The organism is Thermococcus sp. (assembly GCF_027011145.1).
Classification (GTDB): domain Archaea; phylum Methanobacteriota_B; class Thermococci; order Thermococcales; family Thermococcaceae; genus Thermococcus.
Genome location: NZ_JALVAO010000060.1, coordinates 1 through 53,087 on the forward strand (window position 1 = coordinate 1; position 53,087 = coordinate 53,087).

Annotated in this window: 66 protein-coding genes and 1 tRNA gene (1 of these 67 running past the window's edge); 28 read left to right on the top strand and 39 right to left on the bottom strand. The window is 51.5% G+C overall.

The features are described 5' to 3' along the window. Positions 1-116: 116 nt before the first annotated feature. Positions 117-611, bottom strand: coding sequence for a GNAT family N-acetyltransferase (locus MVG27_RS07700; RefSeq protein ID WP_297550449.1), 495 nt, complete (start codon positions 609-611; stop codon positions 117-119). A 68-nt stretch (positions 612-679) separates the two neighbouring features. Here MVG27_RS07700 and MVG27_RS07705 point away from each other — a divergent pair, with 68 nt between their 5' ends. Continuing rightward, positions 680-1,213: a multiprotein bridging factor aMBF1 gene (locus MVG27_RS07705; RefSeq protein WP_297467662.1), complete on the top strand. Its 534-nt coding sequence runs from the start codon at positions 680-682 to the stop codon at positions 1,211-1,213. A gap of 1 nt (position 1,214) precedes the next feature. Here MVG27_RS07705 and MVG27_RS07710 read toward each other — a convergent pair whose 3' ends face one another. Further along, a complete protein-coding gene (locus MVG27_RS07710) occupies positions 1,215-1,640 on the bottom strand; it encodes a DUF356 domain-containing protein (RefSeq protein WP_297550447.1) in 426 nt (141 codons plus the stop codon). A 139-nt stretch (positions 1,641-1,779) separates the two neighbouring features. On the opposite strand from MVG27_RS07710, the gene MVG27_RS07715 reads away from it, so the two are divergent. From MVG27_RS07715 to MVG27_RS07725, 3 genes are all read left to right on the top strand, one after another. Then, positions 1,780-3,483: a DUF505 family protein gene (locus MVG27_RS07715; protein WP_297550445.1), complete on the top strand. Its 1,704-nt coding sequence runs from the start codon at positions 1,780-1,782 to the stop codon at positions 3,481-3,483. Positions 3,484-3,584: 101 nt separating this feature from the next. Then, positions 3,585-4,157 carry a TATA-box-binding protein gene (locus tag MVG27_RS07720; protein ID WP_042691874.1) on the top strand — a complete coding sequence of 191 codons (573 nt, stop codon included), beginning with the start codon at positions 3,585-3,587 and terminating at the stop codon, positions 4,155-4,157. A 6-nt stretch (positions 4,158-4,163) separates the two neighbouring features. Next, on the top strand, positions 4,164-5,165 hold the full coding sequence (locus MVG27_RS07725; protein WP_297550443.1) for a histone deacetylase family protein: 1,002 nt from the start codon (positions 4,164-4,166) through the stop codon (positions 5,163-5,165). Between the two features lie 33 nt (positions 5,166-5,198). Here MVG27_RS07725 and MVG27_RS07730 read toward each other — a convergent pair whose 3' ends face one another. Genes MVG27_RS07730 through MVG27_RS07740 form a run of 3 tightly spaced genes read right to left on the bottom strand, consistent with a single transcriptional unit; the run spans position 5,199 to position 9,168 of the window. Continuing rightward, positions 5,199-5,807 (bottom strand): indolepyruvate oxidoreductase subunit beta, encoded by a 609-nt coding sequence (locus tag MVG27_RS07730; protein ID WP_297550477.1) that lies wholly within the window; start codon positions 5,805-5,807, stop codon positions 5,199-5,201. Between the two features lie 2 nt (positions 5,808-5,809). Then, entirely contained in the window at positions 5,810-7,753 is a 1,944-nt protein-coding gene (iorA, locus tag MVG27_RS07735) for an indolepyruvate ferredoxin oxidoreductase subunit alpha (protein ID WP_297550441.1), read from the bottom strand. A 38-nt stretch (positions 7,754-7,791) separates the two neighbouring features. Further along, positions 7,792-9,168: a CoA-binding protein gene (locus MVG27_RS07740; RefSeq protein ID WP_297550475.1), complete on the bottom strand. Its 1,377-nt coding sequence runs from the start codon at positions 9,166-9,168 to the stop codon at positions 7,792-7,794. Between the two features lie 165 nt (positions 9,169-9,333). Here MVG27_RS07740 and MVG27_RS07745 point away from each other — a divergent pair, with 165 nt between their 5' ends. Both MVG27_RS07745 and MVG27_RS07750 read left to right on the top strand, forming a co-directional pair. Further along, complete coding sequence (locus tag MVG27_RS07745; RefSeq protein ID WP_297550473.1) at positions 9,334-10,011, top strand: metal-dependent hydrolase; 678 nt, start codon at positions 9,334-9,336, stop codon at positions 10,009-10,011. An 83-nt stretch (positions 10,012-10,094) separates the two neighbouring features. Continuing rightward, entirely contained in the window at positions 10,095-11,066 is a 972-nt protein-coding gene (locus tag MVG27_RS07750) for a cell wall-binding repeat-containing protein (RefSeq protein WP_297550471.1), read from the top strand. Positions 11,067-11,140: 74 nt separating this feature from the next. On the opposite strand, the gene MVG27_RS07755 is transcribed toward MVG27_RS07750, so the two are convergent. From MVG27_RS07755 to speE, 5 genes are read right to left on the bottom strand one after another with little or no spacing between them, the layout of a single operon-like run. Further along, entirely contained in the window at positions 11,141-11,284 is a 144-nt protein-coding gene (locus MVG27_RS07755; protein ID WP_042691851.1) for a C2H2-type zinc finger protein, read from the bottom strand. 46 nt (positions 11,285-11,330) lie between these two features. Further along, positions 11,331-12,143 carry a hypothetical protein gene (locus MVG27_RS07760; protein WP_297550439.1) on the bottom strand — a complete coding sequence of 271 codons (813 nt, stop codon included), beginning with the start codon at positions 12,141-12,143 and terminating at the stop codon, positions 11,331-11,333. Then, positions 12,121-12,816, bottom strand: a complete 696-nt coding sequence (locus MVG27_RS07765) for a hypothetical protein (RefSeq protein WP_297550438.1) — start codon at positions 12,814-12,816, stop codon at positions 12,121-12,123. The genes MVG27_RS07760 and MVG27_RS07765 overlap by 23 nt, the downstream gene beginning before the upstream one ends. 46 nt (positions 12,817-12,862) lie before the next feature. Next, positions 12,863-13,738 carry a lysylphosphatidylglycerol synthase domain-containing protein gene (locus tag MVG27_RS07770; protein ID WP_366078970.1) on the bottom strand — a complete coding sequence of 292 codons (876 nt, stop codon included), beginning with the start codon at positions 13,736-13,738 and terminating at the stop codon, positions 12,863-12,865. Further along, the gene (speE, locus tag MVG27_RS07775) at positions 13,735-14,577 is read right to left on the bottom strand and encodes a polyamine aminopropyltransferase (RefSeq protein WP_297550467.1); all 843 of its coding nucleotides are present in this window, start codon (positions 14,575-14,577) and stop codon (positions 13,735-13,737) included. Before speE ends, MVG27_RS07770 begins: the two co-directional genes overlap by 4 nt. Before the next feature lie 93 nt (positions 14,578-14,670). Between speE and MVG27_RS07780 the strand changes: the two genes are divergently transcribed. Continuing rightward, complete coding sequence (locus MVG27_RS07780) at positions 14,671-15,144, top strand: hypothetical protein (protein ID WP_297550435.1); 474 nt, start codon at positions 14,671-14,673, stop codon at positions 15,142-15,144. On the opposite strand, the gene MVG27_RS07785 is transcribed toward MVG27_RS07780, so the two are convergent. Continuing rightward, positions 15,138-15,611: an arginine decarboxylase, pyruvoyl-dependent gene (locus tag MVG27_RS07785; RefSeq protein WP_297470389.1), complete on the bottom strand. Its 474-nt coding sequence runs from the start codon at positions 15,609-15,611 to the stop codon at positions 15,138-15,140. The two genes, MVG27_RS07780 and MVG27_RS07785, sit on opposite strands and share 7 nt — an antisense overlap. 68 nt (positions 15,612-15,679) lie before the next feature. After that, positions 15,680-16,807 (bottom strand): cation:proton antiporter, encoded by a 1,128-nt coding sequence (locus MVG27_RS07790; RefSeq protein WP_297550433.1) that lies wholly within the window; start codon positions 16,805-16,807, stop codon positions 15,680-15,682. Positions 16,808-16,918: 111 nt separating this feature from the next. On the opposite strand from MVG27_RS07790, the gene gcvH reads away from it, so the two are divergent. Further along, entirely contained in the window at positions 16,919-17,323 is a 405-nt protein-coding gene (gene gcvH / locus MVG27_RS07795; protein WP_297467038.1) for a glycine cleavage system protein GcvH, read from the top strand. 46 nt (positions 17,324-17,369) lie between these two features. Then, positions 17,370-17,708: a hypothetical protein gene (locus MVG27_RS07800; RefSeq protein WP_297072837.1), complete on the top strand. Its 339-nt coding sequence runs from the start codon at positions 17,370-17,372 to the stop codon at positions 17,706-17,708. Positions 17,709-17,911: 203 nt separating this feature from the next. Here MVG27_RS07800 and gltA read toward each other — a convergent pair whose 3' ends face one another. Beyond that, on the bottom strand, positions 17,912-19,360 hold the full coding sequence (gltA, locus tag MVG27_RS07805; protein ID WP_297550432.1) for an NADPH-dependent glutamate synthase: 1,449 nt from the start codon (positions 19,358-19,360) through the stop codon (positions 17,912-17,914). Between the two features lies 1 nt (position 19,361). Continuing rightward, on the bottom strand, positions 19,362-20,222 hold the full coding sequence (locus MVG27_RS07810) for a sulfide/dihydroorotate dehydrogenase-like FAD/NAD-binding protein (RefSeq protein WP_297556465.1): 861 nt from the start codon (positions 20,220-20,222) through the stop codon (positions 19,362-19,364). A 167-nt stretch (positions 20,223-20,389) separates the two neighbouring features. On the opposite strand from MVG27_RS07810, the gene MVG27_RS07815 reads away from it, so the two are divergent. Further along, positions 20,390-20,617: a hypothetical protein gene (locus MVG27_RS07815; RefSeq protein ID WP_297550427.1), complete on the top strand. Its 228-nt coding sequence runs from the start codon at positions 20,390-20,392 to the stop codon at positions 20,615-20,617. On the opposite strand, the gene MVG27_RS07820 is transcribed toward MVG27_RS07815, so the two are convergent. Both MVG27_RS07820 and MVG27_RS07825 read right to left on the bottom strand, forming a co-directional pair. Continuing rightward, the gene (locus MVG27_RS07820; protein WP_297550425.1) at positions 20,604-21,365 is read right to left on the bottom strand and encodes a tRNA (adenine-N1)-methyltransferase; all 762 of its coding nucleotides are present in this window, start codon (positions 21,363-21,365) and stop codon (positions 20,604-20,606) included. The genes MVG27_RS07815 and MVG27_RS07820 overlap by 14 nt on opposite strands. Then, positions 21,358-21,978, bottom strand: a complete 621-nt coding sequence (locus tag MVG27_RS07825) for a DUF257 family protein (protein WP_297550465.1) — start codon at positions 21,976-21,978, stop codon at positions 21,358-21,360. The genes MVG27_RS07820 and MVG27_RS07825 overlap by 8 nt, the downstream gene beginning before the upstream one ends. A 57-nt stretch (positions 21,979-22,035) precedes the next feature. On the opposite strand from MVG27_RS07825, the gene MVG27_RS07830 reads away from it, so the two are divergent. Then, entirely contained in the window at positions 22,036-22,362 is a 327-nt protein-coding gene (locus MVG27_RS07830; protein WP_297556466.1) for a signal recognition particle protein Srp19, read from the top strand. On the opposite strand, the gene MVG27_RS07835 is transcribed toward MVG27_RS07830, so the two are convergent. Beyond that, complete coding sequence (locus MVG27_RS07835; RefSeq protein ID WP_297550195.1) at positions 22,363-22,605, bottom strand: Lrp/AsnC ligand binding domain-containing protein; 243 nt, start codon at positions 22,603-22,605, stop codon at positions 22,363-22,365. 194 nt (positions 22,606-22,799) lie between these two features. Here MVG27_RS07835 and MVG27_RS07840 point away from each other — a divergent pair, with 194 nt between their 5' ends. Genes MVG27_RS07840 through MVG27_RS07860 form a run of 5 tightly spaced genes read left to right on the top strand, consistent with a single transcriptional unit; the run spans position 22,800 to position 29,228 of the window. Next, on the top strand, positions 22,800-25,004 hold the full coding sequence (locus MVG27_RS07840; RefSeq protein ID WP_297550192.1) for an ABC transporter substrate-binding protein: 2,205 nt from the start codon (positions 22,800-22,802) through the stop codon (positions 25,002-25,004). Between the two features lie 56 nt (positions 25,005-25,060). Beyond that, entirely contained in the window at positions 25,061-26,062 is a 1,002-nt protein-coding gene (locus MVG27_RS07845; protein WP_297550191.1) for an ABC transporter permease, read from the top strand. Between the two features lie 11 nt (positions 26,063-26,073). After that, positions 26,074-27,273 (top strand): ABC transporter permease, encoded by a 1,200-nt coding sequence (locus tag MVG27_RS07850; protein ID WP_297550193.1) that lies wholly within the window; start codon positions 26,074-26,076, stop codon positions 27,271-27,273. After that, complete coding sequence (locus MVG27_RS07855) at positions 27,266-28,246, top strand: ABC transporter ATP-binding protein (RefSeq protein WP_297550190.1); 981 nt, start codon at positions 27,266-27,268, stop codon at positions 28,244-28,246. The genes MVG27_RS07850 and MVG27_RS07855 overlap by 8 nt, the downstream gene beginning before the upstream one ends. 4 nt (positions 28,247-28,250) lie before the next feature. Further along, a complete protein-coding gene (locus MVG27_RS07860) occupies positions 28,251-29,228 on the top strand; it encodes an ABC transporter ATP-binding protein (protein ID WP_297466980.1) in 978 nt (325 codons plus the stop codon). Here the strand turns inward: MVG27_RS07860 and MVG27_RS07865 are convergent. Continuing rightward, positions 29,213-29,848 (bottom strand): hypothetical protein, encoded by a 636-nt coding sequence (locus MVG27_RS07865; RefSeq protein ID WP_297550189.1) that lies wholly within the window; start codon positions 29,846-29,848, stop codon positions 29,213-29,215. The genes MVG27_RS07860 and MVG27_RS07865 overlap by 16 nt on opposite strands. 44 nt (positions 29,849-29,892) lie before the next feature. On the opposite strand from MVG27_RS07865, the gene MVG27_RS07870 reads away from it, so the two are divergent. Next, positions 29,893-32,052 (top strand): ATP-dependent DNA helicase, encoded by a 2,160-nt coding sequence (locus MVG27_RS07870; protein WP_297556469.1) that lies wholly within the window; start codon positions 29,893-29,895, stop codon positions 32,050-32,052. Here MVG27_RS07870 and MVG27_RS07875 read toward each other — a convergent pair. Beyond that, on the bottom strand, positions 32,045-32,377 hold the full coding sequence (locus MVG27_RS07875; protein WP_297550697.1) for a hypothetical protein: 333 nt from the start codon (positions 32,375-32,377) through the stop codon (positions 32,045-32,047). The two genes, MVG27_RS07870 and MVG27_RS07875, sit on opposite strands and share 8 nt — an antisense overlap. Before the next feature lie 103 nt (positions 32,378-32,480). Here MVG27_RS07875 and MVG27_RS07880 point away from each other — a divergent pair, with 103 nt between their 5' ends. Further along, positions 32,481-33,050 carry a dephospho-CoA kinase gene (locus MVG27_RS07880; protein WP_297550654.1) on the top strand — a complete coding sequence of 190 codons (570 nt, stop codon included), beginning with the start codon at positions 32,481-32,483 and terminating at the stop codon, positions 33,048-33,050. On the opposite strand, the gene MVG27_RS07885 is transcribed toward MVG27_RS07880, so the two are convergent. Next, positions 33,019-33,828 carry a ZIP family metal transporter gene (locus tag MVG27_RS07885; protein ID WP_297550699.1) on the bottom strand — a complete coding sequence of 270 codons (810 nt, stop codon included), beginning with the start codon at positions 33,826-33,828 and terminating at the stop codon, positions 33,019-33,021. The genes MVG27_RS07880 and MVG27_RS07885 overlap by 32 nt on opposite strands. 71 nt (positions 33,829-33,899) lie before the next feature. Here MVG27_RS07885 and MVG27_RS07890 point away from each other — a divergent pair, with 71 nt between their 5' ends. Continuing rightward, a complete protein-coding gene (locus MVG27_RS07890; protein ID WP_297467019.1) occupies positions 33,900-34,316 on the top strand; it encodes an RNA-binding domain-containing protein in 417 nt (138 codons plus the stop codon). Positions 34,317-34,328: 12 nt separating this feature from the next. Here MVG27_RS07890 and MVG27_RS07895 read toward each other — a convergent pair whose 3' ends face one another. Genes MVG27_RS07895 through MVG27_RS07915 form a run of 5 tightly spaced genes read right to left on the bottom strand, consistent with a single transcriptional unit; the run spans position 34,329 to position 37,311 of the window. Then, positions 34,329-35,606: an ABC transporter permease gene (locus MVG27_RS07895; RefSeq protein ID WP_297550656.1), complete on the bottom strand. Its 1,278-nt coding sequence runs from the start codon at positions 35,604-35,606 to the stop codon at positions 34,329-34,331. Continuing rightward, the gene (locus MVG27_RS07900; protein ID WP_297550658.1) at positions 35,603-36,361 is read right to left on the bottom strand and encodes an ABC transporter ATP-binding protein; all 759 of its coding nucleotides are present in this window, start codon (positions 36,359-36,361) and stop codon (positions 35,603-35,605) included. The genes MVG27_RS07895 and MVG27_RS07900 overlap by 4 nt, the downstream gene beginning before the upstream one ends. Then, entirely contained in the window at positions 36,343-36,717 is a 375-nt protein-coding gene (locus MVG27_RS07905; protein ID WP_297550659.1) for a hypothetical protein, read from the bottom strand. The genes MVG27_RS07900 and MVG27_RS07905 overlap by 19 nt, the downstream gene beginning before the upstream one ends. Before the next feature lies 1 nt (position 36,718). Continuing rightward, a complete protein-coding gene (locus MVG27_RS07910; RefSeq protein WP_297550661.1) occupies positions 36,719-36,916 on the bottom strand; it encodes a helix-turn-helix transcriptional regulator in 198 nt (65 codons plus the stop codon). 14 nt (positions 36,917-36,930) lie between these two features. Further along, positions 36,931-37,311, bottom strand: a complete 381-nt coding sequence (locus tag MVG27_RS07915; RefSeq protein ID WP_297550663.1) for a DUF2178 domain-containing protein — start codon at positions 37,309-37,311, stop codon at positions 36,931-36,933. Positions 37,312-37,412: 101 nt separating this feature from the next. On the opposite strand from MVG27_RS07915, the gene MVG27_RS07920 reads away from it, so the two are divergent. Next, positions 37,413-37,500 (top strand) — tRNA-Leu (locus MVG27_RS07920). Positions 37,501-37,775: 275 nt separating this feature from the next. Here MVG27_RS07920 and MVG27_RS07925 read toward each other — a convergent pair. Next, positions 37,776-38,207: a CoA-binding protein gene (locus MVG27_RS07925; RefSeq protein ID WP_297550665.1), complete on the bottom strand. Its 432-nt coding sequence runs from the start codon at positions 38,205-38,207 to the stop codon at positions 37,776-37,778. Between the two features lie 64 nt (positions 38,208-38,271). Between MVG27_RS07925 and MVG27_RS07930 the strand changes: the two genes are divergently transcribed. Beyond that, the gene (locus tag MVG27_RS07930; RefSeq protein ID WP_297550667.1) at positions 38,272-38,706 is read left to right on the top strand and encodes a hypothetical protein; all 435 of its coding nucleotides are present in this window, start codon (positions 38,272-38,274) and stop codon (positions 38,704-38,706) included. Here the strand turns inward: MVG27_RS07930 and MVG27_RS07935 are convergent. From MVG27_RS07935 to MVG27_RS07945, 3 genes are read right to left on the bottom strand one after another with little or no spacing between them, the layout of a single operon-like run. Then, positions 38,639-39,079, bottom strand: a complete 441-nt coding sequence (locus tag MVG27_RS07935) for an NfeD family protein (RefSeq protein WP_297550669.1) — start codon at positions 39,077-39,079, stop codon at positions 38,639-38,641. The genes MVG27_RS07930 and MVG27_RS07935 overlap by 68 nt on opposite strands. Next, positions 39,058-39,705, bottom strand: coding sequence for a SprT family zinc-dependent metalloprotease (locus MVG27_RS07940; protein WP_297556470.1), 648 nt, complete (start codon positions 39,703-39,705; stop codon positions 39,058-39,060). The genes MVG27_RS07935 and MVG27_RS07940 overlap by 22 nt, the downstream gene beginning before the upstream one ends. Positions 39,706-39,716: 11 nt before the next feature. Continuing rightward, complete coding sequence (locus MVG27_RS07945; RefSeq protein WP_297550672.1) at positions 39,717-40,349, bottom strand: phosphatidate cytidylyltransferase; 633 nt, start codon at positions 40,347-40,349, stop codon at positions 39,717-39,719. A gap of 89 nt (positions 40,350-40,438) precedes the next feature. On the opposite strand from MVG27_RS07945, the gene MVG27_RS07950 reads away from it, so the two are divergent. Beyond that, positions 40,439-41,143 (top strand): hypothetical protein, encoded by a 705-nt coding sequence (locus tag MVG27_RS07950; protein ID WP_297550674.1) that lies wholly within the window; start codon positions 40,439-40,441, stop codon positions 41,141-41,143. Here the strand turns inward: MVG27_RS07950 and MVG27_RS07955 are convergent. From MVG27_RS07955 to MVG27_RS07965, 3 genes are read right to left on the bottom strand one after another with little or no spacing between them, the layout of a single operon-like run. After that, on the bottom strand, positions 41,079-42,434 hold the full coding sequence (locus MVG27_RS07955; RefSeq protein ID WP_297550676.1) for a glycerate kinase: 1,356 nt from the start codon (positions 42,432-42,434) through the stop codon (positions 41,079-41,081). The genes MVG27_RS07950 and MVG27_RS07955 overlap by 65 nt on opposite strands. Positions 42,435-42,464: 30 nt before the next feature. After that, a complete protein-coding gene (locus MVG27_RS07960) occupies positions 42,465-43,133 on the bottom strand; it encodes a TIGR00703 family protein (protein WP_297550701.1) in 669 nt (222 codons plus the stop codon). Between the two features lie 36 nt (positions 43,134-43,169). Further along, a complete protein-coding gene (locus MVG27_RS07965) occupies positions 43,170-43,598 on the bottom strand; it encodes a DUF371 domain-containing protein (RefSeq protein WP_297550678.1) in 429 nt (142 codons plus the stop codon). Between the two features lie 126 nt (positions 43,599-43,724). Here MVG27_RS07965 and MVG27_RS07970 point away from each other — a divergent pair, with 126 nt between their 5' ends. Then, a complete protein-coding gene (locus MVG27_RS07970; protein WP_297550703.1) occupies positions 43,725-43,928 on the top strand; it encodes a 30S ribosomal protein S17e in 204 nt (67 codons plus the stop codon). Positions 43,929-43,955: 27 nt separating this feature from the next. Here the strand turns inward: MVG27_RS07970 and MVG27_RS07975 are convergent, their stop codons facing one another. Continuing rightward, a complete protein-coding gene (locus MVG27_RS07975; RefSeq protein ID WP_297550680.1) occupies positions 43,956-44,549 on the bottom strand; it encodes an ArsR family transcriptional regulator in 594 nt (197 codons plus the stop codon). 110 nt (positions 44,550-44,659) lie between these two features. On the opposite strand from MVG27_RS07975, the gene thrC reads away from it, so the two are divergent. Beyond that, complete coding sequence (gene thrC / locus MVG27_RS07980; protein ID WP_297550705.1) at positions 44,660-45,841, top strand: threonine synthase; 1,182 nt, start codon at positions 44,660-44,662, stop codon at positions 45,839-45,841. Here the strand turns inward: thrC and MVG27_RS07985 are convergent. Together MVG27_RS07985 and rbcL are read right to left on the bottom strand one after the other, a co-directional pair. Continuing rightward, the gene (locus MVG27_RS07985; RefSeq protein WP_297550682.1) at positions 45,821-46,399 is read right to left on the bottom strand and encodes a thymidine kinase; all 579 of its coding nucleotides are present in this window, start codon (positions 46,397-46,399) and stop codon (positions 45,821-45,823) included. The genes thrC and MVG27_RS07985 overlap by 21 nt on opposite strands. A 95-nt stretch (positions 46,400-46,494) precedes the next feature. Continuing rightward, positions 46,495-47,829, bottom strand: coding sequence for a type III ribulose-bisphosphate carboxylase (gene rbcL / locus MVG27_RS07990; protein WP_297550707.1), 1,335 nt, complete (start codon positions 47,827-47,829; stop codon positions 46,495-46,497). Between the two features lie 351 nt (positions 47,830-48,180). Between rbcL and hpkB the strand changes: the two genes are divergently transcribed. Continuing rightward, positions 48,181-48,384 (top strand): archaeal histone HpkB, encoded by a 204-nt coding sequence (gene hpkB, locus MVG27_RS07995; protein ID WP_011251239.1) that lies wholly within the window; start codon positions 48,181-48,183, stop codon positions 48,382-48,384. A 15-nt stretch (positions 48,385-48,399) separates the two neighbouring features. Here the strand turns inward: hpkB and MVG27_RS08000 are convergent, their stop codons facing one another. Genes MVG27_RS08000 through MVG27_RS08010 form a run of 3 tightly spaced genes read right to left on the bottom strand, consistent with a single transcriptional unit; the run spans position 48,400 to position 50,131 of the window. Further along, on the bottom strand, positions 48,400-48,888 hold the full coding sequence (locus MVG27_RS08000) for a metallophosphoesterase (protein ID WP_297550683.1): 489 nt from the start codon (positions 48,886-48,888) through the stop codon (positions 48,400-48,402). 2 nt (positions 48,889-48,890) lie between these two features. Continuing rightward, on the bottom strand, positions 48,891-49,802 hold the full coding sequence (locus tag MVG27_RS08005; RefSeq protein WP_297062681.1) for a transcription initiation factor IIB: 912 nt from the start codon (positions 49,800-49,802) through the stop codon (positions 48,891-48,893). A gap of 5 nt (positions 49,803-49,807) precedes the next feature. Further along, positions 49,808-50,131, bottom strand: coding sequence for a Gar1/Naf1 family protein (locus MVG27_RS08010; RefSeq protein WP_297550685.1), 324 nt, complete (start codon positions 50,129-50,131; stop codon positions 49,808-49,810). 108 nt (positions 50,132-50,239) lie between these two features. Here MVG27_RS08010 and MVG27_RS08015 point away from each other — a divergent pair, with 108 nt between their 5' ends. From MVG27_RS08015 to MVG27_RS08025, 3 genes are all read left to right on the top strand, one after another. Then, positions 50,240-51,079, top strand: coding sequence for a carbohydrate kinase (locus MVG27_RS08015; protein ID WP_366078983.1), 840 nt, complete (start codon positions 50,240-50,242; stop codon positions 51,077-51,079). Positions 51,080-51,157: 78 nt separating this feature from the next. After that, a complete protein-coding gene (locus MVG27_RS08020) occupies positions 51,158-51,670 on the top strand; it encodes an NUDIX hydrolase (protein ID WP_297550686.1) in 513 nt (170 codons plus the stop codon). Between the two features lie 5 nt (positions 51,671-51,675). Continuing rightward, positions 51,676-52,032 (top strand): Mth938-like domain-containing protein, encoded by a 357-nt coding sequence (locus MVG27_RS08025; RefSeq protein ID WP_297550688.1) that lies wholly within the window; start codon positions 51,676-51,678, stop codon positions 52,030-52,032. On the opposite strand, the gene MVG27_RS08030 is transcribed toward MVG27_RS08025, so the two are convergent. Continuing rightward, positions 52,022-53,087, bottom strand: partial view of a hypothetical protein gene (locus MVG27_RS08030; protein WP_297550691.1) — the 3' portion only. The gene runs 389 nt beyond the window's last position; 1,066 of the gene's 1,455 nt are visible here — the last part of the coding sequence; its start codon lies off the right edge, out of view; the stop codon is at positions 52,022-52,024. The two genes, MVG27_RS08025 and MVG27_RS08030, sit on opposite strands and share 11 nt — an antisense overlap.

Consider the following 53,087-nt stretch of genomic DNA (forward strand, 5'->3'; position numbering starts at 1 on the left):
TCAATCGTGACCCTGAGCTTTCCCTTCCCTTCCTTGATGAAGCTCTCCTCTTTCATTTCCCTCACCCTGTCTGGATTGGCCGGCTGAATGCACGGCATGGTAACCACCAATAAAGGTTACTTCTCCTTGGACTTTATCTGGCTTTCGGTTCGCCTAACCATCCTCACCCATATACCGTGCTTTCCGACTTCCCGGAATCCGTACTCCTCGTAAAATCTCTTGGCCCTCTCGTTTTTTTCGCCGACCCAGAGCTCGACGTCCTTGCCCTTTAGATACTCCAGGCACTTCTCCATGAGTTTCCTCCCTATCCCATGTCCCTGATACTCTCTATCCACCGCGAACTCGTGGATTGCGCCCACAGTTTTACCCTCGTACTTGCTGTACCAATCGTCGTCGCAGACTATGAAGCCGACTATCCTGTCGCCGATTTTTGCAACAAAAAAGCCGTCTCTGGCCTTGCTCCAGCACCACCTTAGGTATCTCTTGGCGTAGCTCTCCCCCTCACCGCCGTATTCGCGCATACCCTCGTAGGCGTTCATGTAAATCTCTATCAGCCTCTCAAGCGTTTCCTGGTCGAGTTCCTTTAGCTTCTCTATTCTTACTTCCGCCATCGGTTTAAGGTAGGGGTGGGGTTTAAAAAGCATGACTCCGAGGTTTGAGAGGTGAAAAGGTGGTAGCTATGAGCAAGGCCAAGCCCCGCTACTGCGAGATATGTGGAGCTCCAATAAAAGGCCCCGGCCACAGGATAAGGCTTGAAGGTGCCGAAGTTCTCGTCTGCGACCGCTGTTATGAGAAGTACGGTAGGAAGAAGTCCGGATTCAGCATAATGCCCACGAGAAGGGAACCGAGGAGAAGGCCCGCTCCGGCTCCCAGGCCAAGGAGGGAACCAAAACCCTACCGCGAGAGGCCCCTCTACACCGAGGAAATCGTTGAGGACTTTGCAGAGAGAGTTTATAAAGCTATACAGAAGAGTGGCAAAAGCTACGAGGAGTTATCTCATGAAATCGGGCTTTCCGTCAACGACCTTCGTGCCATAGCCCACGGTTACCGCGAGCCGACTATAAAGGAAGCTAAAAAGCTTGAGAAGTATTTCAAGATTACTCTCATAGAACGCGTTGAGGAAGAGTTTGAGGAGAAAAAGACAATTCCAAAGGACTACGAGCCCACTCTCGGCGATATAGCCAACATCAGGATTAGGAAGAGGAAGAAGTAAGCTAAACCTCTTCAATCTCCCAGTCTTCCCTCCTTTTCTTCTCGGCTTTTCTTCTCACTTCTTCGGCCTTTGTCCTCTTCGGCGGGTGAAAACCACGGAGCTTTTCAAAGGTTCCCCAGAGGCGCATGAGCTCCTCCCAGACTTCTGTATCGGGTGGGATAACGAGAACGTGGGCCGGCGGATGAATGTCCATAAGCCTTCCGATGGCTTTCCGTGGGGGCAGGTCTATCTGGGCAACGACGTGGGCTTTAAACTTCTTCCTCGGCTTCTCACCGCTGATTTTCTCAAAGGCCCAGTCGGACAGAGCGGGGGGAATTATCCTCGGGTCACCGCGAATCTTCATTCCTCCATATCTCACGAGATCAGCTAAAGCTACACTTGCCTTCTGAAAGTTGTCGGCTCGTACTAAAACTATCGTGTTTCTCATGGTCTCACCACCCTAACCTCAGCGGGTAACCTTTTAAAGGTTCGCCGATTTTAGTTACCGAAAGTTTTAAAAACTTTGCGTTTCTAAAAACCTCGGAGCCTTTTTAAGGGAGGAGCTGAGGAGAAGGAGGGGTGATAGAATGTATCTGAAGAAGAGGCACCTTGAGATACTCAGGGAGATGAAGAAGACCGAAAGTCAGGCCGAGATTGAGGCCAAACTGCCGGAGGAGTTCCAGATAAGGGCTATAGAGCTCTACATACTCGGATTTGCCGAGCTCGATGGTGGAAAGATTAAGCTCACCGATGCCGGAAGGAAGCTCCTCGAGATTAGCGATTCACTCAACCTTGAGGAACTGCCGGACGTTATAGCGGACACCGAGATTATGAAGATGCTCGAACTCCTTGAGGAGACCGGGAAGATACCCGAAAGCTGGCTCGAAAAGCTCAAGGAGAGAAAGCTCGCCGATGAGAACGGCCTTACGGAATTTGGGAGGGCCCTCCTCCAGCTCTACCGCGAGACCCACCCGGTTGTCTACTTAACCCCGGAGATAGCCTCGTTCCTGAGGGGAATGCCCAAGCTCGGAACCCTCGATGAGCTCGTTACCTTCAAGAACTCAAGGCTCTACGGCGATAACATCGTCAACGCCCTACAAGCCATGCGCCTGCTCCTGATTTCACCGCCAACCGAGAAGGGCAGGGCCTTCACAACGACCCCGGCGGCGAGGCTCGCACTTAAAGCTCTAAGCATGATTCCGGTTTTCGCCAGGGCGATAGTCCTCAGGAAGGAGGACTTCGAGGCCCTTAAGGCCGGAAGGAGCAACACCGAACTCGAGAGCATGGGCCTCAGCGACGAGAAGGGAACGACCGAGTTTGGAAAGGCCATGATGGAGACCTACGAGGCGATGGGAAAAGTTGAGGAAAAGGTTCTCCCGATTTACCTACTCGAGGATGAGCTGAGCGTCCTCAAGGCAATTCAGGAGATAGAGAAGAAGTACGAAACCAACCCAGACGTTCTGCCCACCGAGAAGGAGATTGGAAAGAGGGTTGAAATCGAGGATCTTGGCGCGGTGCTTCACCTCCTCGAGAGCAAGGAGCTCGTTGAGAGAAGGCTCGTCAAAAACAAGGACACCTACTGGCTCACCGAGTGGGGCAGGGAAGCGATAAACTTCGGAACAGTCAGCCCCGATGCCATGAAGGCGGTAACCTACAGCGAGAGCGGTGACGTGCCGATAGCGGAGTGGGTTATAAAGGCCCAGGAGGAGGGCGTCGTAAAGGCCGGCGTTACAGACAAGGGAAGGTTTTACCTGAGGCTCAGCAGGTCTATTGAGAGAAAGCCCTTCCTCACCAAGTACGATGTCGCGATACTCGCCAAAACGCCGAGGAAGAAGTACATCCACAGGGATGAGCTTGTTGAGCTCGTCCAGAACTACGTGGGTGGCGACGAGAAGGAAATCACCAGGGCTATAGGAGAGGCCGAGGCTAAGGGCTTCGTCGTCGAGCTCCAGAACGGCATGGTGAAGCTCACGGAGCTCGGAGATAAGGTCAAGACAGCGTTGGAGAACGCGAAGCTCCAGGAGATCCTGAAGGTCAAGTTCAGCGTCACGCCAACGCTCTACAACGTGCTCAGAGTCATCTACGAGAACCTGGAGACCTTCAACAGAATCTGGAAGGAGAAAGGTGAAGTCAAGGGCTACAAGATGGAGGAAGTTGACGTCATCAGGAAACACCTCAGCCTGAGCGACGACGAGATAAAGAAGGCTTTAACGATGCTCCGCGAGCTTGGCTTCCTCGGAAGCAAGAGCTTGACAGAAGCAGGTAGGGTTCTCGTTGAGGCCTACCTTTGAATTTTCTCTTCTTCAATGTTCCATTTTGAGCATAAAGCTTTAAAAAGCGATTCCCTCATTTATAAAAGGGTTTTTAAACCCACCATTCGGAGGTGTAAACCTTGGTGGACATGAGCAATGTAAAGCTCAGGATTGAGAACATCGTCGCTTCTGTTGACCTCTTTACGGAACTGAACCTTGAGAAAGTGATTGAAATCTGCCCCAACTCCAAGTACAACCCGGAGGAGTTCCCCGGAATCATCTGTCGCTTCGATGAACCCAAGGTTGCCCTGCTTATTTTCAGCTCCGGGAAGCTCGTCGTCACCGGGGCCAAGAGCGTTGAGGACATAGAAAGGGCCGTTAACAAGCTCATCCAGATGCTCAAGAAGATTGGAGCGAAGTTCCACCGCGCGCCTCAGATTGACATACAGAACATGGTCTTCAGCGGTGACATCGGCATGGAGTTCAACCTTGACGCGGTTGCGCTGAGCCTTCCGAACTGTGAGTACGAGCCCGAGCAGTTTCCGGGAGTTATCTACCGCGTCAAGGAACCGAGGGCCGTCATACTGCTCTTCTCCTCCGGTAAAATCGTCTGTTCCGGGGCCAAGAGTGAGCACGACGCCTGGGAGGCCGTCAGAAAGCTCCTCCGCGAGCTGGAGAAGTACGGTCTAATCGAGGAAGAGGAGGAGTGGTGAGGCCTCTTGGCCTTCTCCGTTATCTACTCTCCTGTCTTCCTCGAACACAGGCCCGAGAACTATCATCCGGAGAATCCGGAGAGGCTGTTGAGGGCCGTAAAGGTTCTCCAGCGGTTGAACCTGTGGAAGCCCGTTGAACCGGTTCCGGTCCCGGAGGAAGAACTCCTAAGGGTTCACTCGAAGGAATACGTGGAGCTCGTGAGGGAGAAAAGTCAATCGTTTTCCTACCTCGACCCGGACACGTACGTCTCTCCCGGCACATGGGAGGCCTCTCTCCTCGCCTTCGGTGCTTCCCGCTTGGCAGTTGAGCTGGCCTTGAAGTATAGGGGCATATACCTTGCCCTCGTCAGACCACCGGGCCACCACGCCGGAAAATCCGGTAGGGCATTCAACGCACCGACGCTGGGCTTCTGCATCTTCAACAACTCAGCCTACGCCGCCAAAGTCGCCGAAGAGCTCACCGGAAAGGTTCTCGTCATAGACTTCGATGCCCACCACGGTAACGGGACTCAAGAGATACTCTGGGACGATAAAAATGCCGTCCACATAGACCTTCACGAGCGGGACATCTACCCCTGGAGCGGTTATGAGCACGAAGTCGGCGGAAAAGGGGCCGAGGGCACAAAAATCAACCTGCCCATGCCCCATTATGCAGGCGATGACGACTTCATCTACGCCTGGAGCGAGGTTGTTTTACCCGTTCTAGCCCAGCTCAAGCCGGAGCTTGTCATTGTATCGGCTGGCTTCGACGGTTTCCTCGGTGAAAACCTGACGACCCTTCGTCTTAGCGAACTCTTCTTCGCCTACGCCGGCTCAACGCTCTCACGCTACCCGCTGGCGGTAATCTTCGAGGGTGGCTACTCCGTTGGTCTCGATAAAGGCCTGCCAGCTTTCATCAGGGGCTACCTCAGCGGGGAAATTCGGGAAGTTCCCGTAAGTCCGTCCTACGAGACCCTGAGAACCGTGGCGAGGGTGAAGGAGATACAGTCGGAGTGGTGGGAGTTCTGACTTATAAGCAGGCAAAAAGAAAAATGTAAGGCTTCAAAGCCCCAGCATCTCCTTCGCGGCCTTGACACCCAAATCGAAGGCCTTCATGTTCACATCTATAGTCTTCGGCGGAACGCTTACGCGGATAACTTCTCTCACGTGCTCGGCCGAGAGAGGGAAGCCTGGCGTCTGGGTCAGTGCTCCGATAAGGACGACGTTGGTAGTGACTATGTTCCCGGCTTCCATGGCTAGCTTTTCAGCGTCGAAGGCCATGAACTTGCCCTCGAAGTCCTCCTCGATTATTTTTTTGATTTCCTCTAAACTCGGATAAGTGGCGAGCCCCATGGAGACTTGGACAGGTGGAATTGGGCGAGCGTTAGTGAAAACCAGACCACCCTTTTTGAGATAATTGATGTAGCGCAGGGCCTCGACAGGCTCGAAGGACAGTATTACGTCGGCTTTTCCCTCTGGGACCATCGCGCCATAAACATCTTCGCCAAAGCGAACGTAGGCTATGACCGAACCGAAACGCTGGCTCATTCCGTGAACTTCTCCAACGCGAACCTTGTAGCCGGCCCTCAAAGCCGCCCAGCCGAGCAGGTTCGCCGCGGTGAGGATTCCCTGACCGCCAACGCCGGTGATAACTATGTTGTATTCCCTCATTTTCACTCACCCCCCTCAAGAGGCTCGAAGGCATCAAAGGGACAGACCTGCGCACAGCCGCCACAGCCCCAGCACATCGTTGGGTCTATCTTAGCTTTCTTCTTCTCTGCGTCCCAGTAGATTGCAGGACAGCCGTAGGCGTTGATACAAATCTTACACCCGGTACACTTGTCTTCGATGACATGGTAGATTGGCCACTTCTCTCCCTTCCTCCTCATCTGACCTATCCTGTATAGCGCACAGGGCTGTCTGGCAACGACAACGCTTACGCCGTCAACGGCTAGAGCTTCCTTTATTGCCCGCTCAGTTGCCTTTATGTCGTATGGGTCTACAACCTTAACGAAGTCCGCTCCCATTGCCTTGGCGACTTTCTCTATAAGTATCCTCTTGCCCGGTCCGTGAGGAGTGTCTCCGGTTCCGGGGTTGGGCTGGTCGCCGGTCATTGCCGTGACGAGGTTGTCGAGGACAACTATGACCACGTTGGAGCGGTTGTAGATTGCATTAGCCAAGGCAGGTAGGCCTGTGTGGAAGAACGTCGAATCACCTATGGTGGCGACTATTATTTTCTTCTCTTTACCGGTCTTCCTCTCTTCCTCGCCTGGAACGCCGTTAAGGGCAACATCAAGACCGTGAGCCATTCCTATAGAACCACCCATTGCTATTGTTGTGTCGACGGTCTTGAGTGGCGGTAAAACACCGAGGGTATAACAGCCTATGTCGCTGGGGAATATTGCCTTTGGAGTTGCGGCGCGCCTAATCGCGTAGAAGGTGTTCCTATGCGGACAGGCCGGACAGAGGCTCGGCGGCCTCGGTGGAACCATCTTCGAGACCTTTTCGTACTTCCTGTCTATCTCCTCAAAGTCTATCGGCGTTTCCATTCCAAGGAACTTGGCTATAGCTATTACAGCCCTCCTCGTAGTCATCTCGTAAACGCGCGGAACGAGGTCTTTGCCGTGAATCGGAATCCTCAGACCTTTATCATAGGCCCAGGTCTTGACCTGCTCCTCAACAACTGGTTCAAGCTCTTCAACGATGAGAACTTTCTCGAGGCCATCAAGGAACTTCTCGAGCAGGCCGTAGGGAACCGGGAAGGGCGTTCCGAGCTTGAGTATCTTGACATTGTCAACGCCGAGCCACGCCAGGGCCTCCTTAACGTATGCATAGCTGAGACCCGGGGCGATTATACCGACCTTGGCGTTTTCATCGCCTTCAATCCAGTTGAATGGGCTCTCATTAAATTCTTCACGGAACTTCTCGAGAGTCTCGAGCAACCATGGGTGCTTCTTCCTCTGGAAAGCCGGTATATCGACGTATCTCTCCGGGTTCTTCTCGAAGTTCCCGAACTTCCTCTTTGCCTGTTTTATCTCCTCCGGCAGTTCGCCCAGAACGACGTCGCCACGCATATGGGAGCTCCTCGTTGTTGTTCTGAGTATTATCATCTGGCCGTACTTCTCGCTTACCTCAAAGGCATACTTTACCATATCCTTTGCTTCCTGAACGCTTGAAGGTTCTAGGACAGGAATCCCTGCGCTTTTGGCTATTGCCCTTGTGTCCTGCTCGTTCTGACTGCTCCACATGCTCGGATCATCTGCTACCATAACTATCAGTCCGCCGTTGACTCCCATGTATGTTGCTGTCATGAAACTGTCCATGGCAACGTTTAATCCAACGTGCTTCATTGCCGTCATGGCCCTGAGACCGCTCCAAGCCGCGGAAAGGGCCGTCTCAAATGCAACCTTTTCGTTGGTCGAGTATTCCATGTAAACGCCGGCCTTTTTGGCAACCATTGCCATCGTGTCGGTAAGTTCTGAACTCGGCGTTCCAGGATAGGCGGCAAAAACTGCTATGTTGCCCTCTAAAGCACCGCGTGCTATGGCTTGATTCCCAAGGAGGAGAACTCTCTCCCCTGGCTTGTCCCACAACACTATATCTGTAACCTTCGCCATTTACACACCTCCTAATTCTGAGTGATGAAAAATGAAAATCAATCTTCCTTCAAAACACCGGCATTCTTCGCCTGTTGAACGAGGGCGTAGGCCCCAGCGGCCACATCCTCTGGCCTTTCATAGCTCGGGATTCCGTTGGCCTCGAGCAGTTCCTTGGCCTTCTCGCTGACGTAACCGGCCATGAAAAGTGCCAGAACTGGTTTTCCGTTGTTCACCTCTTTCACAGCCTTGATAACTCCCTCGGCGTGCTCCGTGGGAGTCATTCCCGCGAAGGTCGGGACGACGCAGATGCTTATGAGCATGTCAACGTTTTTATCCTGAAGCAGGGCCTTCGCCGTCCTGTAGTAGTCCTCTCCCCTCGCGGAGGCTATCATATCAACAGGGTTCTTAACTGCCGCCATCGGCGGGAGGAAGGAGCGCAGTTCCTCTATCGTCTTTTCCTCAAGGTCTGCCAGCTTTAACCCTCTCTTATCAATCTGGTCCGCGGTGAGAACGCCTGGACCGCCTGCGTTCGTCATTATCGCGACGCGCCTGCCTCTAGGCAATGGCTGTGTAAAGGCCCTGGCCATGCTGAGCATGTCGTCTATGGTCTCAGCTACGAGAACGCCACTCTGCTTGAAAGCCGCTTCATAAATCTTCCAGCTTCCCGCTAAAGAGCCTGTGTGACTTGAAGCGGCCCTTGCCCCGCTCTCGCTTCTTCCCGCTTTGAGAGCTATGACGGGCTTCTTCTTGGTGACGCGCTTGGCAACTTCAATGAATTTTCTTCCGTCCTTTATTCCCTCTATGTAGAGTGCTATTGCCTTGTCCTCCTCTGTGTCGGCCAAATACTCCATGAAGTCAGCAAAGTCTAGGTCTGCCATGTTGCCAACGCTAACGAACTTGGAGAAACCTATCCCCTCCTTGACGGTCTTGTAAACAATTCCCGCCCCTAAAGCTCCGCTCTGGCTCACGAAGGCTATGTCGCCCTTTCTTGCATCCATTATGAAAGTCGCGTTCATGTCGTTGTGGGTGTTCATAACGCCGACACAGTTCGGGCCGATAAGCCTCATCCCATACTTATGGGCAATCTCTACCAGCTCGCGCTCCTCTTTCTTGCCTTCCTCGCCGGTTTCACCGAAACCAGCTGTTATGATGACTGCCCCTTTGACACCTTTCTCTCCACAGTCGATGAGTGTTTGCTTGACAAACTTCTTTGGAACAACTATTATGGCGAGGTCAACCTTGTCTGGAATGTCTTTCACGCTTTTATATGCTTTAACACCCTGAACGACCTCGTCCTTGACGTTGACTGGGTAAACTTTGCCTTCCTTGTATTTTTTCAGGTTTTTAAAAACTTCATAACCGAGCTTCAGCGGGTCGTTTGATGCTCCGATAACTGCTATCCCCTCCGGCCTGAAGAAGTAGTCGAGAGTCATAAACCTCACCGTTAAAATCTGGGCCGAATCGTATATAAGCTTTCCCAAAGGGAGCATCGGAGAATTTTGGAGCATTGTTGAGTAATTTACGTTCATGAATGGGCGTTTTTTGGCATCGAAAGATTTAAGTAAGCTCCGGTTATTTTAATTCCGGAGGTGGTGGGAATGGTGAAGGTTCGCTTTCTGGGACACGCAGCTTTTTACATCGAGGGAAGCAAGAAAATCCTGATAGACCCATTCCTCAGCGGAAACCCGCAGGCCGCTGTAAAGCCAGAAGAACTCGAAGCCGACCTTATTCTGGTCACCCACGCCCACGGTGACCACATTGGAGATGCCATAGAGATTGCCAAGAGAACCGGCGCGAAGATAGTCGCTATGTACGATATAGCGAACTACATCAACGAGCAGGCCAACGGCGAGGTCGAGACTATAGGCATGAACTACGGGCCAACGGAGATAGACGGGGTTGGAATCGTTCAGGTTCCGGCCTGGCACTCGAGCAGTGATGGCAAATATAGCATAGGCAACGCCTCCGGCTTCATAGTCAAGCTCGATGGAAAAACAATCTACCACGCCGGGGACACCTTTGTTTTCCTCGACATGGGCCTCTTCAGCGAGCTTTATGGGCCGATTGACGTGGCTTTGCTCCCGATAGGCGGGCACTTTACGATGGGGCCGAGGGAAGCGGCAAAGGCAGTTGAGCTACTCAAACCAAAGAAAGTCGTGCCGATGCACTACAACACATGGCCACCGATTTCAGCGGACCCAGAGGAGTTCAAGAAGCTCGTTGGGGACAGGGCAGAGGTGGTAATCCTCAAGCCCGGCGAGGAGCTTGAGCTTTGAAAAACCTTTTAAGAACTTCTTTTATTTCCCTCTTAGGTGGTGAAATGAGTAGATGGAGAATTCTTGGTTTCGTATTGGCTATGATGTTCATCTTTTCGATTTCTCATATAGTTTTGGCTCAAACACCAAACGAGAGTTCTCCCTATGATCTAATAATAGTTAGAAACGACAATCTGATTGATTACATAGTTGCCATTCCATACTCAAAACTTCTTGGAATTCCGATACTTCCAGTTAACCCCAACGAGCTTGATACAGCAACTCTTGCTCAGCTCCAGAGCTACGAGCAGTTCGGCTGGTACAAAGTGCTTGTGATAGGTGACTACAAGGCGATTAGCCAGAAAGTACAGGAACAGTTAATCAGCCTTGGGTTCCAGGTGACCAGAATAGGCGGAGCAACTAGGGTGGACACCTCTGTTAAGCTCGCCGAGGAGTTCTATCCCAACGGCGCTGACACCGTTGTTCTCGCAAGTGCCAGCGATTATGGTTCGGCTTTAGCTGCCGCTAGGTGGGCGATGACATACAACAATCCCCTTCTTTTAACAAATCCCAATAATCTCTCGAAGTCAGTGATTGAGGGTCTAAAAAAACTTCACCCACGACAAGTGGTTCTCATCGGCGCGGGCATGTCCAAGAACATCGAGCATGAACTTCAGGCTCTAGGTTATCGAACATATTGGGTTAGGGAGACGATTACAATATCAATTCCAACGACTACGCCCCAAACAAAAACCAACTGGACCCTCGTTATCGGTGCCGTGATAATCACCCTCGCAATAGCGATTCCGGCTTCCCTCTACTATGCCAAGAAGAAGTGGTCAGCAAACAGGGTTCCTATTGAGGTCTTAACTGAAAAGGAGCGGATAGTAGTGAAGGCAATCCTCGATAAAGGTGGGACGGTAAAGCAGGAGGAGTTACCTGAACTTACCGGCTATTCAAGGCCGACGATAAGCAGAATAATCCAAGAACTCGAGAAGAAACAGCTGGTCGAGAGAGAAAAGGTTGGAAAGACGTTCATAGTCAGGCTGACCAAAGAGATAGTCATGCGCGAGTAGCGGTCGGCTAAGCCCTCCGCTCATCATTCTTCAGGGTCCTGGCTGTTTCTTCATCCCGCAAGAAAAGAAGGAAATCACTTGCGGAAGAGATGGCCGTGGGCCCTGTTCACGTGCCTTGTGAAGGCCTTGGCATCGCGGAAGACCATTCCACACCTGGGACAACGGAAGAGTATCTCCCCGTCCCTGTCCTTAATCTTTATGGCCTTCAGCACCGCCATCTCCTCCACCCCCGAGCGGATTTTTAATTCTGTCTTTTAAACTTTGCTAAATCCATATCCTGTTGCCCTTGACCTTGAGGTAGCCGAGTGTTTGGAGTGTTTTGAGAAAGTCCTCTATGGCATCTTCGTCGTAGTATATGTTTATCCTCTCGTTTCTGCCCTCGACGGTTATGGGCTCAAGCTCCATGATTGCCTCAATGAGCTCGTTCTTCCTCCTGTACTTCTCAGCTAGCTCAAGTATCTTTTCCGCCAGAACAGAGCGGGCTATCCCATCGAACATCGCTTCAACATAGCTTTCCTCCGTTGCGTAACCCTCTGCAATTTCAAGGGCTGTCTCAATGAGCTCCCTCTCAACCTCAAGAACTTCGACGTAATAATGCTTTTCGAGGGTGTATTCAGTTACGAGCGTCGCGCTGAGCTTTTCCTCAAGCTCTTCCAGTTCCTCACCGATTTCCTCCACCGGGAAGCGGAGTTCCAGGATGAGCGTGTCTAATGGAAGTTTTTCCCTTAGGAGGAAGCCTCCCTCGGTTTCCTCGATGGCGTTCGCCTCAATCAAAGCACTCACAACCGAGAGCTTTGGCAAATCCGGCTCCTCGAAGAGAGTCCCCAGTTCCTTTGTTTCTCCTGGCTCCCAGTCTTCAATGAGTTCATCGTAGGCCAGTTTAACGGCCTCAAGCTCCTCCCCGATGGCCGGAACGTTCGATGCAACTTCCACGAGTTCTGCATAGGTTCCCCTTATTACGACGTAGTGTTCAATCTCCGCCCGGGTTTCCTCCTGGGTTCTGTTCATTATTCCCGCCCTGCTGAGCTCCCTTGACAGGGCGTTCATGTCTTCTTTAGTTAGCACCTCGAACCTCATCTTCTTCCCCAGTATCTGAAACCCCTTTGACGTTATAACCTTTCCTTGACAAATCCAGCAGTGTCGTGAGAAGTGCCTTCACGGGTTTGTTGTGCAGTCTCGCGATTGTCTCCCTTACCTCCTCCACAAGATTTTCCTCAAACCTCGCGTATAGCAACAGCCCGTAGGCCATCAACTTCGGATTTCCCTCACCGAGACGCTCTATTGCGCTCGCCAGTGAGGGGTTGTTCAAAAGTTCATCCGCCAGGGTTTCCAAAGCTTTCCTGTCATCGCTTTCAACGGCCCTCTTCAGGGGCTCATAGAAGGCCTTGAGAACCAGTCTAGCCATCCTCTCCCTCTCCAGAAAGTCCCTTTCCGGTTCTTCCTTCTTTTTCCGGGTCATGAGGTAGTAGATTAGGGGCACGCTGAAGGCAACTATCATCATGGCGTAGAGACCAGTGGGTATTGTAACTCCAGAGGGTGACCTTTTTGAGATGAAAACTATTACAACAAGGCCAATGGTGAACCACAGTAGCATCCCCGCGAGATAATAGGGTGAGTAATCCTTAACCTTGGGGCCCTTTGCCCTACCACCGAGTTCTTCTATTCTTCTCAGGTTCTCCTCGGCTATCTCGATCTCTGCCTGAAGGCGTTTTATCCTGCGGTTGATTTCATCAAAGACTTCTTCTTTCATATCTCCCACCGATTATTCCACGTTGGGGTTGATACTTAATTAGTTTTTACTCGGTCACCATGCGGTAGAAGGCTATTGCACCTATGAGAGCGTAGGCATACTGGGTTATGAACTTGTAGAGAAATGCAACGACTATTGCCGTTGGACTGTCTCCTATAGCGAGTGTAATACCAAGCTCGTTTGCCCCTATTCCGCCTGGGGTTCCAAGGATACCTCCGAGGAAGTTTGAGTACAGAATCGCCTCAAGGAAGCTGATATAGTTCTCGTGAATCCCAAAGGTTCTGGCCGTTAGGTAGAGGGTCGTTGAGTTGGTCAGCGCGAGCAGAATTCCTACGAATACCCCTAAAATTACAGTCTTTATGTCCCCCCTTGCTCTGTGCCAGCCTGAATATATCTTTTCAAAAGTTTGAGTTCGCTTGAGTTTTTGGAACGCTGGATAAAGGGCTCGGTATGTGGCTTCATCAAAAACAATTGTCGTAAATAGTAGTAATGCAAGAGCGAACGCAACTGGGTTTTTTCCTATTGCTGACACGAGAAGCAATCCTGAAAGAAATTCAGTTGCTATCGCTAGTAATCCGACACCCATGGTATACCAGTAATCAGTTCCGAGCAACTTGACTTTTACTAAAATACCAACCGCTGTGTTGAGTGAGAACCCCAGATAAGTTCCAGAGAGCGTTGCTAAAAAAGTCCTCCTAAACGAGACCCTTGAGGCATGGTGGACGTAGATATACCAGAGAGTTGTGTAGAGTATGTACCCTACAAAACCAGTGGCTACCGCCGTCAGAAAGTAGGGGGATAACAGAGAGGATAAACTCAAGTGTGTCTTTGATGCTTCTGAATAAACTTTGTGAATTAAGTACGATGTTATGGCCACAGTAAGTAACAGTGCTCCAAATTTTCTCCTGTCCACTTTCTTCACTCCTTCTCAAGGAGTTCTCTCACGTATTTTGGCATCTGGAAGAGGGTCTCGTGCCTCTCGGGGTCGTAGTAATAGAGCTCCTTGGGGGCCCTGCTAATGTCAACCTTCCTGAAGTCTATCCCCCCCTTAACCCCAACGAGGAAGGCCCAGGGTGAAGCGTAGCCTATCACAGGGAAGCTGAAGTAGTAGACCCTGTCGAAGACCTTCTTCATGGCCCTGTATGCATCAAGGAGCTCGTTGGTGAAGAGATAAACACTCCCCGCCTGGGTGATGTATATTCCAGGGTCGTTGAGCTTCTCGTAGGCCGTTCTGTAGAAATCCTCCGAGAAAAGCAACTTGGCTGGCCCAACGGGGTCGGTTGAATCAACGATTATGGCATCAAAGCGCTCTCCGCTTTCCCTCAGGTATTTCACGCCGTCTCCAATTATCAGCTCAGCCCTTGGGTCCTCGAAGGCTCCCCTGTCAATTCCGAGGTAAATCCTCGAGACCTCTACTACCATCTCGTCTATCTCGACCATCGTGACCTTTTCGACGTCGTGTCTGAGAACTTCCCTCAGCGTTCCTCCGTCACCGCCGCCTATGATGAGGACTCTCTTCGGGTTCGGATGCGCGAGCATTACCGGATGAACTAGAACTTCATGGTAGCTCTCCTCACCGATCTCGACGAGCTGAACCGTGCCATCGAGAACGAGGAGTTTACCGAAGCCCTCAGTTTCGTAGAGTTCGAGCCTCTGGTATTTCGTCTGGGTCTCAAAGAGCCTCTCCTTGACTTTGAATCCAACGCCGTAGCCCCGGGGATACCACTCGATGAATGCTCTCTCTTCCTCGCTGTATCCCATAAACCTCACCTGAGGTTAGCTTATCTTTTGAGTTTTAAATCTATGGGTTTTCACGGGGCAAAGTTATTAAGGCCCCTCTGAGAGTTGGTATTGATGTCTGAGACGGAACTTAGAAAAAGGCTTGCTCAAAGGATATCTACTCTGTGGAGTGAAATAACGCGAGACGATAATGGGATACCCCACATAGTTGGTGAAATAAACGCTAACCCCAAGTTAGACGTTGACATTAACGTGGCCTTTTTCGATGACTATCGTTTAGAGCGTTTTCTCGATGATGGGGTGCTTTTCTTTGTCTTTCCTGCTGATGAGGACAGTCCAAGGGCATTGTTTGTTTCTCTCTGGCGTTTTCTCCAGGGAAAAGGTGTCCCCAAGCTCCTGATTCCCGGAATAAGGCTTGAAGGTCCCTTGAGTGAGTCCCTTAGAAAGCTTGGCTTTGAAGTCCTGTGGATGACTGGCGACTCGATAATTGAAGTCTGGGCTACTAAGGGTAGAATTCGATACGCGATGGTCTTCCAAAGAACAGGGGAAAATGAGTTCACGCTGGTTGAAAAGAAAAGGGTTCAGTAGGGGAACATGACAACGACGGCTATTGCCGCCGCTGGCCTGTCCTTAACGGTGATTTCGGCGCTCGCGACCTTGAATTCCGCCAGTTCCCAGCCCCTGTTGGCGAAGCCTTCTTCGACCATCTTCCTGACTATCCTCTCAGCCTCTTCCTTGGTGCAGTAGCCGGCGTATTCATATATCAAACCGCCCTCGTTGTTCTTACTGATGCCAACTCCCAAAGCGGCGCTGATGGTCATTCCAGGCTCATCGCTCTCGATGTGGGCATAGACGGTTGGAAGGAGCATTCCAATCGGAACGTCGTGGACTTTGTCCATCCACTCGATGTGTGCGGGAATGACACTACTGAGCTTGACAAGGTTAACGTTGCCTATGCCCAGTTTGAGGAGTGCGTTGTCAAAGGCGTTGAGCTTTGTTCCACCTTCGGCGGTGGCCGCTCCAAGGAAAGCCCTCTTGGGTGTCGTCCAGCTCATTCTCACCACCTTAAAGCTCTTTAATCACTCCACCGCTTAGCTTCGAGCTTATAAACCTTGCCCAAAATTCATTCGTTTTTCACCGCAGTCAAAATTCTCCCAATGGTTGCCGAGAGGAATATTCCCGCGACGGAGGTGAAGGCAGTTATCGAATATAGCTCGCCGGTCAGAACGCCATAGCTGTTGCCGAGGTCAGCAACGAGCAGTCCGAGGATTCCAAAACTGACTAATCCAGTGGCCTTCGCGAGGGAACTCACAGGCTTTCCGTCCCACTCGAGGATTACAGTGAGGAGGAAGCGGATAATGTAGACAACGAAGAACCCGTAGAGGACCATAAGGGTTATTTCCGCCCTGAAGTTCATACCACGCCAGGCGAAGAAAATTGGCGCAAATATTCCACTCGTTACACCGCTGAGTATGGTTTCCAGCCTCTCGTACTGCTTCGTGCCCACCAAATCGCTATGGAGGATGAGCCCAGCTAGAAAACCACCGATTGTGAAGTGCATTCCAACTTCCTCGCTTATGAATCCTAGCATTGCGGCGAAGACCATGAAGAGGCCGAAGACGGCTTCATCGCTTTTCAGCTTCCTCAGCTGGGTTATGAGCCAGACCTTGTGCTGAATTCCAATCTTATAGTTGATGTAGAGAACTCCGCCTATGAAAATGACCTGTTTCGCTACAGTTACCAAGAGGTTTGCAGTACTCTCGGCACCTTTGAAGTTTGCTAGGACGTAGACTAGGATAAGTATTGCCACCTCGCTGATTATCGCGTATGATAGTGCCACGTGGAGGTAATCCTCACCGAAGAAGCGTTTCAGCCTTACCACTATCGGAGCGCTCGCTACTGCAAGTATTGAAGCCGCCAGCATGTTGCCGGTTCCAATTCTATACCCCGTAAAGGGCAGGGTGACGAGTAGCATGACCCCCAGCGTGACGAGGTAAACGGGAAGGGCCTTTCTCCCGCCCATGTGGAGCTCTTCCGGTGTTATCTCTAAGCCTGCAGAAATCATAAGGAAGAAAATTCCAAATTCAGCGAGAAGGTTCATTTCCTCGGCGGGAACGTTGGTTAAAACGTAGCCAAGGATTAAACCCGCTGTTATCTCGCCCACTATTCCCGGGTAACCAAGCCTTTCGAAGAGCTCTGCGAGGAATCTTCCAAATGCAATTATTATGAGGACGTAGCCTATTATCTGCATTCCCTCACCCCGCCTTAGAGTCCCCTAAATTCTGTGCCTGGCACGATATAAGCGTTTCCATTTCGAGAAAGGTTTAAATGCTCAAACCTGTTACATCGAGCGGTGATGTTCATGATTGAGGTCGGTGAATACAGGGTCAAGGAGGGCCTCTACTACACCAAGGACCACGAGTGGGTTCAGGTTCTTGAGGACGGGACGGTTTTAGTTGGCATAAGCGACTATGCCCAGAAGGAACTTGGTGATCTCGCTTATGTCGAACTCCCCGAGGTCGGGAAAGAGCTCAACAAGGGCGACGTTCTCTGTGAGCTCGAGAGCGTTAAGGCCGTTTCCGAGGTCTACGCCCCCGTCAGCGGTGAAGTCGTTGAGGTCAACGAGGAACTCGAGGATTCACCCGAGCTACTCAACGAAGACCCCTACGAGCACTGGATTGCCAAACTCAAGCCGAGCAACCTTGAGGAAGAACTCAAAGAACTTATGGACGCGGAAGCCTACGCCAAGTATCTTGAGAGCCTCTGAGCAAGGCTTTAATACTTTTCTCTCCTATTCTCTCTGGGTGTTTGCCATGAAGGTTCTGAAGGAGTGGGATGTCAAGGTAAAGCTCGTCAAAACCAGGAGAGGAGCGATTCTCCACATGATAGAGCTCGAGCCCGGGCACTTCTACCTCGAGCAGAACCCCCTCAAGGATTCCAAGTACGGGGTTGCCTACAGGAAGATTAAGGAGAACTTCCCGGAGTTCTACATGTTCTGGGAGATTAAGAACAACCGCTACACCGGGAAGCTTCTGGCTGGAGCGTTCCTTGAGAAGAAGGAAATCGACGACTTCATAACTCTCCTGGCTCAGACCGAGGACTTCAAGAAGTTCGAGGAAATCCTCGAGGAGATTGAAGAGATAGAGGAGTGAGCTCGGCTCCATTCTTTCATCATTTCGTCAGATACCCTAGAGGTCGTCATTGCTCATTATCTCTTTTTAGAGAAGGGATAAAAACCTGACGGCTCCGTCAGTATACCCCTCATCACGTTTCAGCTACCGTGAGGTTCGTCATTGCCGTTTGAATTGCGAGACTGTCACTAATCTCGAGGGAAAGTATAAGGAAATGGAAAACCCTAAGCGTTCGCCTTTCCTTCCCTCTTCTTCGTGAGGTACTCGTGGATTGCCTTGGCAGCGCGCCTTCCGTCACCCATAGCCAAAATAACAGTCGCCTCGCCCCTTATAGCGTCGCCACCGGCGAAGACTCCTGGAATGCTGGTCATGAGGTTCTCGTCGACGACTATTTTACCGCGCTCGACCTTAAGGCCGGGCGTGTTGATAATGAGCCTGTTCGGGTGCTTTCCGATGGCTATGATTACCGTGTCGGCCTCTATCGTCACGTACTCGCCAGTTCCGACTATCTTCCTCTTTCCTCTCGCGTCCCTCTCATCGAGTGGTTTCATCTTCTCGAACTTTACAGCTTTAACGTTGCCGTTCTCGTCGCCTATGAACTCTACAGGGGTAATGAAGTACTCGAACTTTATGCCCTCTTCCTTGGCGTGCTCAACTTCCTCCTCCCTCGCTGAGACATCCTCTTCGCCACGGCGGTAGGCTATGATTACCTCGGCACCGAAGCGCCTGGCACTCCTAGCCGCGTCCATCGCGGTGTTTCCGGCACCTATAACGATAACGCGCTTTCCGACCTTGACGGGGGTATCGTACTCAGGGAACAGATAGGCCTTCATGAGGTTGACCCTGGTGAGGAACTCGTTGGCGGTGTAAATCCCGTTGAGGTTTATGCCCGGCGCGTTGATTAGCCTCGGCGTTCCGGCACCGGAACCGATGAAGACGGCATCGTACTCCTGGAGGAGTTCTTTAATGGTTACGGTCTTTCCGACGATGTGGTCCGTCAGGATTTTAACGCCGAGCTTTCTGAGCTTGTCAATCTCGCTCTCAACGATGCTCTTCGGCAGTCTGAACTCTGGAATGCCGTACATCAAAACTCCTCCGGGCTCGTGGAGGGCCTCGTAGATGGTAACGTCGTAGCCGAGCTTAGCTAACTCGCCAGCGGCGGTAAGGCCAGCGGGCCCGGCACCGATGATGGCAACTTTCTGCCCTTTCTTCTCTATCTTCGGCACCATCTCAAAGAGGAGCTGTTCATCTATGCCTTTCTCGCGGGCGTAGTCAGCCACAAACCTTTCAAGCTTGCCGATGTTTATCTTGTCACCTACCCTGCCCATGACACAGTTCATCTCACACTGATCCTCCTGCGGGCAGACCCTTCCCGTTGTGGCTGGAAGGGAATTGCAGGCCCAGATTACTTGAAGGGCCTCCTTTACAGCCCTGTCCGGGTCGTCGCGGTATTCGACAAGTTTGCTTATGAAGCCCGGAATGTTGATGTGAACGGGACAGCCCTTGATACAGGGCGCGTAGTTAGCCGGACACTGCAAACAGCGCTCGGCTTCTTTAACAGCTAACTCGAAGGTGTAGCCGAGGTTGACCTCTTTGAAGTCGTGTATCCTCTCCTCAGGGGGCCTTTCGGGGGTGGGAACGCGCTCCTTGATGAGTTTCCTCTTAACGGCCATTTCACTCACCTCTCAGGGACTTAAGGTACTCCTCAAGGGCCCGCCTTTCCATGTCGGTATAGAAGCCGACCCTGTGGATTAACTCATCCCAGTCGACCTGGTAAGCGTCGAATCCGGGTCCGTCTATGCAGGCGAACTTGACTTCTCCCCCAACGGTAACACGGCAGGAACCGCACATGCCCGTTCCGTCAACCATAATCGGGTGAAGGTCAGCGTGCATTGGAATGCCGAATTCTTTAACGACCTCAAAGACCGCCTTCTGAGCACCGGCCGGGCCGACGGTGAGGATGAAGTCAAAGTGTTCCTCACTGAGGAGTTTTCTAGCTCTCTCCGCTCCTCTCTTGGCTATTTCGTCCACTATCTCCTTCGTACCCCATCCCTCTTGTATGTCGAAGCCCTCAACAAGGTGCCTGGATACGACCTTCTCAAATTCATCCTTGAGAATGACCATTGGCTTGGGCGTGACGTGAAGGGCAGTCACGTCGTTTCCGGCCTCTTGGAGGGCTTTTGCTATCGGGAAAACTTCAACTATGCCGGCGCTTAGACCAATGGCCAGAACCCTACCAAATTTCTCTATCGGCGCAGGGTTTCCAAGCGGGCCTGCCACGTTGAGTATCGCATCTCCCGGCTTGAGCTCGTTGGCCATCCTCATCGTCGTCTTTCCGCGGATGAATGTTATCAGGACAATCCAACCTTCTTCTCTGTCCCAGATTACGGGGGTGAGGGGAATCCTTTCGCCGTTTGGAAAGGCCCTAACAATTACGAACTGACCCGGCTGGACCTTTTTGGCCACATGGGGGGCTTCAATTCTGTACATAACATGCTTCGGGGCGATTTTCTTCTTCTCGAGTATCCGATACACGATGAACACCTCCGTGCATGAGCTCAAAGTTGGACATCTAAATGTTCAGAACACTTAGTGTTTATAAATATGTGCTCAACCAAAGGTTTAGAACTCCGAATGGATTTCGAAGGGTTATTTTAAAACTTGAAGGAAACGCTTTTTAAATCCCGGGAAAAGCTTTCATGGTGTTGGTAATGGAGGCCAAGATGTTGGTTTATCACATTTCGGTTATCACAACTGCCCTTGGCATGTTCCTTCCACTGCTCTACGGTGCGGTTGGGCCTGTCAGAGAGGTTCTGGGAAGCAACCCCCTCCTGAAATCGCTTGCAATAATCATCTTAGGCTGGATAATCGCCTACATTACCTTTGAGGAGAAAGAGGAGAGCAGAGAAAACACGTTCACAGCTTCCTGAGAAACGTTATGTAACCTGTGTGGGCAAGCATGGTCGTCTTCGGCCTCATGCAGTCCCTTTTAACTTCCTGTTCCCTGACGAGAACCTCAACAACCCTCGGCTTCATGAAGTGCTCTTTGTACTCCTCCAGCGCCCTGAAGAAGCGGTGAACCTGGTTCATGCACGGTGTATAGGCCACGAAGTAACCTCCGGGCCTCAAAACGTCAACCGCGTGGGGAAGAACGTTCTCGGGCTGTGGAAGATCAAGAACGATATGGTTGGCCCTCTCTTCATCTATTCCATCGTAGATGCTCTTGTTTTTTAGAAGAACTCTATCCGAGAAACCGGCGAGTTCTATGTTCTTCTTTGCTATCTCGTAGAAGTCCTTTCTCACTTCGTAGCTTATTACCCTTCCCGCTGGTCCTACAGCATTGGCCAGAAAAATCGTCAGGGCCCCGCTCCCGGCCCCGGCCTCTATCACAATATCTCCCGGCGAGATTCCGGCGTAGGCTATGATTATTCCAGCGTCTTTTGGATGGACTATCTGAGGTCCACGCTTCATTTTCGCTATTATATCGTTGATGTCGGGCTTTAGCGCTACGAATGTTTCCCCCTTATGGCTCTCTATTCTCGTTCCATAAGGTTTTCCTATGAGCTCACCTAGGTTTAATATCCCCAAATCAGTATGAAACTCCTTTTTTTCAACTTTCACAAGATATCTCTTTCCCCTTTTGTCAATGAGAACAACACTGCTTCCCTCTTTAATCACTAACGCCACCGTCCTTGTAAATTTTGATATTCCCTTCTGAGACTTCCACTATGGCTGTGCTGAGTTCTTCTAGTATGGCCAACCGAGAGCGTTTTATGACTTCGGAGTTGATGAAATTGATTATTACCAAATCCTCAGCTGGAATTGTGCTTACGGCCGTCAATATGGCCTTTATGGCATTCTCTGGATTGAAATGGATATAATGAGCAAGCCCAAATGTTACCATGTATTTTGGCTTCTGTGGAAGTCTAGAGATTTTGCTCATAATTGAGTGGTAGCTTCTCAGAAAAGTATGGGGATCATAGCTTGGGACTACGTCCTCAAGAATTTCTCCATATGTCACAGTCCCTGGTCCCACACGAACAACTTTTAAGTCCCTGAGAAGCTCGATAATGCTTGAATAATCAACTTCCCCTCTCCTCATGAACTTCCTCAGTAAAATCTCCCCCATGCCAAAGAAATCCACTACAACAACGCCTCCCTCGCCTATTGCAGGTAAAAGTTCTCCCCATGCGAGCGTTTCTATAGGTTCTCGCGACCGATACTCAACTAAAACAACGTCCCCGGGAGCCATAAAGCTCAACACGTCTTTTTCAAGATTTTTGATTACCATGATCTTCACCAAAAGGGTTTTTAACGCCCACTCTTTTAAATCTTGCCGGGTGGAAAAATGAAGTTTGTGATATGGCCGAGTGAGCTAGATAGAAGACTTAGCAGGAAATATGGAAGAACAGTCCCTAAGAATATCGCCGTTGATAAACCTAAATTCTCTGAAATTGAGGATGCAATATTAATTCTCGGCATGAAAATTCTTGAAAAGGACACCCATAAGCTAAATCCCCGTCTTTCGGGACTTGAAGAAGAACTAAGAACTTACGGCTTTATGAAAATTGAAAGCCCATATGGAAAATCGAAGAGCCTCAAAATGATTGCGGAAAAGATTAGAGAACTCCGTTCGCGTTCAAAATCAACTAAGGCTAAGAGAAAGAGAAGGTGATCACTCCTCGTCCATTTCAACTACTATCGCGGTGGTAGTGTCTATAACCCCATCGATGTTATGTATGTCGTGGAGTATTCTTCTGGTCAGTTCTCCAAGGTCTTTGGCTTCGATGTGGACGATGGCATCGTAGGGACCGGTGACGGCATCTGCCTTTGTAACGCCCGGTATCTGCTTGAGAGCCTCAATGACGCTCTCAACTTTTCCAATCTCAACTGTTAACAAAACATACGACCTAACCATAGACATCACCGCCGAAATTTTCTTCGCAATTTAGTTGGAGTTCTGCTCATTTAAGCTTTTCGTAGTACAGGCATTCGGCCAATAGGATATGTGATTGCAATCAAAGAATCATCGTTGTGACAAAATGACCATCGAAAAATTTATACGTCTTCCAAGATAACATATAGTGCCTCAATCGACAGAGGTGAGCGTTTATGAAAGGGAAAGTGGCAGTGACACTTCTGCTGGTTTTTGTTGTGGCATTTTCAGTAGTAGCTAGTGGCTGTATCGGTGGTGGGAGTAGTCCCACAACGACAACAATAAGCCCCGCAGGGGGTTCTACTTCGACTTCTCAGGCATCCTCTACTCAAACGACATCAAGTTCTTCAACAACCGTGCAGTCATCTAAGGCTATAACATATATTGAGGAGCACCTATCCAATGCGACGGTTATAGAAACTCCAAAGTACGTCGTCGTCGTTGGACCTGAAGGAAAGGGAGCCAAAGTTTCAAACCTACCCAACAAGCCGGTCATCGTGGTCTCTTACAAGGTCGATGAGAAGAAGACTCCTAGTATAGAGGAGCTCATGAAGAACCAACAGGGCTTCGGTCAAATAAACCCTGCATTCCTCCGTGACCCGAGGATGGACGCTTTAATCCAGCTCGGCAGGAAAATAACAGATCCCAATATTAGGGAGGCACTATATAATGCCCTGTACATTCTTGCCAACAAAGAGGTTCCGGAGATAATTCTCGGTGATACTAAGGCTACCCGCGTCTACTGGAACTGGGTGCACAACTGGTATTACAATCCTGTTCTCGCACCGCGCTGGGACCTCGTTATGGAGGACAAGAACGCACCGACGGTCAGCATTGGAATAGGTGACTACAAGAACGAGCCCGGAACAATCGTTGAAACAACCATAGGATGGCCGAGCTCCTTCGACCCGGCATTTGACTACGAGACCTTTGGATGGGCCCTCTACCACAACGTTGGTGATACCCTCGTTACATACTGGGAAAACGAGACCAAGAAGGTTTCACCCGACTTGGCTGTCGCGTGGGCCCACAACAAGGACGGAACCGTCTGGTACTTCGTTATAAGGGGAGGAGTTAAGGCTTACGACCCCAAGACCGGCAAGCTCTATCCGATTAATGCTACGGATGTTGAATTTGAGTTCTGGCGCATTCTCAGGGCAGGTTACTCCGTCAACTGGATGCTGGCAACCTACACCGACCTCAACAAGAGCTATGCTATGAGTGAAAGCGAGTTTGAGAAGGTTCTCCAGAACGGTGGAATAATAGCCGACTTCAACGGCAAGACAAAGGAGGTTAAGAGTCTCAACGAGCTCCTCCAGTTCTTCGGCTACAGCGGACCAACTGCTGGAGTTTACAAGCTCGTTCTCCCGCACCCATACGGTGGAATACTGAGCGTTCTTGCAGACCCATACCTGATGGTCATCCCCGCGAAATACCTGCTCGGAGACAAGTACGAGGAGGCCATGAAGGCCTCTGACTGGGGTAGAAAACCATGGGAGTGGGCCAAGTACGTCCAGCCGGGTTCAAAGGACCCAATACACCAGATGCTTCAGAACAACTACATTGGAGTGTTCACCGGGCCGTTCTACATCAAAGACGCCAAGCAGAACAGCTACATAATCCTTGAGAGGAACCCCTACTACTGGAACTCCAGCGTCTGGAGCAAGCTGGAGGAGAAGTATCCGAATTACGTCACGACCAAGCGCGTCATATACGTCCTCTCAGACGATGCAACAACGCGCATAAGCCTCTTCCAGAAGGGTGTTGCGGATATAGCGGCGGTTCCAGTTGACAGGCTCGACGCGGTCAAGAACCTCAAGCTCGGCAACTTTGAGTCAAAGATTGACTCCTTTGTCACACCGGATATGGTGTTCATAGTTCTCAACGCCGCGAAGAAGCCCTTCGATAACGTCAAAGTGAGGGAGGCCCTTGCTTGGGCAACACCCTACGAGCAGATTTACCAGGCGGTTTACAAGGGCTACATGGTGCCGAACTACGGCCCGATTCCAATTGGATGGCTCGGCTATACCGAGTGCTGTGTCATCAAGTACAAGTACAACATCGCAAAGGCACTCCAGCTTATCAGGGAGTCCGGCATAAACCCAAGTGACTACACCATAACGATTTATTACAACACCGGAAACACCCAGCGTGAAAAGATAGCAACGCTCCTCCAGAACACGTGGGGACAGCTTGGTTTCAAGATTTCAGTTACGCCTCTCTCGTGGCCGACACTCCTGAGCAAGACGGCCAGCGGAGACTTTGATGTCTACATCGTTGGATGGGCACCCGACTTCCTCGACCCCGACGACTACGTCGGCCCATTCCTCCAGAGTGCTGTTGTCTTTGACAGCCTCAACTACGAGGTTATTGAAGGGTGAACCCTTTCTTTTCTTTTGCTCCTCTTTTGGTTCTCAACAACAGGGAGGGAAACGACGTGGCAGGGCTTGGAAAATTCCTGGTGAGAAGGGCGCTGACGTTTGTTCCAACTCTCATTGGGGTTACGCTCATTGTTTTCGTTATAGCCTACGTGATTCCCGCCAATCCCGTCCGTGCCTGGGCGGGGGGTGAAAAGGCTTCTCAAGCCGCGATTGAGATGATTAAGAAGGAGTACCATCTCGACCAGCCGTGGTACGATCAGTATATCTTTCTTGTAAAGGGCCTCTTTACGAACTCTCTCCTTGACCCCTTGAATCAGGAGCCCGTCTTTGACAACATAGGTAACAGGTTCGTTGTGACTTTTCAACTGGCGTTGTTTGCATTCTTTTTTGTTGTGCTTATGGGATTACCCCTCGGAATAATCTCGGCCCTAAAAAGGAACAGCACAGTGGACATGGTGCTCAGAATAATAGCCTTGGTCTTCATATCAACTCCAATTTACGTTATAGCTTACCTCTTCATATGGCTCTTCTTCATCCACTGGAACGCAACAACACTCGCAGGAATACCCCCTGGACCGCCACATAAAATAACCCATATCCCTGTGATAGATGACATCCTAACCCTCAACTGGAGCAACTTCGTTCAGCAGGTAAAACGTTTCTGGCTCCCGGGCTTTACCCTTGGAATAGCGGCAGCTGGTGTTCTAATGAGGTTCACAAGGAACTCCTTCCTTGAGGCATACAGTAGGGACAGCACGCTGTTCCTCAAAGCAAAGGGTGTTCCTAAGAGCAGGCTTTACAGACACGTCCTCAAGAACGCCCTCGTCCCTGTGATAACCATACTGGCTCTCCAGTTCGGCGGGCTTCTGGCCGGAACACCGATTACGGAGACCGTTTTCAACCTTCCGGGAATAGGTCGCTACGCACTTCAGGCAATAATGTATCTGGACTTCCCGGCTTTGATAGGCGTCACGTTCCTCTACGCGATAGTCTTCGTCACGGCAAACCTGATAGCCGACATACTCTACGCGATAATCGACCCGAGGGTTAGGTTCTGAGGGTGGTGGTCATGGTCAAACAGGAGGAATACGAACCAAAGGAAGAGTACGAGATGAGCATACTGGATAGAATCAGTGACAGGCTCATAGACGGCCTTGCATCCTTTATAAGCCTCTTCAAAAAGGACTGGAAGCGAAGGAATCAGTCGAGAATTAAAGAATGGAAGCTAATGGCGTACGCCATAAACCGTTCCCCTCCGACGTTGCTCGGGCTTTTCATAGTCATCATTTACATCTTCATCGGCATATTTGGACCTTACTTGACTCCTTGGTCGTATGACTTCTTCCCAGTGAATTACAACTACTCAACCCAGCTTGCACCACCGGGCTCGACTTACTTCCTCAACGTTACGGAGCTCAAAAACGGGTACATAATCCACTACACGACATACATCCACTATCCCCTCGGTTCGGACACCTACGGAAGGGACGTTCTTAGTCTTCTTCTCGCGGGAGCCAGAACGGCGCTGGTGTTGGACATATTTATCATCCTCATAGGCCCGACAATAGGAATAATCCTCGGACTGATTTCCGGCTACTACGGTGGGAAGGTCGATGAGGTCATAATGCGTATTACGGACATGTTCCTGGCATTCCCGGGGCTTATACTCGCCATTGCCCTCTCCGCGGTTCTACCGGGCAGAATTCAGAACTTCCTGAATGCCCACACATGGGCCCAGACGCTCGTTTTAAAGCTCTTCGCATTGCACCCGAGAGACGTTAACAACCTTGGAAAGCTCTTGGCGGTTTTTGTCGCTCTGGTCATAGTCTGGTGGCCGGGCTACGCTAGGGTAACGCGCGGTTCAACGCTGACGGAGAAGGAGAACCTATACGTCGAGGCTGCCCGTGCGATAGGCCTACCAACCAGAACGATACTCTTCAGGCATATACTTCCCAACATCATAGGCCCTATTTTGGTTATGATCACGATGGACTTCGGTGGAATAATCCTTACGGAGGCTGGCCTGAGTTTCCTTGGACTCGGTGCCGTTCCACCAATACCGGACTGGGGTAACCTAATCAACCAGGGTTCACAGCAGTTCCCACAGGCATGGTGGCTCGTTGCCTTCCCGGGATTGGTTATAGTCACCGTCGTCCTTGGCTGGAATCTCCTCGGTGATGGTTTGAGAGACGTCCTTGACCCGAGGACAAGGAGGAGCCTCGAGTTCAAACTCAAGAAGAAGTCCGGTGGGGGTGAAGAGAATGCCTGAGCCCATCATAGAAATCAAAAACCTCAGCGTTTACTTCTACACCTACGCAGGTGTTGTCAAGGCGATAGAGAACGTGTCCTTTGACATCTACCGTGGCGAAACACTGGCCCTCGTCGGTGAGACCGGCTGTGGAAAAAGCGTCACCTCAAGGGCGATAACCAAGCTCATCGAGAGCCCCGGTAGGATAGTGAACGGTCAGGTGATTTACCACAGGGACGACGGCTCAACAATCGATTTGCTCAAGCTAAGCGAAGAGGAGATACGGGAAATCCGGGGTAATGAGATAGCATACATCTTCCAAGACCCGCATTCCTCCCTTGACCCCCTGTACACCGTTGGATATCAGATAGGTGAGGCCATGGAAGTTCACGGCAAGGTCAAGAACATAAAAGAAGGCATAGCGAAGGCTGTGGACATTTTGAGGGAAGTCCTCATCCCAGATCCTGAGAGGAGAGTTAAAAATTATCCCCATGAACTTTCCGGGGGTATGAAACAGAGGGTTGTGATTGGAATAGGGATAGCCAACAACCCGAGGTTGCTCATAGCTGACGAGCCCACAACCGCGCTCGACGTTACCGTTCAGGCACAGATACTCGAGCTTCTCAACGAGCTGAAGAGAAAATATAATGCGACAGTTCTCCTCATAACTCACAACCTGGGTGTTGTTGCGGAAACGGCCCAGCGCGTCGTTGTCATGTACGCGGGGAAGGTTGTTGAGATAGGCAGTGTTGACCAGATATTCCACAACCCCCTGCATCCATACACCATTGCACTTCTCAGGGCAGTGCCAAACCCCCTAAAGAGGATAGAAAAGCTCGAGAGCATTCCCGGAACAGTCCCGAACCTTATAACTCCACCGAAGGGCTGTCGCTTCCACCCGAGATGCCCACTGGCTGAAGAGCGTTGCAGAAAAGAGGAGCCCAAACTCAAGGAGATAGAACCGGGCCATTTTGTGGCCTGCCACAGATACTGAGGTGATGACGATGGAACCAGTGCTCAAGGTTGAAAACCTCAAAAAGTATTTCCCCGTTAGGAGCCTCCTGAGAACTGTTGCGTGGGTTAAAGCCGTTGATGGAGTCAGCTTCGAGATAATGCCCGGTGAAACCTTTGGACTGGTTGGGGAAAGCGGTTGCGGGAAGACAACCACGGGAAGAACAATACTCAGGCTCATCGAACCGACAGAGGGCAAGATTACCTTTATGGGAAAGGACGTGACAGGGCTCAAGGGGAAGGAACTCCTCTGGTTCAGGCGACATGCCCAGATAATGTTTCAGGACCCGTATTCCTCCCTTAACCCAAGACAGACAGTTTTCAACATTATAATGGAGCCAGTCAAGTTCCACGGTATAGAGGTCGATGACCCGGAGGAGTTCGTTATACGCCTGTTGGAGAGCGTTGGTCTTAACGAGATGCACCTCTACCGCTATCCCCACGAGTTCTCCGGGGGACAGAGACAGAGGATTGCATTGGCTAAAATACTCGCACTTCAGCCCGACTTCGTTGTCCTTGACGAACCAACTTCCGCCCTCGACGTTTCGGTTCAGGCCAACATTTTAAACACCCTCAAGGAGCTCCAGAAGAAGCACGGCTTTTCGTATCTCTTCATAAGCCATGACCTTGGCGTTGTCAAATACATGAGCCACCGCATGGGGGTCATGTACCTCGGAAAGCTCGTGGAGATAGGCCCGGCCGAGAGAATCTTTGAGAACCCGCTACATCCCTACACCCAGATGCTCCTCTCGGCCATACCAATCCCCGATCCCGAACTCGCAAGGAAAAAGAAGAAAATGGAAATTAAGGGCGAACCTCCGAGTCCAATCAATCCGCCGAAGGGCTGTCGCTTCCACCCGAGGTGCCCCCTGGCCAAGGCAGGACTCTGCGACAAGAAAGAACCGCCTCTCATCGAAGTTGAAAAAGACCACTACGTGGCCTGCTGGCTCTACGCAAAGTCCTGAGCCCTTTTCCTTATTTCCTCCGTTACTCCAACGTTTTTAAAAAGCGCGGAGAAAAATGCAGTCCTGAAAACCGGGTCGATTTTGAGGAGGTTTGTGTAGACCTTATCAACCCCTTCCTCTCCAAGAACCCGTCCATTGGCGAGCCGGAGCTTTCTGTAAAGAACTCCCAGTTCTGTGATTTTAACACCTTCAAGTTCGTCTTCACCTTTGACGCCCAGTATTCTCTCCAGCAACGCAAGGGCAAGCGAATACTCCCGCTCAGCCTTCGACAGTTCCTCATCTATTGCAACGTGTCTGCTGTGACCCGTTGGGATTCCAAGTATTCTCCAGACGTTCCAGCGCCTCATGTGGGTTATCCTCTTCTCCCTGACCTCATTTGAGTTTTCAAGGAGTTCCCGGTAAAGCCCCTTCAGGAGTTCTTCAACGGGTTTTCCCAGAAGTTTCGGAAGCGCGTCGTTGACCTCTTCCTTTAGGGCTACTGCCGAGGTATCTTTTATCATAACGACCTTCCTCGGCTCAAGGGAGACGAACTCGATGAAGTATGTGTCAATCGCAAAGGTTCCCCTCTTTTTCCCATTTTTTCTCACTTCAAAGAGAACGTATGGAACGTTCATGGTCATCCCAAACCTATTTAACCACCTCCTCAATAAGGCTTGCGGTTGAGATGAGGGTTGACGAACTCCCAGTAGATGAGAGGATAAAGGACATCATCAAAGGCCGGGGCATAAGGGAGCTCTACCCACCGCAGGCCAAAGCCTTAAAGAGCGGTGTTTTAGAAGGCAGAAACCTTGTTCTGGCAATTCCAACCGCCAGCGGGAAGACCCTTGTGAGCGAGATAGTCATGGTGAACAGGCTCCTCCGGGATGGATGTAAAGCGGTTTACCTCGTTCCGCTGAAGGCCCTGGCCGAGGAGAAGTACCGCGAGTTCAAGGAGTGGGAAAAGCTCGGTCTTAAGGTTGCCGCGACGACCGGCGACTACGACTCAACGGACGAGTGGCTTGGGAAGTACGACATAATAGTTGCCACCGCCGAGAAGTTCGACTCGCTCCTGAGGCACAACGCCAGATGGATTGACGATGTAAAACTTGTGGTTGCCGACGAGGTTCACCTTATCGGTTCGTACGACAGGGGAGCGACGCTGGAGATGATTCTAACCCACATGCTCGGAAGGGCCCAGATTTTGGCCCTGAGTGCCACAGTCGGCAACGCCGAGGAGCTGGCGGAATGGCTTGATGCAGAACTTGTAGTTAGCGACTGGCGTCCCGTTGAACTAAAAAGAGGAGTTTTCCACACGGGAACGCTCATCTGGGAGGACGGCAAGGTAGAAACCTACCCCGAGAACTGGTATTCCCTCGTCGTCGATGCCGTGAAGAGGGGTAAAGGGGCCCTCGTCTTCGTAAACACAAGGAGGAGTGCAGAGAAGGAAGCAATAGCCCTCTCAAGGCTGGTATCAAGCCACCTCACCAAGTCCGAGAGAAGGGCCCTTGAGAGTTTGGCCTCCCAGCTTGAGGACAATCCCACGAGCGAGAAACTGAGAAGGGCAATAAAAGGTGGCGTTGCCTTCCACCACGCCGGCTTAAGCAGGGCCGAGAGGACTTTGATAGAAGACGCCTTCAGGGAGGGGCTGATTAAGGTCATAACGGCGACGCCGACCTTAAGTGCTGGTGTCAATTTACCGTCATTTAGAGTAATAATCCGCGACACCAAGAGATACGCGGGCTTTGGCTGGACGGACATTCCAGTCCTTGAGATACAGCAGATGATGGGCCGTGCCGGAAGGCCGAAGTACGACAGGGTTGGAGAGGCGATAATAATAGCGAGAACTGACGAACCCGGCAAGCTGATGGAGCGCTACATAAGGGGGAAACCGGAGAAACTGTTCTCCATGCTCGCCAACGAGCAGGCCTTTAGGAGCCAGATTTTGGCCCTAATCACGAACTTCGGAATAGGGAGCTTTGGAGAACTGGTTCGCTTCCTCGAAAGAACCTTTTACGCCCACCAGAGAAAGGATTTAAGTTCCCTGGAATACAAGGCCAAGAACGTTGTTTACTTCTTAATCGAGAACGAGTTCATAGATTTGGACCTTGAGGAGAAGTTCATGCCCCTTCCATTCGGCAAAAGGACGTCCCAGCTCTACATAGACCCCCTCACGGCTAAAAAGTTCAGGGACGCCTTCCCGAAACTCGAGAAAAACCCGAACCCCTTTGGAATCTTCCAGCTCGTCGCCTCAACCCCAGACATGGCGACTTTAACGGCCAGAAGGCGCGAAATGGAGGACTACTTCGACCTGGCATACGAGCTTGAGGAGGAGCTCTACTCAAGCATACCCTACTACGAGGATTCCCGCTTTCAGGGCTTCCTGAGCCAGATAAAGACAGCCAAAGTCCTCCTCGACTGGATAAACGAGGTTCCCGAAGCAAGGATTTACGAGACCTACGCGATAGACCCGGGCGACCTCTACAGACTCCTGGAGCTGGCCGACTGGCTCATGTATTCCCTCATAGAGCTCTACAAGCTCTTTGAACCGAAGGAGGACGTTCTTCAATACCTTCGGGACCTTCACCTAAGGCTCAGACACGGCGTTCGCGAGGAGCTCCTTGAGCTGGTTAAACTTCCGAACATCGGAAGGAAGAGGGCGAGGGCCCTGTACAACGCCGGCTTCAGGAGCGTTGAGGAAATAGCCAACGCGAAACCAGCGGAGCTTCTTGCCGTTGAGGGAATCGGAGCCAAAATCCTCGACGGAATATACCGATACCTTGGGATAGAAAAGCGGGTGAGGGAAAAGCCAAAGAGGAAGGGGACCCTTGAGGACTTCCTCAGATAGCCTCTCCTTCTCCTCCCGTCCAGAGAACAAAGACGTTTCTTTCCGGGTTAAGGCCATTTTCATGTGCTTCTGAGTATAACCTTCCGCCTGTTCTCTGGCCGAGGAAATACGCCAGAACAAAGGTCAGTATAAAGGGAACTCCAGAGGCGTTCCAGCTGAGTCCGGCAAGGTACCTCATAAGCACTACGAGGGGAACCGGAAGGTGAACGGCCAAGGCCCATTCAAGTTTGTTACCCGTTCTCTTTGCGTGTGCCCTCCAGAACCCGAACGGGATATTTACGAGGAACGTAACTACGAGTCCGATAATGAACCAGCTCACGTTCATCTTTCCCACCAACACTGTTCCTGTGACAAACCTTAAAAAGTTTTGCTATCCTAATTAAACCCAACTTTTTTAAAGCTCCTTCCCCCTACTCGGGGTGGGCTCGATGATTGTAATAGTAACGGGAATGCCCGGTTCTGGAAAGAGCAAAATCGTGAAAGAGTTTGAGAAGAGAGGTTTTCCAAGCGTTTCTCTCGGCGATATCGTGCGCGAGGAGACCGTAAAGCGAGGCCTTGAGCTTACCAAGGAGAACGTTGCCAAGGTGAGCATTAGGCTGAGGCAGGAGCTGGGCCAGAATGCCGTGGCTAAGCTCGCCGTTAGGAAGGTGGAAGAGCTCCTGAAAAAAAGTCCAATCGTCGTTATCGATGGGGTTCGTTCCCTTGATGAGGTAGGAACGTTTAGAGGAGCCTTTCCAGATGAGGACATAGTCATAGTGGCCGTGCACACACCACCAAAGCTTCGCTTTGAAAGGCTTAAAGCCCGCGGAAGGCACGATGACCCCAAAACGTGGGAGGACTTTGAGGAAAGGGACTGGAAGGAGCTCCGCTTTGGAATCGGTGGCGTTATAGCGATGGCAGACTACATGCTCGTTAACGATGGGAGCAAGGAGGAGTACGAAAAAAAGGTCAAGGAACTCGTTGAAGTTATCCTAGCATTGAGTCGAGGAGAAGCATGACGTAGAAGCCCGCAAAAAAGCCCAGTGTAACCAGGGTCTCACTCTTCTCGCTTTTGTATATCTCCGGAATCATCTCCTTCACCGTAACGTAGAGCATTGCCCCGCCGGCCATTCCGAGGCCGTAAGGCAGGAGCCAGCTGAAGAGCGTGAAAAAGTAAGCACCGAGCAAGACCATCGCCATCTCAGCGAAACCGCTGAGGATTCCCATCAGAATGGGCTGGAGGCGTTTCTTCTGAAGTGTGGCGAGCGGAAGGGAAACAACCGTTCCCTCCGGAAAGTCCTGGATTCCTATGGCTATCGCAGTAACGAGACCAACCTCAAGGTTGTAAACGAGCGACGTTCCGACGGCCATTCCCTCTGGCAGGTTGTGGATTATGACCGCTATCACCAGAAGCCAGACTTTCCTGAGGCGGTTTTTCATGGATTTTGGACCCTCGTAGCCTTTAACGAGGTGCTCGTGTGGTAGAAGCCGGTCTATTGCATAGATGAGGAGAACCCCCAGGGCTATCCCTACCCCGGCGGGTGCAAAAGAGTCGGTGCTCTCTATTGCGGGGAGGATTAGGGAGGTGAAGGAAGCGACTATCATGACTCCAGCGGCAAAGCTCAGAGAAAAGTCAACTCCTTCTTCGGGTATTCTTCTGGCAAAGATTGCAACCATTGCACCGAGTGATGTCATTATCGCGACGAACAGACCAGCGTAAAAGGCCACCCATATTATCTCGCCGTTTGAAACCGCGAGTATCCACTCCGCTAGGTTTTGAATGAAGTTTTCTAACATCATTAGGCCACCCTAACAAATTCGGCGGTTGGGTTTATAAGCCTTCTTCAGAGCTTAAACCGGTGAGTGGAATGGAGGAGTTGTTTGAAGAGGTTGAGCTCGAGGCGTACGTTTATCCCACTGAGGACATCGAGAAGGTCAAAAAGGCAATGCTGAACCTCGTTCCGGACCTTGAGTTTGAAACGTTCGAGAGGGATGAATACGTTATTCTTACCGGACGGACGAGGAGCAAAAAGGCACTGAGCAGGCTTTACGAGCTGTTCCGAGGACAGGCGATACTCGATACCGCGAGGAGTTTTCTTGAGGAGGGCTACTTCGGGGAAGAGATAATCGTCAAGGTTAACAAGCAGGCCGCCTACGCCGGCGTCGTCAACTTCAACGAGGAGGGCCCTCTGGGGCCGATAACGATAATCATCAGAACGAAAAATCCAAAGAAGCTCATGAAGTGGCTCGCCCCGAGGACGAAGGACGGCGTGCCAATAGAGTAAAAAGAAACAGTGTCATTCCGATTTCCTTTTTCGTCCCCAGCTTATCCTTGCTGTCAGGATTTTCTCGCTTGCGAAGACCCTTGCGGTTACGTAAAGGGTAGCTCCTGCAACCGCCGTCAGGTAGAGTATGCTAACTCCAAGCGCCGTGTAGTTACCCATTATAACGTAGCGGTAATCAACAACCGGGTGCGTGAATGGGCTGGCGAGGAGGATGTATCTGCCGACCGCTGGAAGCGCGTTGAGGTCCACGAACATCAGGATGAAGGACGGGAACGCCAGCGGTAGTATAACCGAGCTGACGATTGTATTTGCGCTCTGCACGTCCTCCGCGAAAACAGCTAGAAGCATCGCCAAGCTCAGGGAAAAGGCTATCGTCAGGAACACCACAACACCGAAGAGGAACATTCCAAGGGGTGTTATTGAGAGGCCGAGCTCGCTCAGTGAAACGCCTGTTTCAGCCCCAAAGCCCGCCATGTACTGCTTGAGGCCAATCATGTAGGCGAGAGCCGCAATCACCCCCATAACGGCAGTTCCGGTTATCTTTGATGCGACTATCGTCGTTCTCTTCACCGGGAGCGTCAGAAGGGTTTCCAGTGTCTTGTTTTCTTTTTCGCTCGCCACAGCTCCAGCGGACATCTGGGAGGTTATCATGACCATTAGAAAGACTATGAGGGGTAGTCCGTATGACTGAGACGCCAGAACCTGGGAAACAACCGTCGGAGGAACGTTCACGATTCTGCCGAGGAGATAGGACTTGCTCTCCGCCCTTATCGGGTGCAGAATCGCGTCGGGATTTTTGGCCCCGAGTTGCTGAACTTTGAGCTTCGCTATCTCCTCCGAAAGGACGTTTATTACGGCGTTAATTCTGCTCTCACTCACGCTCTCCTTCATTCCAGAACCTATCCCTTTGAAGACGCCGTATATCTGGAGGGTGGCAATCCTGTTCTCTTCTATGCTCTCGCTGAAGTTATGGGGAATCACAACCAATACGTTCTGATTTTCTTCGAGGGCCTTTTTGAGCGCTTCACCTATCGAGTTGGCCTTTATCAGTGTAACCGAGACGTTCGGCGTGACGTTAAGGGCCCTTATCAGCAACTCCCCGTACTTTCCGTCGTCAAAGTTCACAATTGCCACGTGCGTTTCTTTCGTTGCGCTCTCAAATCCGAACTGCATCATCTTCCCAAGTGCCGGATAAACAATCAGCGGGACGATTATAAGGCCAAAGATGAGCTTCTTGTCCCTCATAAGGTTCTTAACTTCCTTCTTGGCCAGAACGAGAAAATCGCTCATGAGCCCTCACCCCCAACGGGTTCCGGAATGGAAACCCCAACGGCCCTCATGAAGACCTCCTCGAGGTTCTCCGCGTTGTATCTTTCCTTCAGCTCTTCCGGTGTTCCAGCTTCAACTATCCTCCCGCCTGAAATCATCGCCACCCTGTCGCAGAGGAACTCTACCTCCAGCATGTTATGGCTTGAGATAAGAAATGTCGTCCCCTCTTCCCTTGCAAAGCGTCTTATCGTCTTCCTGATTTCGTAGGCGTTCACTATGTCAAGCCCGCTCGCGGGTTCGTCGAGTATGGCCAGCTTTGGTTTGACCATCAGAGCTCTAGCTATCAACAGCTTGCGCGTCATTCCCTTTGAGTACGTTGAAACCTTGTCGTCGAGCCTCTCTCCTAAGCCGGAAAGTTCAATGCCGAGTTTCAGCATTTTTCTGGCCTTACCCTCGTCCTTGGCGTAGAGCCTCGCCATGAACTCAAGGTATTCCCTCCCCGTCAGGTTCTTGTAGGCACCGGCCTCCTCGGGGAGGTAGCTTATGAGGGCACGGACTTTCTCGGGGTCTTTAACCACGTCGTAGCCGGCTATCTTTGCAGTCCCTGCGGTGGGCTTGAGGAGGGTTGCAAGAATCTTGAGTGTGGTGCTCTTCCCGGCACCGTTGGGCCCAATTAGGCCGAATATTTCCCCCTCGCCTATGGAGAAGCTTATCCCCCTGAGGGCCTTGATTTTGCCGTAGTCCTTCTCAAGGTTAATTACCTCCACCATCTCCATGAGTGACCCTCCCGAGGTTGTAGACAACGAGGCCGAGAGTGGCCAGAACCACGCCAAAGAGGAAAAAGACTCTCTATCCCAGCGTATCCGGCTATGATAGCCGTTCCCAGGCCGGAGGAAACGGCGAGCCATCCGTTGCGCCGGTGAGTGTTTTTGAAGTCGTGAGAAAGCCCAATGAGGAGCGAACCGAGCATTATTAGGGCCAACTCCACAGTTAGTAGGGGAACGTTTACACGGGTGAGAACCTTTCCGCTTGGAATGGCCATGCACGCCAGCCGCTCAAGTGGGGGCCTGGCAATTCCCAGCCCTATGCCCATGAGATACAGAACCAGACCCATGGGTTTCTTCCAGTTCATCTCACTCACCATCATATATGAAAACGTCCTCGATTTTAACGCCGAAGAACCTCGCAATTCTGAAGGCCAGCTTCAGGGAGGGGTCATATTTGCCCTTCTCAATCGCTATAATCGTCTGCCTCGTAACGCCGAGGGCTCTGGCGAGCTCCTCCTGTGTTAAACCTTTCTTCTCCCTCAGCTCGCGGAGGCGGTTTTTCATGTGGAGAGCACCTCTCACATAATTCTGGAGTAGTAATGCCTTAGGACTATCTTAAGAATCGCCGTTAGAGCTAGGGTTATCGAGGAAGTAACGTAGATTCCTTTCCAAAATTGACTGTTCCTTGAGTTAAAAGACGAAATAACTACTGTGATTGACATCATTATTATTAAAGCCTGAAGGGCTCTCCTTGATGCTGTCTCGTCTATTCTGAGCGTTCTCTCATCGTTAAAAACTATTCCCTCGCGCTCAAGCCACTCCGAGTATGAGAAAAGAGTTATCATCAATCCCACGAGAATCCCCAGCGCGAGAGAGGGGTTGTTGGAGAGAATTGCAATCGCAAGCAATGATCCTGCGATTCCTGTTATGAAGTAGTTTACAAGTTCTGCTCTCTTCATCTTATCACCATGTAAAGTTTCCTTCACGTAAAGCTTCCTTTACATCCTTATAAGCCTTGCCCCCAAAGTTTTTTAAATCGAGGATTGAAACTCAAAACCGCGCGGGGGTAGCCGAGCCTGGCCAAAGGCGCGGGATTTAGGGTCCCGTCCCGTAGGGGTTCCCGGGTTCAAATCCCGGCCCCCGCACCATAAGAAACTTTTCCCAAAAGTTTCATCGCTGGCGAAAGGTAGGTGTCTCTTCTATAATAAATTCTGAAAAGGCTTTTTATCCTCCTTACCCTTCTGAGGAGTGTTTTACTGTCTAAAGCGCTCCTTGGGAGCCAAAAAGGTTAAAACTGTTTGGAGGAGTTATCTTGGGTCAGATCCTTTGTAACTTGCTTTTTAGTAATGCACGACTAACTACTGTCCCTTAATTTGGAGTAAGGCACTCTTCAGAGACCTCCAAAAGCCAAAACAAAGTTTTTTCATTCTCCAATGAGCCTCGTGTGCTCCTGCTTGATACAGCGGTGGGTGACGGCTATTAGGCCGGCCTCTCTGGCCCTCTTAAATGCCTCTCTGTCGTAAGTTCCGAACTGGAACCACACGACCTTTGCTCCCTTCTTTATCGCCTGCTCGACGTAGTCCCGCGTGAGTTCCGGTCTCACGAAGAGGTCTACTATCTCAACTTCGTCCGGAATGTCAAGCACGCTCGGATAGCACTTCCTTCCAAGGACTTCTGAATAGCGCGGGTTAACGGGGTAAACCTCGTAGCCCTTCTCGATTAGATAGCGCATAACCTCATTTGAATCCCTCTCCGGTTTTGGCGATGCCCCAACGAGGGCAATTTTCCGGTATTTCGTCAGAATCTCCCTCACATCGTCGTCGGTCAGCTTGTCAACGGGGATTATCCTAACCATAGTATCACCACCATAGGTTTGGGAAGGAGTTTAAAGCGTTGGCGGAAACTTCTACCGATGGGTCATGCTCTACGAGGAAACGCTCTACTCCCGGTGGATAATTGTGCTCCTCGTCCCGCCGTTGGTGGCAATGGCCACCGGCCTCTACCTGAGCGTCTCACACGGCGAGGGAGTCGAGATAATGGCCATCGCCATGGGCCTCACCGTTGCTGTCGTCCTTGAGGTTATGGCAATTAGGATAAGGATTTACGAGGACAGGATTCTCATAACCGGTTACCTCGGCTTCATGATTCGGAAGACCGTCAGGCTCGGTGAAATCGAGTGGTTTGCCGTCAGGGAGGGCTGGATGCGCTGTTATGGCACGATCCACTTCACTCTGCCCGCCAGGGGCTGCGTTGTGCTGAGGCAGAAAAAGGGTCGGACGGTTTCCTTCACGACGAATAATCCCGACGAGGTGGCGCGGGTTCTCGTTTCGCTGGGCGTTCCACGAGGAGCGTAGTCCCATCCACCCCCACAACCTTAACCCTCTCCCCCGCTTTTGCGATTCCGTTAACGCACTCGGCCCGCCACAGCTCGCCGTCGAGCTTGACGGTTCCCCTGGGGGTCAAATCCTCAATGACCCTCGCTTCCCGGCCTATCAGAGCCTCGGCTCCCGTTGAGGACTTTTTCTCAAGGCCTCCCCCGAGGACGTACGGCGCTATTAGAATGTCCTTGATTAACAGAACTCCCAGAATCAGCCCAGTAATTGGTAGGGGCACGTCTATCCCAACCGCGGGCAGAACAGCGAGCAGGACGACCGCCACTATTATCTCATCGGCGGTCAGTGCTATGAATTTGAGAATCCTTCCGCTCACTCCCGACCTTCCAGCCATCTCCACCCCTCGTTTACCTCAATTATCCCCCACCAGCGCCTCAGTTTCCTCCTCGCCCTTTCGTAGTCGGGGTAAAATCTCCCAACGAGGGCCCAGAACTCGCGGGAGTGGTTGAGGTGCCTCAGGTGTGCCAGTTCGTGGATTACAACATAACCGATTAGGTCCTCCGGTAGCGCGACGAGACGGAGGTTAAAGCTCAGGTTTCCCCTGCCTGAACAGCTCGCCCACTTCGTCCTCTGGTTCCTTATGTAGATTTTCCCGGGTGAAACGCCCATGAGAATGGAGTAGAAGGCTATCTTGGGACTTAACTTATCCCTCAGGAGCCCTTTAAGGGCACTTCTGGCCCTTTCCCTTTCCTTCGGCAGGACGAGCCTTTCTTCCTCCAGTTCCAGCGTTCCAACGTTATCAAGCTTGAGCTCGTAGAACTTTCCTAAGAGCGGAAACCCACGGCCGGCCTCTTTCCTCACCTCTTCGAGCTCCGCCAGCCGGTTTCGCAACCAGCGTTCGTGCTTCCTCAGAAAGGCCTCAACGTCAAAACCCTCCGGTGCCGTAACTACAACCCTGCCGTCGGGCTTTATTTCAAGCCTCGCGTATCTGACGGGCCTCCTTCGAACCTCGACCTCCATTGAACCACCCGTTACCACGCTGTTTGGAGCAGACCTCCGCCGTAGGCGAGCCACAGGAGGAATGCAGTGGCAAAGGGGACTGTGAACTCGTCGTAGGCCGAGCGCAGGGGGAGACTCTCGATTAGAGTCGCGATAAACGCCACCCCAAAGATTAAGTTCCAGTTAGGGTCCACTGAAAGAACTCTGTGCGCTCCCCAGAGTGCGAGGGCCGAAACGAGGAACATCGTCGCGCTTCCAACGAGCGTTTTTCGCCTGTTCCAGGGAATCCTCGGCCCGCCAACGGTCTGACCGACGATGGCGTTAAAGCAGTCGCCGAAAGTTGAAACCCACAGCGCGGACAGTGCCATGAGCTTTGGAAATACCGTGCATATAATTCCCATCGTTGTCCAGAAGAGGAAGCTACCCATGAAGTTGTCCATCTCATCTTCCCTTGCCATCGTTTTATAACTCAAATCCGCTATCGGCACGGTGAACTTCCATCCCCTGAGCAGTTTCAGATGCTGTAGGGTGTAGAGAAAGGCCAGCGACCAGACGACGAGTAGAGTAACCCATTTCGGCGTGAACAGTATTATTGGAGCACCTAAAATTCCCGGCGAAACGTGCCAGAGCTTTCTAACCAGCTCTCTTCGTGAAATGCGGTTCATGATTTCACCTTTAATTGGTGGGGAAAGGGATATTTATCGTTTTCTTTCGTGGCGATAACTATAAAAGTGCATAATCTATACCGCCATGTATGCGGGTAACATTTGAGCGTATTGTTGTAGTAGACGGGACCCCTGAAAAGTTGAAAAAGTTTCTGGAGGAGAACACTTTCGTTTACTGGGTTGAGGGTCTAAATGAAGAGGTATGGAAGCTTGCACCAAAGTTCATTGGAGAGCGGTATGAGCGTCATTTTTACCTTGTAGATTTTGAGGGCAGGAGTTTCCTACTAGCCTCGACGGTTCCCCTTAAGCTTCCCGTTCTCGGTAACCGGGTTGCTAAGTTCGAAGGAAGCAGAAAAGCCGTCGCGAAAAGAGTTATGTTACACTTTCTCGACCCATTTAGGAGGTTCGTTCGGCTTCAGAAGAGCGCGGACATAGGGATTAAGCGGGTTCTCTACTTGGCGGTCCTCTATGCCATCTTCCTCTGGTTCAGCCCATATCTTTTGCTCGTCATCGTTCCTATAACTCTACTTGAGTTCGTACCTGGCAATACCAAGGTCGTGGTTAGAGATGGCGGTGACCTGAGAGTGCTTGCAAGAGAAAAACGAGCTCTATGGGCTCGTGAATTTTTGATTGGCGCATGGCTCATAGTAATAGGGGTCGCCATGAATCTGTATCGGGCTTATAGGGGAGAGGGGAGTATGGAAGATGCAATATTCTTGAGCGGGCTTCTCATAGGTATTGCCTTTGATAGTTATTTGAAGTTTCGGAAGAAGTTTTCTCAACAATCGCTATAACCATGGAGTTCACATTCGTCCCCGTCGGTCCTGTCTTGAGGAGCGCTCCAACTTTCTTGAGAGCATGGTAGGAGTCGTGCTCCTTCAATGTCTTTTCAACGTCTATTCCTGCATCTTCAAGCTTCCCGAGTGTTTTTCCATCAACTATTCCGCCGGCTACCTCCGTAGGTCCGTCGGTTCCGTCGGTGTCAAAAGCCACCACCGTCGCGTTCAGTCCTGCTATCTTTCTCGCTATGCTGAGTGCGAACTCCTGATTTGGACCGCCCAATCCTTTTGAATCGCCAACCGTTACCGTCCACTCTCCCCCGAAGACCATGAGAGCTGGCCTTTTCAGGGGTCTGTCCTTTTTTGCGATTTCTTCCACTATAGAGCCCACTGCAAGTGCAATTTCCCTTGCTTCACCCTCAAGCGTCGTTGCCATGACCGCGGAATTAAACCCGAGTTCTCTGGCCTTCTCCACAACGGCCTCGCAGGCTTTTTCGTTGTCGGCGATTATGAAGTTGTGAACGTTTGGAAGGCTCTTGGGAGTTTCCTCGACCAGGCCTTTAAGTCCCATTTCTATGTGTTCTCGAACGGACTCGGGTAGCTTCTCCCAGATGCCTCTCTTAACCAGAATCTCGTAGGCATCTCTGTATGTTGTTGGGTCCGGTGCCGTTATCCCTGAGGCTATTGAACTCACATCGTTCCCAATAACGTCCGAGATAATCAGGCTAATCACCGTTCCCTTTACAGCCTTTGCAAGTCTTCCTCCTTTAACCCTGGAGATGTGTTTTCTTACGGTGTTTATCTCCCTTATTGTTGCTCCACTCCTCAGGAGGAGTTCATTCGTAATTTTCAAGTCGTTCAGGCTTATATCCCCTGCGGGATACACAAAGAGGGCACTACCTCCCCCCGAAATCAGCGTGAGGAGTATATCCTCCTTTTTCACATTTTTTGCCAGTTCCAGCCCTAGTTTCCCGGCCAAAAGGGAGTTCTCATCGGGGACGGGGTGTCCAGCCTCGATTACCCTGACTCCCTTAGGACAGCCATCTGTGTAGCCGTATTTCGTCACCACAAGGGACTTCTCAATCATCTCCTCAGGAAGAACGTCGAAAAGGGCTCTGGCCATTTTGCAGGATGCCTTTCCGATGGCCAGGACGTGAACTTTTCCCTTAATCTTGAATTCGGTTTCTTTTACTCTTAGTTTTCCCTCTTTGAACGTCAGAGAACGCTTAACCGCCAAGTACGGGTCTGCTGACTCCAGTGCTTTTCTAATGAGCTCAAACATGATGTTGGTCTTTTCTCCTCTCATGGTGAGAGGTTTGAAAAAAGTGTTTAAAAATCAGTCGAGCATAGCCAAAACCTTGTCGACCTCGTTCGAAACCTCAATGTCAAAGAGATGTATCGTCGGCAGGAGCCACCAGAGGCGGTAGTTGTGAGTCTTGTCTTCCTCGCCGTAGTACTGGAAGACGAACCTTCCAAAGCCCGTCATGTCGCGGTGTATGTCCCTGACTTCCCTGATTACGCGCCTGACCTTCGGCGGGTACTCCTCGTATGGGAGGGGAATGCTCTTGACGAAAACCCTGTCCTTGAAGAAGTCCGTTGTAAGACCAACGCTACCCACGTGCTTTTCGAGCTGGTTGAACTTCTTGGCCGTCCAGAAGCGGTGGAGAATTATCCTAGGATCCTCCTTAGCTAGGGGGAAGTTGCCTTCCTCAGTATCGAGCCAGAACTCAAGGTAGGGCTGGCCCCTCTCTATGATTATCCTTGCCAAGAGTCTGGCGTTCTTCGGTATTTCCTTCTGGGTCTCGCTTATGTGGTACTCCTTGCCGTCTTGGGTGTAGGTTTCGCCTTCTTCTCTCGTTCCAGCCCTTGAGACGAAGTACGCTTCCTTTCCATCTATGGTTCCAAGGTGTAGGTCGTAGCCCCAGGCTTTCAAATCCTTGAACTTGAACCTCCTCTCAGCCGGAACTACTCCGGTGTTCTCAACTATGTAGTAGCCCTCAAGCATTTTCTTCACCTCAAGTAAATAAAAGTGTTGAGACTTTTAAGCTTTTTCCTCATCTATTATGAGCTCCACGGTGACCTCGGTTTCCGGATTTTGGAGGAGCTCTACGAGCTCTCTCTTCAGGTCCCTGGCGGATTTATTGGCCCTTATGGCCAATGTCCTTCCGTCTATGTAGTCGCTCTTCCTTATCACCATCGAGATTGGGCTTTCGAGCTTTAGATCCGGACTTCCGTAGGCGGTTACTTCATCTTCAACGTCTCCGGCCCTAATCACTATTTTCAGTTTGGCTCCCCTCTTCAGGGCCTCTTTGAATTCCTCTCTAAGGTCTTTCAGGGCCTTATCAGCTGAAACGCAGATTATGCAGTCTCCTCTCGGAGTGAGGAAGTCCTCGGTGGTTATCTCCAGTGTCGAGCGGTGCGTTGCCCTGACGTTTTCATGCCCCCTGCAGTGTATTATTTCCACGAGCATGGGTTCAGCTTTTCTTTGCCCTATAAAACCCTTGGGTTTTCCATCGGTTGCCCACGGGTGGGAAAACTTTTAAAAGATGCCCTTGATTTGAGATACGGCCACAGTGTCAGAGTAGAGGTGGTGGAGATGGGAAACATAAAACAAGCTTTCATCAAGAGGACCGCTCGCGAACTCTTTGACAGGTATCCGGACAAGTTCACGAGGGACTTTGAGCACAACAAGAAAATGGTTCAGGAGCTCACCAACGTTACGAGCAAGACCATCAGAAACAGGATTGCTGGCTACATAACCCGGCTCGTTAGGATGAAGGAAGAGGGCAAAATCCTTTAACGGCCCTCTTTATTCTCTACCCGCTTCCTAAAAGTCGTTCAGGTCTTCCATTATCTTTCTCGGGAGCCTCGGGCCGAGTTCTCTCATGAGCCTCTCGAATTCCCTCTCGTTCTCCTGGGCTATCCTTCTAAGGAGGTTCTCTATGTAGGTCTCCACGAGCAGTCTGACTTCCTCGAGCTCTTGCTTGGTTTTCATAACCTCATCGACTCGCCTCTCAATCTCGTTAAGGAACTGGATTAGCTCGTTTATTTTGGTCTCCACGGGTTCGGTGGACTTTATGAGTTGCCTCGCCTGGGCGTATTCAGCGGTTTGCCTCGGCTTCTTTGGTTCGTACATTTCGGTGCCAAAGGTGTAGGGCGTCAAGAGGACCTCCAGCCTAAAGCCACGCTTTATGGTGTAGTATTTCCTCGGCCTTCCGCGTGGTATCTTTTCCGTTCTGCCCTCTATGAGTCCCGCTCTCTCGAGGATTCGAAGGTGTTCTAAGACGGCCTTTTGACCCACGCCGAGTTCCTGACTGAGCTCGCTCACGAAGTAGGGCCTCTTGGTGAGAAGGATGAGAATCCTACGCCTGGTTTCATTCCCCAGTATGTCCAGCAACTTACCCATCTCGCTCGATTCCATACTCTCACCTCCCTTTCCCTAACCTTAGGTTAGAAAATAGTCTTTAAACCTTTTTCGGTCTAAAGCTGAGTTTAAAAATGGTTGTTGCCTATGTAAACTTGGTGATTGTCATGTTCGAAGCCAAGCTCGTTTGCACTCACTGCGGTGCCGAATATCCCCTGGCATCGGGCATATACAAGTGTCCCAAGTGCGGGGCCCCCCTCGATGTGATCTACCACTACGAGGACATAGCTAACCTCATAGAGGACGACGACCCGTGGTTTAGGGAAAGCCCGCACGTCTGGAAGTATTGGATGTTTCTGCCAGTTTCGAACCTCAAGAGAATAGTCACCCTCAACGAGGGTGGCACGAGGCTCTACAGGCTCAAACGCCTTGAGGAAAAGCTCGACATAGGAAAGCTCTACGTCAAGTATGAGGGCGAGAATCCAACTGGGGCGTTCAAGGACAGGGGTTCGAGCGTTGAGATAACTAAGGCACTCGAATTCCACGCGAGGAGGGTTATAGTGGCCTCAACGGGGAACATGGCGGCGAGCGTTTCAGCCTACGGCGCCAAAGCCGGTCTCGAAGTGACCATAGTGGTTCCAGAGGGCACTCCAGAGGAGAAGTTAACCCAGGCGAGGATGTACGGGGCCAAGGTTGAGGTCTTCGGAAAGACCTACGACGAGGCTTTAGCTGAGGCCGAGAGGAAGGCCGTGGAGGAGGACTACTATTTGACGGGCAACTACCACTACCGTGTGGAGGGACAGAAAACTACGGGCTTTGAAATACTCGACCAGCTCCGCTACAACGTTCCGGACTGGATTATCGTCCCAATCGGTGCTGGAACACACCTCAGGGCCATCTGGAAGGGGGTTAAGGAGTTCTACAAGGTCGGCCTCGTCGAGGATCTGCCGAGGATTGCCGGGGCTCAGATAGAGGGCTACGATGCGATAGTGAAGGCGTGGAAGACGGGTAAGCCGATTGAGAGAATAGAGAAGAAAGTTCCAACGATAGCGAGCGCCATAGCCGTGAAAAAGCCAGTTGACGGGGAGAACGTGATAAAGGCCGTTAATGAGAGCAACGGCCACTTGGATACGGTGACAAACAGGGAAACTGCTGAAGCTGGAATGCTCCTCGGCAGGGAGGGAATCTTCGTGGAGCCCTCATCTGCAACAGCCTTGGCCCTCGCCAAGAAGATGCGCGAGGAGGGGGTAATAGACAAAGATGAAACCGTTGTGGTCGTTGCAACAGGACACGGCCTTAAGGACGTGAAAACGTGGGAGAAAGTTCTTTCAGGGAACTTCGTGATGTAAACGGCACCTCGCCTCGTAGCTTTCCTTTCCCCCTACCATTATCACCGGAGAGTCCCTTGGTGCTGGCTTCCCGTCTATGAGCCTCTGACTCCTCGTTGCCGGTCTTCCGCAGACGGTACAAACGGCCGTGAGGTAGACGATGTTGTCAGCCCTGACGAGCAGTTCCTTCATAACTGGAAACGGCTCGGCCTTGAAGTCGAGGTTGAGACCGCTCGCTATGACGTAAACCCCCTTGTCGGCAAGCTCGTTTAACGCTCCAACGATTTCCATCGGAAAGAACTGGACTTCATCGACCCCTATTACCTCAAAGCCTTCTCTGCTTGTCAGGTCGACTATCATTCGAACCCCATTCTCGTCCGTTGGAACCACATAGGCTTTGTATCTCAGACCGTTGTGGGCAACGACGTCGCTCGTTGAATAGCGGTTGTCTATGCTCGGCTTGAAGAGCGCGACTTTTCTCTTTGCGTAGGCCTGTCTCTCGATTCTCTTTATCAGCTCGCTCGTTTTTCCTGCAAACATCGGGCCCGTAATGACTTCGAGAAAGCCTCCTGGATGCATGGGACCACCGTTTGACCTTGGGTTTGTGCGTTAAATTACCTTCGGAGAAAAGTTTGAAGGAAAGACGAAAAGAAACTTCAAAAGCGGGCACTCCATCAGACGGGCGTAACGTGGCCCCACTTCTCGAGGGCCCTGGCGAGCTCCTTGTGGGTCTTCGCGTATTCATCAAGGGGTATTCCCTGCATTATGGCATCGATTGCCTGCCTGACGGCTCTAGCTCCGGCCTTGGGTCCATCGGGGTGGCCCATCGTTCCACCGCCGAGCTGGAGCACTATATCCTTACCGAGGGCCTCTATGACGGGCTCGATGTTGCCGGGGTGAAGACCTCCTGAGCTAGTCGGGAAGACGGGTTTTATGTGGTAGAACTTCTGCTCAAGGTGGAAGACGTCGTTCTCATCTGGGACGTAGTGGCTCTCGGTGATTATTCTCTTGTACTGGATTACCTCCCACTTGGTTCCCTCGAGCTTTCCGGCACCGGCAGTTCCAACGTGGAGCTGGTCAACACCGATTACCCTTGCGAGTTTCGCCAGAACGAACATCGAGATGCCGTGGTAGGGGTTCCTGTCGAAGGCAGCATGCATCGCCCTGTGGGCGTGCAGAGCTATGCCGTAATCTTCGGCAAGCTCGCGAATGTAATCGAGAACGCCCCATCCAAGGACAACGATGTCAATCATCGCATGTGGAACACCGTAGTCTGCCAAGAGTTCGAGCCTTCTCTCCATTTCCAGAACGGGGGCGGTTATGTTTGCAAACCAGGTCTTCTTCTCTCCTGTCTCGTTTTCTGCCTTCTCCATGGCCTTGGTAACGACCTTGACGCGCTCCTCAAAGCGGTTGTACCACGGGCTTGTGAGGTTCTCATCGTCCTTCAGGTAATCGGCTCCACCCGTGTAGAGGTCGAGGGCAAGCTTGTAGAGTTCCTCAGGGGAGTAGCCGACCTTCGGCTTTGGAACGACACCGTAGAGGGGCCTGTCGTATATTTCAAGTTTCTTCCTCACACCCTCAATACCGAAGGCCGGTCCGGGGTAGTCCCTGAGGAACTTCTCGGGGAGATATATATCCTCGAGGCGAAGCCACTTAACACGCTTCATTCCAAAGATGTTCCCGGCAACACTTGCCAGAAAGCCGGGCATGTTGAAGTCTTCGAAGATATGGAGGGGGTATGCGATTTTTACAATCCAGCTCCCATCGCCCATATCAACGAAGTCGTAAGCTTTGGCCGAAAGGTCGGCCCATCTTTCCTGCTCATACCACTCATAAAGCGTCGTCCAGGTTCCCGTTGAGCTCTCAGCGGCAACGGCTCCTGCCGCCTGCTCTATAGTGTACCCTTCCGCAGGTGTAACGCGGAAAACAGCTATCACGTCCCTCTTCCTGTTTGGCTCGTAGTCCTTGTCCACGTAGTAGTCGTATATTTTGTCGAACTTCTCCACCATTTGCATCACCTCCTCGGTAAACATTCTATAGCATCATGAACTATAAAAAACATACTGCCAAATTATGTGGATTGACGAACTTATATTTTCATAAATGATACGATGTTTGGAAATTCTCTTATCCGTATTTGGACTTTGGAGGTCTTTTTTGCCCTTTCATAATCTTCCACCAAGGGTTGCCGTTTCCCTGTAAACTAGTGAATATCCCAAGGGATTAAAAGTTCTCGACGATTAACTGAAATTGCGCCGATAGACCCATTCAGAGGGCTTCTTTTCCGAAAAGTTTATATATGCCTTCCCTCCTAGAATAGAACGCAGAAACCTGCAAAAAAGAAATAGGAGGTGTTGTGGATGGCTGAGCTTCCAATTGCCCCGGTTGACAGGCTTATTAGGAAGGCCGGTGCCGCTCGCGTTAGCGAGGAGGCCGCCAAGGTCCTCGCCGAGCACCTCGAGGAGAAGGCCCTCGAGATTGCCAAGAAGGCCGTTGCCCTCGCCCAGCACGCCGGCAGGAAGACCGTCAAGGCCGAGGACATCAAGCTTGCCATCAAGAGCTGATGGCTTTTCTTTCCTTTACCATAGTTTTATCCTTTTAACCTCTGGCTCTTCTCCGGGTTTTAAGAGGACAAAACCCGGCTCGTCCCACCTCGGGAACGTTGGAGAACCCGGGTTGAGGAGGTTGACCCTTTTCCCGTACAAACTGAAGGAATCAAAGTAGAAGCGGTGGGTGTGACCAAAGATTAGCAAATCAACTTCCATATCGAGGGCCTTGAGGGTCAAAAACTGGGCGTTGAGCGAAAGGAGCTGGTGGCCGTGTATGAGGCCTATTCTAAGTCCTTGCACTTCTATGGTCTCCTCCTCCGGGAGGTTGAGGTAATCAACGTTTCCCCTAACTGCAACGGTCGGTGCTATCTCCTCAAGCGTTTCGAGCACTTCCGGAGAGGTTATATCCCCAGCGTGGAATATGAGCTCTGGCCTTGTTTCCCTAAGTTTTTCCAAAAGGGGAAGTGGAAGGGCCTTTGCCTTGTCTCCAACGTGGGTGTCGCTCAGTACCGCTATCATACTCACATCGGGACGTTTATTCCAAGTTTTTCAACGAGCTCCTTGTAGCGGTTCCTCACGGTTACCTCTGTAACGTGAGCTACCTCTGCCACTTCACGTTGCGTTTTCTTCTCCCCTTCGAGGAGGGACGCTATGTAGAGAGCAGCGGCGGCCAGGCCTGTGGGCCCTTTTCCGCTGGTTATACCGCGCTTTATGGCCTCGCGAAGGATTTCCTTTGCGCGCTCCTTCGTCCTTGAGCTTACCCCAAGGGCGTCTCCAAAGCGGTCAACGTATTCAATTGGACTCGTAGGACGGAGGTTCAGGTTGAGGCCCCTCGCGAGGAAGCGGTAACTCCTCCCAATTTCCTTCTTGGTTACCTTAGAAACGGCCGCAATCTCGTCGAGGGTCCTCGGGATTCCCTCCATACGGCAGGCCGCGTATAGAGCAGCTGAAACCATTCCCTCTATCGACCTTCCACGGATGAGCTTCTTCATAACGGCTTTCCTGTAGAGGGAAGCGGCGACCTCCTTTACCCTTCTCGGAAGGCGCATCTGTGCCGCCATTCTGTCGAGCTCACTGAGCGCGAAGGCGAGATTCCTCTCGGCGGCATCGTTTATGCGCATTCTTCTCTGCCACATGCGGAGCCTTCTCATCTTCGAGCGATACATCCCGGTTATCTGGTTGCCGTGTATGTCCTTATCGCGCCAGTCTATGTCGGTTGAGAGGCCTTTGTCGTGTATCATAAGCGTCATCGGCGCACCGGTTCTGGCGCGTTTTGCCCTCTGGTCCGGGTCGAAGGCCCTCCACTCCGGCCCCTCATCGACCACGTTCTCCTCAATCACATAACCGCAGACCTTACAGACTATCTCACCCCTTCTGGGGTCGTATATAAACTCCGTTGACCCGCACACGGGACAAACCCTTTTCGGAGTAATCGCTCTCACCCCCTTCTTCTGGGGGCGGGGCGAGAACGCTTGACTCTTCTAGAATCCTTGGTTTTCTTGGCTTTAGCCTTTTTACTAGATTTTTTACCCCTCTTCCTTTTATCCACGTAGAGAAGAGCCCCAACGTACTTCTCGGGATTCTTAACCCTTGGTTTGACGGCAACATAGGGATAATCAACGGGACCGAAAACATCCTTAACAATACCAACGGGCTTCAAATCCTTGTCAACAACGGGTTCGTTGAGCGATGGAACCCAGTTCGTCCTGACTATCAGGAAACCCTGCTTCGCGTAGTGAGAAACCTTCCCCAGGCGCTTCATAGCCCCACCCCAAAACGGCATCTCCTTTTAAACTTTTCGCTTTTTACCTTAAAAGCCTTTTGGTATTCTGAGAAAGGTTTTTAACACCAAATCACAAACAATAAAAGATTGGGACGGGTAAAAATGAGATGCCTTGTCGTCGGTCACGTCGTCAGGGACGTAATAAGGCGCGGTTCGAAAATCGAAGAGAGGCTGGGTGGTGGTGCATACTATTCTGCTCTAGCTCTATCCCGTTTCTGCGACGTTGAGGTTCTTACGAGCTTTTCAACCCTCCCGGAGGAGTGGATTGACGAGCTCCGCTTCCTCGGAAAGTTAACGGTTCTTCCCTCTGAGGAGACGACCTCCTACGAGCTAACCTACATTGACTCCAACAGGCGGGAGCTCAGGCTAATCTCGCGCGCCTCTCCAATCAACGAACTTCCTGTTGGGAGATACGATGCCATACTGCTGAATCCCGTTGCAAACGAGATTCCGGAGGAACTCGTTAAGGAGGCCCTTGACAGGGCTAGGCTTGTCTCCGCAGACGTTCAGGGGTTCATACGCTCACCTGAACCGGGTCCCGTAAGGCTCATCAGGAGGGACGGGTCTTTCCTGAAGGGTGTCAACGTTCTCCACGGGGATGTAAACGAGATTGACTACCTTGCCCTAGACCCTGACTCCTTTGACGTCCTTCTGCTCTCCAACGGGCCCAATCCCGGCACCGCTTACCTCCGTGGAAGACCATATCGTTTTGTTCCCGTTAGAGTGGAGGTGGAGGAATCAACGGGTGCTGGGGACGTCTTTCTCGGGGCCTTCACCGGTTTTTACATGAACTGTCCGTTCATCCAGTCCCTTAAGAGGGCCGTTGCCTTTACGGCGCTCTTCTTAAAGTACCGCTCAGTCGATTTTGGGATGGACGAGGTGAGCGAGCTCTCGAGGAGGGTAACCGTTGAGGCTTTAAGCGGTTGAGCTGAAGAATGAACGACCGATGATGAAACGTCAGCACGCTGAACGCTGATGAGAAGGGACTTCCCTGAGGTGAATGGTATGGACAGATACGTCCTTCTTGTTAAAGCACCCAAGGATGAGGACATAAGCGGATTCAGAGAGGAAGTAAAGAGACTCGCCGAAGAGCACGGTCTAAAGGCCGAGCTCCACAGGTGCATAGGCCTTACAGTGGACGGCGTTATCCTCTACAAAGGTGGCGTCGTTCTCATAAAGAGAAAGAGGGAGCCCTTTAAGGACAGCTTTGCCCTGCCGGGTGGTTTCGTGGAGTACGGGGAAACCGTTGAGGAAGCTTTGAAACGGGAGATGAAGGAAGAGACGGGTCTCGACGTCAGAATCCTGAGAGTGGTGGGGGTTTACTCCGAGCCAGACAGGGACCCGAGGGGGCACACGGTTTCAGTTGCTTTCCTCTGCATCGGAGAGGGTGAGCTCAAAGCCGGCGACGATGCGAAGGAAGTTCACGTCGTCCCTATTGATGAGGCCGAGAAACTTCCTCTGGCCTTTGATCATGCAAAGATACTCAGGGATGCACTTCACCCTAAAGACTGCTGGTGATTGCCATGAGACTTGAATACCCGGCCTTTGGGAAGATAATCGTTGACGGAAAAACCTACGAGCATGACATCGTGGTTTACCCGAGCGGAAGGGTCGAGAAGAGGAAGAAGTGGCTGAGCAAGGGCAAACACAGGACGAGCCACAAGCTCGACCCTGAGGAGCTGAGGGAGTACCTGAGGGAGGACTTCGACGTTCTGATAGTCGGCACGGGTTTTTACGGCTACCTCTCCCTCCTCCCTGAGAGCAGGGCCCTCGTTGAGGGGAAAGGGGTGGTGGAACTTCCCACAGGAAAGGCCGTCGAGCTCTTCAACGAGCTCTGGGGAAAGAAAAGAGTCCTGGGAATCTTTCACGTCACCTGCTGAGGTACCAGAGCAGGAGCGTGTCCACAGCCAGAAGGAAGGGAACTGAAAGGAACCACCTGAGGTACCACAGTCCCCCGGTTATTCCGACGATTAAGCCGTTTACAGCGAGGGTAGCCAGCATTTTCTTCCACGTTGTCTGGGGTAGTGAGACTTCCTCCGCTTTCCAGTAGAACACCGCGAGGGCCGTTCCGGAGGTGGCAACGGGCAGGAGTACCGCCAGTGGGAGAACCTTTAAGGCTTCTGAGGTTTTGAGGGATAAAACTGCTGTAGCGAGTGTCCCAGAAACCACGGGAATCGTTGCCATGGTAATTATCTTTCCCCGAAGGAAGGTTTTCAGCTCCAGTGGGAGAGTCCTGAGAACCTCAAAGGCCCTCCCGTCTATTTTGAGGACGGCATCTATAGAAATCGCCGACGTCCAGCCCACTGCCAGGACGAACCCGAGGGCCGCGCTACCGCTTCCCGAGTTTATTGCCCCTATCAGAGAGGGGATTATGACGACAATCGGCATCAGGAGCCCGGTTAAAAGCGACGTGTTCCGCGAGGCAACCTTGAAGTCCTTTAGCGCTAGCGCCAGGGCCGGGGAATGGAGAGAAATTCTTCCGGTGGTTTTTCTTCCCCCGGTTGCGGTTCCTTCGCTTATTCTCGCCCAGAGCCTCCTGACGGTTAGGACGTAAACCGTCCCGATGACCAACCCATATGCTATGAGAAGGCCGATTGAGAGGAGCGGTTTTTCAACGGTTGAAACGGAGAAGGGATACGCTACCGAGTACCTCTGGAAGACCTCCTTCAGGCCCTCGTAGTGAGTGGCAACGTAACGCTGGAAGTAGTTCAGGCCATAGAAAAGGGACATCACAACTAGAATTCCAAGGGCCTTGAGTGCCGTCTTAACGCCCGAGAACCTTCCGCCGGAGACCCTTCCGAACCGGTCGTATATGAAAAGGCCGAGGGTGTGGCCGAGCATCGTCCCCGTTATCGCCCACGCAAAGCCGAGCAGTCCATTTAATGCTCCAAGCCTTAGAGCCAGTGCAACCGACGGAGCAAGTAGGAAGAGGGCC

Coding starts and splice junctions, on each gene's coding strand:
- MVG27_RS07700 (WP_297550449.1), bottom strand. CDS start 611: ATGGCGGAAGTAAGAATAGAGAAGCTAAAGGAACTCGACCAGGAAACG.
- MVG27_RS07705 (WP_297467662.1), top strand. CDS start 680: ATGAGCAAGGCCAAGCCCCGCTACTGCGAGATATGTGGAGCTCCAATA.
- MVG27_RS07710 (WP_297550447.1), bottom strand. CDS start 1,640: ATGAGAAACACGATAGTTTTAGTACGAGCCGACAACTTTCAGAAGGCA.
- MVG27_RS07715 (WP_297550445.1), top strand. CDS start 1,780: ATGTATCTGAAGAAGAGGCACCTTGAGATACTCAGGGAGATGAAGAAG.
- MVG27_RS07730 (WP_297550477.1), bottom strand. CDS start 5,807: ATGAGGGAATACAACATAGTTATCACCGGCGTTGGCGGTCAGGGAATC.
- iorA (WP_297550441.1), bottom strand. CDS start 7,753: ATGGCGAAGGTTACAGATATAGTGTTGTGGGACAAGCCAGGGGAGAGA.
- MVG27_RS07740 (WP_297550475.1), bottom strand. CDS start 9,168: ATGACTCTCGACTACTTCTTCAGGCCGGAGGGGATAGCAGTTATCGGA.
- MVG27_RS07745 (WP_297550473.1), top strand. CDS start 9,334: ATGGTGAAGGTTCGCTTTCTGGGACACGCAGCTTTTTACATCGAGGGA.
- MVG27_RS07750 (WP_297550471.1), top strand. CDS start 10,095: ATGTTCATCTTTTCGATTTCTCATATAGTTTTGGCTCAAACACCAAAC.
- MVG27_RS07755 (WP_042691851.1), bottom strand. CDS start 11,284: ATGGCGGTGCTGAAGGCCATAAAGATTAAGGACAGGGACGGGGAGATA.
- MVG27_RS07760 (WP_297550439.1), bottom strand. CDS start 12,143: ATGAGGTTCGAGGTGCTAACTAAAGAAGACATGAACGCCCTGTCAAGG.
- MVG27_RS07765 (WP_297550438.1), bottom strand. CDS start 12,816: ATGAAAGAAGAAGTCTTTGATGAAATCAACCGCAGGATAAAACGCCTT.
- speE (WP_297550467.1), bottom strand. CDS start 14,577: ATGGGATACAGCGAGGAAGAGAGAGCATTCATCGAGTGGTATCCCCGG.
- MVG27_RS07780 (WP_297550435.1), top strand. CDS start 14,671: ATGTCTGAGACGGAACTTAGAAAAAGGCTTGCTCAAAGGATATCTACT.
- MVG27_RS07785 (WP_297470389.1), bottom strand. CDS start 15,611: ATGAGCTGGACGACACCCAAGAGGGCTTTCCTTGGAGCGGCCACCGCC.
- MVG27_RS07790 (WP_297550433.1), bottom strand. CDS start 16,807: ATGCAGATAATAGGCTACGTCCTCATAATAATTGCATTTGGAAGATTC.
- gcvH (WP_297467038.1), top strand. CDS start 16,919: ATGATTGAGGTCGGTGAATACAGGGTCAAGGAGGGCCTCTACTACACC.
- MVG27_RS07800 (WP_297072837.1), top strand. CDS start 17,370: ATGAAGGTTCTGAAGGAGTGGGATGTCAAGGTAAAGCTCGTCAAAACC.
- gltA (WP_297550432.1), bottom strand. CDS start 19,360: ATGGCCGTTAAGAGGAAACTCATCAAGGAGCGCGTTCCCACCCCCGAA.
- MVG27_RS07825 (WP_297550465.1), bottom strand. CDS start 21,978: ATGGTAATCAAAAATCTTGAAAAAGACGTGTTGAGCTTTATGGCTCCC.
- MVG27_RS07830 (WP_297556466.1), top strand. CDS start 22,036: ATGAAGTTTGTGATATGGCCGAGTGAGCTAGATAGAAGACTTAGCAGG.
- MVG27_RS07835 (WP_297550195.1), bottom strand. CDS start 22,605: ATGGTTAGGTCGTATGTTTTGTTAACAGTTGAGATTGGAAAAGTTGAG.
- MVG27_RS07840 (WP_297550192.1), top strand. CDS start 22,800: ATGAAAGGGAAAGTGGCAGTGACACTTCTGCTGGTTTTTGTTGTGGCA.
- MVG27_RS07850 (WP_297550193.1), top strand. CDS start 26,074: ATGGTCAAACAGGAGGAATACGAACCAAAGGAAGAGTACGAGATGAGC.
- MVG27_RS07855 (WP_297550190.1), top strand. CDS start 27,266: ATGCCTGAGCCCATCATAGAAATCAAAAACCTCAGCGTTTACTTCTAC.
- MVG27_RS07860 (WP_297466980.1), top strand. CDS start 28,251: ATGACGATGGAACCAGTGCTCAAGGTTGAAAACCTCAAAAAGTATTTC.
- MVG27_RS07865 (WP_297550189.1), bottom strand. CDS start 29,848: ATGACCATGAACGTTCCATACGTTCTCTTTGAAGTGAGAAAAAATGGG.
- MVG27_RS07870 (WP_297556469.1), top strand. CDS start 29,893: ATGAGGGTTGACGAACTCCCAGTAGATGAGAGGATAAAGGACATCATC.
- MVG27_RS07875 (WP_297550697.1), bottom strand. CDS start 32,377: ATGAACGTGAGCTGGTTCATTATCGGACTCGTAGTTACGTTCCTCGTA.
- MVG27_RS07880 (WP_297550654.1), top strand. CDS start 32,481: ATGATTGTAATAGTAACGGGAATGCCCGGTTCTGGAAAGAGCAAAATC.
- MVG27_RS07885 (WP_297550699.1), bottom strand. CDS start 33,828: ATGTTAGAAAACTTCATTCAAAACCTAGCGGAGTGGATACTCGCGGTT.
- MVG27_RS07890 (WP_297467019.1), top strand. CDS start 33,900: ATGGAGGAGTTGTTTGAAGAGGTTGAGCTCGAGGCGTACGTTTATCCC.
- MVG27_RS07895 (WP_297550656.1), bottom strand. CDS start 35,606: ATGAGCGATTTTCTCGTTCTGGCCAAGAAGGAAGTTAAGAACCTTATG.
- MVG27_RS07900 (WP_297550658.1), bottom strand. CDS start 36,361: ATGGAGATGGTGGAGGTAATTAACCTTGAGAAGGACTACGGCAAAATC.
- MVG27_RS07905 (WP_297550659.1), bottom strand. CDS start 36,717: ATGAACTGGAAGAAACCCATGGGTCTGGTTCTGTATCTCATGGGCATA.
- MVG27_RS07910 (WP_297550661.1), bottom strand. CDS start 36,916: ATGAAAAACCGCCTCCGCGAGCTGAGGGAGAAGAAAGGTTTAACACAG.
- MVG27_RS07915 (WP_297550663.1), bottom strand. CDS start 37,311: ATGAAGAGAGCAGAACTTGTAAACTACTTCATAACAGGAATCGCAGGA.
- MVG27_RS07925 (WP_297550665.1), bottom strand. CDS start 38,207: ATGGTTAGGATAATCCCCGTTGACAAGCTGACCGACGACGATGTGAGG.
- MVG27_RS07930 (WP_297550667.1), top strand. CDS start 38,272: ATGCTCTACGAGGAAACGCTCTACTCCCGGTGGATAATTGTGCTCCTC.
- MVG27_RS07935 (WP_297550669.1), bottom strand. CDS start 39,079: ATGGCTGGAAGGTCGGGAGTGAGCGGAAGGATTCTCAAATTCATAGCA.
- MVG27_RS07940 (WP_297556470.1), bottom strand. CDS start 39,705: ATGGAGGTCGAGGTTCGAAGGAGGCCCGTCAGATACGCGAGGCTTGAA.
- MVG27_RS07945 (WP_297550672.1), bottom strand. CDS start 40,349: ATGAACCGCATTTCACGAAGAGAGCTGGTTAGAAAGCTCTGGCACGTT.
- MVG27_RS07950 (WP_297550674.1), top strand. CDS start 40,439: ATGCGGGTAACATTTGAGCGTATTGTTGTAGTAGACGGGACCCCTGAA.
- MVG27_RS07955 (WP_297550676.1), bottom strand. CDS start 42,434: ATGAGAGGAGAAAAGACCAACATCATGTTTGAGCTCATTAGAAAAGCA.
- MVG27_RS07960 (WP_297550701.1), bottom strand. CDS start 43,133: ATGCTTGAGGGCTACTACATAGTTGAGAACACCGGAGTAGTTCCGGCT.
- MVG27_RS07965 (WP_297550678.1), bottom strand. CDS start 43,598: ATGCTCGTGGAAATAATACACTGCAGGGGGCATGAAAACGTCAGGGCA.
- MVG27_RS07970 (WP_297550703.1), top strand. CDS start 43,725: ATGGGAAACATAAAACAAGCTTTCATCAAGAGGACCGCTCGCGAACTC.
- MVG27_RS07975 (WP_297550680.1), bottom strand. CDS start 44,549: ATGGAATCGAGCGAGATGGGTAAGTTGCTGGACATACTGGGGAATGAA.
- thrC (WP_297550705.1), top strand. CDS start 44,660: ATGTTCGAAGCCAAGCTCGTTTGCACTCACTGCGGTGCCGAATATCCC.
- MVG27_RS07985 (WP_297550682.1), bottom strand. CDS start 46,399: ATGCATCCAGGAGGCTTTCTCGAAGTCATTACGGGCCCGATGTTTGCA.
- rbcL (WP_297550707.1), bottom strand. CDS start 47,829: ATGGTGGAGAAGTTCGACAAAATATACGACTACTACGTGGACAAGGAC.
- hpkB (WP_011251239.1), top strand. CDS start 48,181: ATGGCTGAGCTTCCAATTGCCCCGGTTGACAGGCTTATTAGGAAGGCC.
- MVG27_RS08000 (WP_297550683.1), bottom strand. CDS start 48,888: ATGATAGCGGTACTGAGCGACACCCACGTTGGAGACAAGGCAAAGGCC.
- MVG27_RS08010 (WP_297550685.1), bottom strand. CDS start 50,131: ATGAAGCGCCTGGGGAAGGTTTCTCACTACGCGAAGCAGGGTTTCCTG.
- MVG27_RS08020 (WP_297550686.1), top strand. CDS start 51,158: ATGGACAGATACGTCCTTCTTGTTAAAGCACCCAAGGATGAGGACATA.
- MVG27_RS08025 (WP_297550688.1), top strand. CDS start 51,676: ATGAGACTTGAATACCCGGCCTTTGGGAAGATAATCGTTGACGGAAAA.